This is a genomic window from Pseudomarimonas salicorniae, from assembly GCF_023156535.1.
Lineage (GTDB): Bacteria > Pseudomonadota > Gammaproteobacteria > Xanthomonadales > Xanthomonadaceae > Pseudomarimonas > Pseudomarimonas salicorniae.
In genome coordinates, this window is record NZ_JALNMH010000003.1 from 230,686 (window position 1) to 288,356 (window position 57,671).

General features: G+C 66.8%; 50 protein-coding genes, 1 tRNA gene and 2 pseudogenes (2 of these 53 only partly in view). 32 read left to right on the top strand and 21 right to left on the bottom strand.

What is annotated here, in order from left to right; all coding sequences use genetic code 11:
* The 5 genes from M0G41_RS05285 to M0G41_RS05305 form a co-directional block, all read right to left on the bottom strand.
* On the bottom strand, window positions 1–393 hold the start of the coding sequence (locus M0G41_RS05285) for an acyltransferase family protein (protein ID WP_248206107.1). Its footprint begins 801 nt before the window's first position; the window shows 393 of its 1,194 coding nt (coding positions 1–393); it begins with the start codon at window positions 391–393; its stop codon lies beyond the left edge, outside the window.
* Window positions 390–1,823: an O-antigen ligase family protein gene (locus M0G41_RS18775; RefSeq protein WP_248206109.1), complete on the bottom strand. Its 1,434-nt coding sequence runs from the start codon at window positions 1,821–1,823 to the stop codon at window positions 390–392. Before M0G41_RS18775 ends, M0G41_RS05285 begins: the two co-directional genes overlap by 4 nt.
* An 81-nt stretch (window positions 1,824–1,904) precedes the next feature.
* Complete coding sequence (locus M0G41_RS05295; RefSeq protein ID WP_248206111.1) at window positions 1,905–2,531, bottom strand: CpsD/CapB family tyrosine-protein kinase; 627 nt, start codon at window positions 2,529–2,531, stop codon at window positions 1,905–1,907.
* A gap of 107 nt (window positions 2,532–2,638) precedes the next feature.
* Window positions 2,639–4,102 (bottom strand): GumC family protein, encoded by a 1,464-nt coding sequence (locus M0G41_RS05300; protein ID WP_248206116.1) that lies wholly within the window; start codon window positions 4,100–4,102, stop codon window positions 2,639–2,641.
* On the bottom strand, window positions 4,102–5,001 hold the full coding sequence (locus M0G41_RS05305) for an SLBB domain-containing protein (RefSeq protein WP_248206119.1): 900 nt from the start codon (window positions 4,999–5,001) through the stop codon (window positions 4,102–4,104). Before M0G41_RS05305 ends, M0G41_RS05300 begins: the two co-directional genes overlap by 1 nt.
* 610 nt (window positions 5,002–5,611) lie before the next feature.
* Here M0G41_RS05305 and M0G41_RS05310 point away from each other — a divergent pair.
* Window positions 5,612–7,843 carry a cellulase family glycosylhydrolase gene (locus M0G41_RS05310; RefSeq protein ID WP_248206122.1) on the top strand — a complete coding sequence of 744 codons (2,232 nt, stop codon included), beginning with the start codon at window positions 5,612–5,614 and terminating at the stop codon, window positions 7,841–7,843.
* A 294-nt stretch (window positions 7,844–8,137) separates the two neighbouring features.
* The gene (locus tag M0G41_RS05315; RefSeq protein ID WP_248206125.1) at window positions 8,138–9,481 is read left to right on the top strand and encodes a cellulase family glycosylhydrolase; all 1,344 of its coding nucleotides are present in this window, start codon (window positions 8,138–8,140) and stop codon (window positions 9,479–9,481) included.
* A gap of 153 nt (window positions 9,482–9,634) precedes the next feature.
* Here the strand turns inward: M0G41_RS05315 and M0G41_RS05320 are convergent.
* From M0G41_RS05320 to M0G41_RS05330, 3 genes and pseudogenes are all read right to left on the bottom strand, one after another.
* A pseudogene (locus M0G41_RS05320) lies at window positions 9,635–11,239 on the bottom strand (WecB/TagA/CpsF family glycosyltransferase); the annotation flags it as partial.
* A gap of 217 nt (window positions 11,240–11,456) precedes the next feature.
* On the bottom strand, window positions 11,457–12,734 hold the full coding sequence (locus M0G41_RS05325; protein ID WP_248206127.1) for a hypothetical protein: 1,278 nt from the start codon (window positions 12,732–12,734) through the stop codon (window positions 11,457–11,459).
* A gap of 46 nt (window positions 12,735–12,780) precedes the next feature.
* Window positions 12,781–13,974, bottom strand: a complete 1,194-nt coding sequence (locus M0G41_RS05330) for an exopolysaccharide biosynthesis polyprenyl glycosylphosphotransferase (protein WP_248206129.1) — start codon at window positions 13,972–13,974, stop codon at window positions 12,781–12,783.
* Window positions 13,975–14,058: 84 nt separating this feature from the next.
* Between M0G41_RS05330 and M0G41_RS05335 the strand changes: the two genes are divergently transcribed.
* Window positions 14,059–15,504 carry an ATP-grasp domain-containing protein gene (locus M0G41_RS05335; protein ID WP_248206132.1) on the top strand — a complete coding sequence of 482 codons (1,446 nt, stop codon included), beginning with the start codon at window positions 14,059–14,061 and terminating at the stop codon, window positions 15,502–15,504.
* Between the two features lie 294 nt (window positions 15,505–15,798).
* Here the strand turns inward: M0G41_RS05335 and M0G41_RS05340 are convergent, their stop codons facing one another.
* The gene (locus M0G41_RS05340; protein WP_248206137.1) at window positions 15,799–16,551 is read right to left on the bottom strand and encodes a Crp/Fnr family transcriptional regulator; all 753 of its coding nucleotides are present in this window, start codon (window positions 16,549–16,551) and stop codon (window positions 15,799–15,801) included.
* Between the two features lie 249 nt (window positions 16,552–16,800).
* On the opposite strand from M0G41_RS05340, the gene M0G41_RS05345 reads away from it, so the two are divergent.
* The 9 genes and pseudogenes from M0G41_RS05345 to M0G41_RS05385 form a co-directional block, all read left to right on the top strand.
* Window positions 16,801–17,598, top strand: coding sequence for a Crp/Fnr family transcriptional regulator (locus M0G41_RS05345; RefSeq protein ID WP_248206140.1), 798 nt, complete (start codon window positions 16,801–16,803; stop codon window positions 17,596–17,598).
* Between the two features lie 180 nt (window positions 17,599–17,778).
* Window positions 17,779–18,753, top strand: coding sequence for a phytanoyl-CoA dioxygenase family protein (locus M0G41_RS05350; protein WP_248206142.1), 975 nt, complete (start codon window positions 17,779–17,781; stop codon window positions 18,751–18,753).
* 232 nt (window positions 18,754–18,985) lie between these two features.
* Window positions 18,986–19,918, top strand: coding sequence for a hypothetical protein (locus M0G41_RS05355; protein WP_248206149.1), 933 nt, complete (start codon window positions 18,986–18,988; stop codon window positions 19,916–19,918).
* Entirely contained in the window at window positions 19,918–21,255 is a 1,338-nt protein-coding gene (locus tag M0G41_RS05360; protein ID WP_248206153.1) for a GNAT family N-acetyltransferase, read from the top strand. Before M0G41_RS05355 ends, M0G41_RS05360 begins: the two co-directional genes overlap by 1 nt.
* A gap of 626 nt (window positions 21,256–21,881) precedes the next feature.
* A complete protein-coding gene (locus M0G41_RS05365; RefSeq protein WP_248206158.1) occupies window positions 21,882–22,325 on the top strand; it encodes a PRC-barrel domain-containing protein in 444 nt (147 codons plus the stop codon).
* A 110-nt stretch (window positions 22,326–22,435) separates the two neighbouring features.
* On the top strand, window positions 22,436–22,900 hold the full coding sequence (locus tag M0G41_RS05370) for a hypothetical protein (RefSeq protein WP_248206161.1): 465 nt from the start codon (window positions 22,436–22,438) through the stop codon (window positions 22,898–22,900).
* A gap of 252 nt (window positions 22,901–23,152) precedes the next feature.
* On the top strand, window positions 23,153–23,521 hold the full coding sequence (locus M0G41_RS05375; protein ID WP_248206165.1) for an HPF/RaiA family ribosome-associated protein: 369 nt from the start codon (window positions 23,153–23,155) through the stop codon (window positions 23,519–23,521).
* A gap of 211 nt (window positions 23,522–23,732) precedes the next feature.
* A complete protein-coding gene (locus M0G41_RS05380) occupies window positions 23,733–25,166 on the top strand; it encodes a DUF2254 domain-containing protein (protein ID WP_248206167.1) in 1,434 nt (477 codons plus the stop codon).
* Window positions 25,167–25,231: 65 nt separating this feature from the next.
* Window positions 25,232–25,915: pseudogene (locus M0G41_RS05385) on the top strand (IS5 family transposase); the annotation flags it as partial.
* A gap of 596 nt (window positions 25,916–26,511) precedes the next feature.
* Here M0G41_RS05385 and M0G41_RS05390 read toward each other — a convergent pair.
* Window positions 26,512–26,588 (bottom strand) — tRNA-Arg (locus tag M0G41_RS05390).
* A gap of 110 nt (window positions 26,589–26,698) precedes the next feature.
* Here M0G41_RS05390 and M0G41_RS05395 point away from each other — a divergent pair.
* From M0G41_RS05395 to M0G41_RS05410, 4 genes are read left to right on the top strand one after another with little or no spacing between them, the layout of a single operon-like run.
* Window positions 26,699–28,060: a TIGR04222 domain-containing membrane protein gene (locus M0G41_RS05395; RefSeq protein WP_248206170.1), complete on the top strand. Its 1,362-nt coding sequence runs from the start codon at window positions 26,699–26,701 to the stop codon at window positions 28,058–28,060.
* Window positions 28,061–28,106: 46 nt separating this feature from the next.
* Window positions 28,107–29,336, top strand: coding sequence for a TIGR03862 family flavoprotein (locus M0G41_RS05400; protein WP_343226463.1), 1,230 nt, complete (start codon window positions 28,107–28,109; stop codon window positions 29,334–29,336).
* A complete protein-coding gene (locus M0G41_RS05405; protein WP_248206173.1) occupies window positions 29,323–30,477 on the top strand; it encodes a methyltransferase domain-containing protein in 1,155 nt (384 codons plus the stop codon). Before M0G41_RS05400 ends, M0G41_RS05405 begins: the two co-directional genes overlap by 14 nt.
* Complete coding sequence (locus M0G41_RS05410) at window positions 30,477–32,585, top strand: TonB-dependent receptor family protein (protein WP_248206176.1); 2,109 nt, start codon at window positions 30,477–30,479, stop codon at window positions 32,583–32,585. The genes M0G41_RS05405 and M0G41_RS05410 overlap by 1 nt, the downstream gene beginning before the upstream one ends.
* 447 nt (window positions 32,586–33,032) lie before the next feature.
* On the opposite strand, the gene M0G41_RS05415 is transcribed toward M0G41_RS05410, so the two are convergent.
* Window positions 33,033–34,415 carry a class II fumarate hydratase gene (locus M0G41_RS05415; RefSeq protein ID WP_248206179.1) on the bottom strand — a complete coding sequence of 461 codons (1,383 nt, stop codon included), beginning with the start codon at window positions 34,413–34,415 and terminating at the stop codon, window positions 33,033–33,035.
* Between the two features lie 150 nt (window positions 34,416–34,565).
* On the opposite strand from M0G41_RS05415, the gene M0G41_RS05420 reads away from it, so the two are divergent.
* From M0G41_RS05420 to M0G41_RS05440, 5 genes are all read left to right on the top strand, one after another.
* Window positions 34,566–34,811, top strand: coding sequence for a hypothetical protein (locus M0G41_RS05420; protein WP_248206181.1), 246 nt, complete (start codon window positions 34,566–34,568; stop codon window positions 34,809–34,811).
* A 64-nt stretch (window positions 34,812–34,875) separates the two neighbouring features.
* Window positions 34,876–35,448 carry a putative metalloprotease CJM1_0395 family protein gene (locus tag M0G41_RS05425; protein WP_248206182.1) on the top strand — a complete coding sequence of 191 codons (573 nt, stop codon included), beginning with the start codon at window positions 34,876–34,878 and terminating at the stop codon, window positions 35,446–35,448.
* Window positions 35,449–35,551: 103 nt separating this feature from the next.
* Window positions 35,552–36,433, top strand: coding sequence for a PhzF family phenazine biosynthesis protein (locus M0G41_RS05430; protein WP_248206184.1), 882 nt, complete (start codon window positions 35,552–35,554; stop codon window positions 36,431–36,433).
* The gene (locus M0G41_RS05435) at window positions 36,430–36,834 is read left to right on the top strand and encodes a GFA family protein (protein ID WP_248206187.1); all 405 of its coding nucleotides are present in this window, start codon (window positions 36,430–36,432) and stop codon (window positions 36,832–36,834) included. Before M0G41_RS05430 ends, M0G41_RS05435 begins: the two co-directional genes overlap by 4 nt.
* Window positions 36,835–36,840: 6 nt before the next feature.
* On the top strand, window positions 36,841–37,596 hold the full coding sequence (locus tag M0G41_RS05440) for a type 1 glutamine amidotransferase (RefSeq protein WP_248206191.1): 756 nt from the start codon (window positions 36,841–36,843) through the stop codon (window positions 37,594–37,596).
* 250 nt (window positions 37,597–37,846) lie between these two features.
* On the opposite strand, the gene M0G41_RS05445 is transcribed toward M0G41_RS05440, so the two are convergent.
* From M0G41_RS05445 to hrcA, 7 genes are all read right to left on the bottom strand, one after another.
* The gene (locus M0G41_RS05445; RefSeq protein WP_248206193.1) at window positions 37,847–38,221 is read right to left on the bottom strand and encodes a VOC family protein; all 375 of its coding nucleotides are present in this window, start codon (window positions 38,219–38,221) and stop codon (window positions 37,847–37,849) included.
* A 526-nt stretch (window positions 38,222–38,747) separates the two neighbouring features.
* Window positions 38,748–39,020, bottom strand: a complete 273-nt coding sequence (locus tag M0G41_RS05450; RefSeq protein ID WP_248206197.1) for a GNAT family N-acetyltransferase — start codon at window positions 39,018–39,020, stop codon at window positions 38,748–38,750.
* Window positions 39,011–39,703, bottom strand: coding sequence for a 4-hydroxy-tetrahydrodipicolinate reductase (dapB, locus tag M0G41_RS05455; protein ID WP_248206199.1), 693 nt, complete (start codon window positions 39,701–39,703; stop codon window positions 39,011–39,013). The genes M0G41_RS05450 and dapB overlap by 10 nt, the downstream gene beginning before the upstream one ends.
* A gap of 69 nt (window positions 39,704–39,772) precedes the next feature.
* Window positions 39,773–40,900: a molecular chaperone DnaJ gene (gene dnaJ, locus M0G41_RS05460; RefSeq protein WP_248206202.1), complete on the bottom strand. Its 1,128-nt coding sequence runs from the start codon at window positions 40,898–40,900 to the stop codon at window positions 39,773–39,775.
* A gap of 142 nt (window positions 40,901–41,042) precedes the next feature.
* Window positions 41,043–42,971: a molecular chaperone DnaK gene (dnaK, locus tag M0G41_RS05465; protein WP_248206207.1), complete on the bottom strand. Its 1,929-nt coding sequence runs from the start codon at window positions 42,969–42,971 to the stop codon at window positions 41,043–41,045.
* 204 nt (window positions 42,972–43,175) lie between these two features.
* On the bottom strand, window positions 43,176–43,706 hold the full coding sequence (gene grpE / locus M0G41_RS05470) for a nucleotide exchange factor GrpE (protein ID WP_248206211.1): 531 nt from the start codon (window positions 43,704–43,706) through the stop codon (window positions 43,176–43,178).
* Window positions 43,707–44,219: 513 nt separating this feature from the next.
* Window positions 44,220–45,242: a heat-inducible transcriptional repressor HrcA gene (gene hrcA / locus M0G41_RS05475; RefSeq protein WP_248206343.1), complete on the bottom strand. Its 1,023-nt coding sequence runs from the start codon at window positions 45,240–45,242 to the stop codon at window positions 44,220–44,222.
* A gap of 129 nt (window positions 45,243–45,371) precedes the next feature.
* Between hrcA and recN the strand changes: the two genes are divergently transcribed.
* Window positions 45,372–47,048, top strand: a complete 1,677-nt coding sequence (recN, locus tag M0G41_RS05480; protein WP_248206214.1) for a DNA repair protein RecN — start codon at window positions 45,372–45,374, stop codon at window positions 47,046–47,048.
* Window positions 47,049–47,305: 257 nt separating this feature from the next.
* Here recN and fur read toward each other — a convergent pair whose 3' ends face one another.
* Window positions 47,306–47,734, bottom strand: coding sequence for a ferric iron uptake transcriptional regulator (fur, locus tag M0G41_RS05485; RefSeq protein ID WP_248206217.1), 429 nt, complete (start codon window positions 47,732–47,734; stop codon window positions 47,306–47,308).
* A gap of 133 nt (window positions 47,735–47,867) precedes the next feature.
* Between fur and M0G41_RS05490 the strand changes: the two genes are divergently transcribed.
* On the top strand, window positions 47,868–48,260 hold the full coding sequence (locus M0G41_RS05490) for an outer membrane protein assembly factor BamE (RefSeq protein ID WP_248206220.1): 393 nt from the start codon (window positions 47,868–47,870) through the stop codon (window positions 48,258–48,260).
* Window positions 48,261–48,282: 22 nt separating this feature from the next.
* Here M0G41_RS05490 and M0G41_RS05495 read toward each other — a convergent pair whose 3' ends face one another.
* Both M0G41_RS05495 and M0G41_RS05500 read right to left on the bottom strand, forming a co-directional pair.
* Complete coding sequence (locus M0G41_RS05495) at window positions 48,283–48,597, bottom strand: RnfH family protein (RefSeq protein ID WP_248206222.1); 315 nt, start codon at window positions 48,595–48,597, stop codon at window positions 48,283–48,285.
* A gap of 5 nt (window positions 48,598–48,602) precedes the next feature.
* Window positions 48,603–49,034 (bottom strand): type II toxin-antitoxin system RatA family toxin, encoded by a 432-nt coding sequence (locus M0G41_RS05500; protein ID WP_248206224.1) that lies wholly within the window; start codon window positions 49,032–49,034, stop codon window positions 48,603–48,605.
* 71 nt (window positions 49,035–49,105) lie between these two features.
* Here M0G41_RS05500 and smpB point away from each other — a divergent pair, with 71 nt between their 5' ends.
* The 9 genes from smpB to M0G41_RS05545 form a co-directional block, all read left to right on the top strand.
* Complete coding sequence (gene smpB, locus M0G41_RS05505) at window positions 49,106–49,597, top strand: SsrA-binding protein SmpB (RefSeq protein ID WP_248206226.1); 492 nt, start codon at window positions 49,106–49,108, stop codon at window positions 49,595–49,597.
* Complete coding sequence (locus tag M0G41_RS05510; RefSeq protein WP_248206229.1) at window positions 49,590–50,801, top strand: pyridoxal phosphate-dependent aminotransferase; 1,212 nt, start codon at window positions 49,590–49,592, stop codon at window positions 50,799–50,801. Before smpB ends, M0G41_RS05510 begins: the two co-directional genes overlap by 8 nt.
* A gap of 3 nt (window positions 50,802–50,804) precedes the next feature.
* Window positions 50,805–51,179 (top strand): DUF6164 family protein, encoded by a 375-nt coding sequence (locus tag M0G41_RS05515; RefSeq protein WP_248206233.1) that lies wholly within the window; start codon window positions 50,805–50,807, stop codon window positions 51,177–51,179.
* Window positions 51,180–51,321: 142 nt separating this feature from the next.
* The gene (locus tag M0G41_RS05520; protein ID WP_248206235.1) at window positions 51,322–52,509 is read left to right on the top strand and encodes a thiolase family protein; all 1,188 of its coding nucleotides are present in this window, start codon (window positions 51,322–51,324) and stop codon (window positions 52,507–52,509) included.
* A 20-nt stretch (window positions 52,510–52,529) separates the two neighbouring features.
* The gene (locus M0G41_RS05525; protein WP_248206237.1) at window positions 52,530–53,042 is read left to right on the top strand and encodes a hypothetical protein; all 513 of its coding nucleotides are present in this window, start codon (window positions 52,530–52,532) and stop codon (window positions 53,040–53,042) included.
* Window positions 53,043–53,098: 56 nt separating this feature from the next.
* On the top strand, window positions 53,099–54,706 hold the full coding sequence (locus M0G41_RS05530; protein ID WP_248206239.1) for a carboxyl transferase domain-containing protein: 1,608 nt from the start codon (window positions 53,099–53,101) through the stop codon (window positions 54,704–54,706).
* A gap of 40 nt (window positions 54,707–54,746) precedes the next feature.
* On the top strand, window positions 54,747–55,535 hold the full coding sequence (locus M0G41_RS05535) for an enoyl-CoA hydratase/isomerase family protein (protein ID WP_248206241.1): 789 nt from the start codon (window positions 54,747–54,749) through the stop codon (window positions 55,533–55,535).
* Between the two features lie 7 nt (window positions 55,536–55,542).
* Entirely contained in the window at window positions 55,543–57,558 is a 2,016-nt protein-coding gene (locus M0G41_RS05540; RefSeq protein ID WP_248206246.1) for an acetyl/propionyl/methylcrotonyl-CoA carboxylase subunit alpha, read from the top strand.
* Window positions 57,555–57,671, top strand: partial view of a hydroxymethylglutaryl-CoA lyase gene (locus tag M0G41_RS05545; protein ID WP_248206247.1) — the 5' portion only. Its footprint extends 798 nt past the window's final position; the window shows 117 of its 915 coding nt (coding positions 1–117); the start codon lies at window positions 57,555–57,557; its stop codon lies beyond the right edge, outside the window. The genes M0G41_RS05540 and M0G41_RS05545 overlap by 4 nt, the downstream gene beginning before the upstream one ends.

The window sequence follows — 57,671 nt, forward strand, 5'->3', positions numbered from 1 at the left end:
GTAGTAGTTGCCGAAATAGAACAGCGCTGACAGCAGGCCTTGCGCAGTGAAGGCGCCTTCGACAAGCGACAGCATCGAGAGGACTGCGGTGCCGGCAATCACCAGCAAAAGTGGCGGCATCAAACGCAACAGCCGACGCATATAGAACGCAGGCAGATCGAGGCGACCACTCGCTGCGTGCTCACGCCGCATCAGGGTAGTGATGAGATACCCACTCAGGACGAAGAACACGGTGACGCCGAGCCCGCCCGGAATGATCCACTGGAGCCCACCATGGGCGAAGAACACCAGGCACACCGCCAGCGCCCGTATGCCATCCAAGGACGGGATGGTGCCGGGGATAGTCGGCACGGTCGGACTGAACGCATCGACGTCGGAGCGTACGACATTCATGCGGGCCTTCCGCCTGCGGAAAGGCTGTCCGTTCTCCCAAGCGGGTTGACCGACGCCGCGGCAAGGCGGAGTTTTCTGCCCCGCCAGTGCTGCTCGAGCAGAGCACGTGCCAACGTCGTGGTGGCCAGCGTCATGATGACGAAGTCAACGCTGAACACGCTGAGCCAGCGACTCTCGGACAGGTTGGAGATCGACTGGTGCAGAAACAGTGCGAGATACAGCGAGGACTGTGCGCGATCAACCTTCAGAAGGCGCAGCGACTGGATCAGGAAAACGAGCAGGTAGCCGAGCAGGACCAGCAGCCCGACCGCCCCGAGATCATTCAGGACATCGAGATATCCGTTGTGCGCGGATCCCGGGTAGAAGTACATCAGACGGACGAACTCGTAGGACGGTGTGCCCGCGATCGGGCCAGTCCAATAGGCACCGTATCCGGAGCCCAGGAGCGGATGCAGTTGGACGTGCTCCAATGTGATGAACCAGATCACCGTACGCCCCGTAAAGCTCAGGTCCTTGCCGGTAAGCATGGCAACCGGCTCCAGCAGGAGCTGCGATCCTGGGACGATGTCGATAAGTGCGATCGAGAACGCCAGAAGGGTCAGCACGAAGATTGCCGCAAGATAGGGCATGAAATGGCGAAGCTCGCGCGGAAAGCGAAGAAAGAGCGCGAGAAAGCACAGCGTGAATACTGCTGCGATCAGCGACGTCGAACTGCGCGAAAGTAGCAGACAGGCGAGTGAGATACCGAGTCCCACAGAGGCTGACAAGCCGCGCACGTCGCGGCATAGCCAGGCATGGAACCAGAGGATGAGGCCGACACAGGCAATGTCGCCCAAACCGTTCTTGTGACTCGCCAAACCGTGCCAGGCGCCGGCCAGTACGCCATGGGTCTCCTGATGGATGGCCAGTACCGGCAGGAGCATGCCGAACATCAACGAACCAACAAGCACGGCACTGATGACCGGACGCAACAGATTCTGAAAGCGTCGTGCGTGCCAACCCATCAAGGCGAAAGCAGAGCAACCGAGGACGATGGCCATCACTCGCAGGCCGCGCCTCGCGGTGACTTGAGGGTCGATCGACCAAGCAACGCTGACGATCGCCAGTACGGCAAAAGCCAGAAGGAACGGATTCAGCCAGCGAACGAACACCAGACTGAACCGAGCCCGCCAAACCACAACGGCCGCCCCGGCAACGAGCGCCCCGAGCCATGCCAGCCGGCTGAGCAGCCCGCCCGAGGTAGGGGCGCTCGACACGCCAAGCTGGCTGTAATCGAATCCTTCCGGGGCAATCATCAGCACCAACAGCACAACGATGACGCTGGCGCTCAGGAGCGAGTACCGCGTGTCGCGCAGCCACGCATGCGGCCTGAGCGATGTCGTCGGAGCCGCGTTCGCTGCGATCCGAGAAGCTGTGGCGAGGTTACTCACCGCCAATCCGAAGACCCGCAGCGCTGTAGACGAGCGGTCCGGATCGTGTGCCGCGCGTCAATGATTCCATTGACGTCGCCATCAGAAGTGATTGAGTACGGCGCCGAGCATGCGCGAACGGGTTGCCTCCAGTCGTCGCATCACGTTGCGGACATCCTTGAACGACGTCTGCCCGGCGCGACTCAACGACAGCACGCGCCGGGTTACAGTGGCTACCGCAAGCGCGTCAGCAAACTGTCCAATTGGCGGCGTGTCCAGGACCACGAACTGAAACTGTGGCCGCCAGCTGCGCACAAGCTCCTCGAAAGGGCGAGAAGACAGAAGCTCCAGAGGATTGACTGGTCGCGGACCTGCAGTCAACACGCAGAGGTTTCGCAAGCCGACGACCGTCCGATAGGTGAGCCTGGTGCTGTCAATAAGGCCGGGAGCCAGTCCATCTTGGTTGGCTGCATTGAAGAATCGATGCTGGACCGGATTTCGAAGGTCCGCGTCGACCAGCAACGTGGGCTGGCCGAGCTGGGAGAAACAGATCGCCAATTCGGCAGCGAGCTGGGAGCGCCCGTCTCCGGCGCCAGCACTGACCACGGCGAGCATGTTTGCGCCTGTCGCTTCATCGTGGCGCAGGAGCAGCTCGGTGCGCAGCAGGCGCAGCTGCTCACTGCGCGGGTGGTAGGGCTTATGGGCAGGTAGCAGAAACGATGCCGGCACCGCAGCTTTCGTATCACTGCGTGGAGAAGCCGGACTGCGTGTCGTGGTCGCTGGATCCCGATCACTCGGAACCAGCGGAGCGCTATTCGATTGGACGGCCGGCGCGCTCATGCGGCGGCGGCCGTCAAGGATGCCGAGCTGCTTGCAGTGGGGCCCAGGTCGATCAGAACGGGAATGCCGAGGTCGCGCTCAAGATCGTCGCGCGTGCGCACTCGCCGATTCAACATCTCGTAACAGAATGGCACTGCAAGCGCCAAGCCTGCAGCAGCAGCACACGCAAGCAACAGAAGCATCCCGAACTTCGGCTTGCTGGGCTTCGATGGCGGTGTCGCGCGACTGACGAAGTCAACATTGCGATACGCACCGGCGGACGCAAAAAGGACTTGATCGTTTCCGTCAAGGGCGCGCTTGTATACCGCCTGTGCAGACGCCAGCTCCAACTGGTACTTGGCGCCGCGGTCCTGCACTTCGCGCACCTCAAGCACTTTGGTGCGCTGACTGTCTACCGCACTCAGCAGGTTGCGCTCGAGCAGACTGGCGGATTGCAGTTCGTTGCGGGCATTGCCGGCGTAGGCGCGCAACTCTTTGCTGAGTGCGCGGTTCGCCACCCGCTGCTGGGACTGCAGCTCGAGCACTTGCGGATGACGCGGCCCCAATGTCGTCGTCAGGTCAGCCAGGCGGACATCCCCTGCCGCGATCTGGGCCTTTAGCGATTGAACCATGTTCGAGTTCAGGACAGCGTTGCCGACGGACTGATCGGATGCAGCGCGGGCTGCCGCCACCCGCCGCGCGGTCTGGGCTTCCAGCAATCGCTGCTGCAACGTGGACAGCAGCAGGATGTCGACATCGTACTTTGACTCCGAGTCGATCAATCCACTGCGCAGGCGGAATGCGGTCACCTGCTCCTGAGCCAAGGCGACCTTGTCCTTCAGTTCACCCAACTGCTCCGTGTAGCGCTGGGCGCGTTCGTTGGCCGGACCTGTGAGGCGCTGATGCTGCTGTTCGGCGTACACCTCGGCCACCGCGTTGGCACCTTCCGCGGCCGCTGCCGGGTCGCCAGCCTCGAAGGTGACGGACAGCAGCTGACTGCCATAGCGCCCCTGATCGACGCTGACCTGACGCTGCACCTGCAAGGCTGCCCATGACCGCAAGCCGCTGATGTCGTCGCCGGCGCCGGTGAATCCGTCGGTGTACTTGGCCTCAGTAGTGAGATCGAGACGATCGACAACCGCCAGCATGATCTGCAGACCACCCGCCAGCTCCAGTTGGGTTGCCATATAGCTGGCCAGCAGGCCGGTGGGAAACTCTCGCCCGGCGAGGGGGTCGTTCACCTCGAAGTTCACCATCAAGGTAGCTGTCGCCTGATAGGTTCGCGGCCAGAAGGCGATGGCCACGGCAGCGAGCGCCATGACCGTGGTGCCGATCAACAGGGTGAGCCGGCGCCAGGTCCACAGAATGGTGGCGAACTGTCGCGCTGAAATCGCCGGCTGCAGATACTCGGGTGGCAACATCGGCATAGCGTTCGTGTGCTGGACCGATACCGGGGTCAACGGGAAGTCGCCGGCGTTCATCAGAAGATGCGCTCTTTCACACGGATGACGTCGTCGGCCTGTATCAGATCGGCGAGATCTGCGGCTTGAACACCATAGCTGCCGTCGGCTCTGGGGCGTCGGATCTCGATGCGCCGACTGCTGCCGCGTGGCGTCAGCCCTCCGCTTCGCGCCAGCGCCTGGATCACCGTCATTCCCGGCTCCAGCCGGTACATGTTGGGCGCGTTCACTTCGCCGTAGACGTAGAACTGCTCGGAGACCGGCACAAACACGGCGTCGCCGTTCTGCAGAGCGAGCGACGGCAGGGCTACCGACCCGCTTTCAATGCTGCCGAGATCAACCGCGATACGCTTGGTCTCGCCGTCGCCTCCCGTGCGCAGTACCAGCACGGTCTGGCCGCCGCTATCGCTGATGCCGCCTGCCAACGCCAACGCGTCCATCAGGCTTGCATCGGACTCGACCACGAATCGACCGGGGGAGCGGACGGCGCCAAGTATCGAGATCTGTCTACTCCGAAACTGGGTGATCAGGAGGGTGACCTGCGGGTCCAGGATGAATCCGCCTTCACGCAAAGCATCGGACACCCGTTCCCCCGCTTCGGCCGGCGACAGTCCCAGCACTGAGACCTTCCCCGCCAGCGGAACCGTGATGCTTCCGTCGTCAGATACATAGGTCGTGATCTGCATCTCCGGCCGGCCGTACACCTGCAGACTCACTGCATCGCCCACCCCCAAGGACAGGAAAGGGACTTCCTGCACAGACGGCAGCGCAGCAAGGTCATCCACAGACGCGATGCCCTCCGCGTGCAGAGGGTGCGCTGACAGTGGCACAAGGAACAGTGCGGCCAGCGTGACGTGCCCGAACCAGCGGAAGTTCCGAAAGAGGCCGCTGTCCAGCATGACTGAGAAAGAGTGATTCATCTCGATGATCCTGCATGGCCGGAGCACCGGCACGGTGATGGTTCGACGCTGACGGGTCTTGCCACGATGACCACTGAGAGCAACGCTCAACACGCTCTCGACAACGCCTCCTGTTGCTCCATGCGAAGCGCTCTGGCGCCTCAGAAGACCGCCAAGGCCGTGTTCGTGGCGGGCCTGTCAAGCAATGTTCTACCGACCAGGAACCGAGTGGTCTGTGCGTCTCCGTACCGAGCTCCCACGCGCTTCTGAGACGCGCAGCCACGCGAGCGTGAACGGCGGTGAAACGGAAAGTTCCGTTGGACCGGAAGCACAGGGCGTCGTGCGTCAACAGATGCCATTTTCGGGACCTGATTGATAGTTAACGGGATCCAGGACCATGCGTGCGGAAGCGGACATTGATCTCGCCTGCAATGACCTGACGAACGGGCATTGAAAATGCTGTGGCGGAGCGCTCCGAGCAATGACTTGTTGACACGAAGACAAACACTAAGTGGTACACCCCACTTACAGGATCAACATCGATTGATCTTCAGCCTTGCATCAAGTGAGTTCTTAACTGAGCGCATGGTCATGCAACGTACTCGGCAGATCGAATCAGGAGAAAGTCACTATGCGTTGGACGCCACCACTCACGCTGCAATGGATGCTGGGCGCTTTGCTTGCAGGCGGGGTGACCGCGATGCCGGCAGCTCAGGCGCAGGCCGCGGACTACACGGATGAGAGCCCGAGCTCGGTACGAACCGACGATTCCGGCGAACAGCACCTGGCGGATGCGCGGGCCACGGCTGTTTCCGGTCTCAACCTCGGCAAGAGCAAGCCCGCTCGGCTGGAGACAAAGGGAACGATCTCGTTCTCGGCCTCGGACTATGCCGCCAGTCAGTCGGGCGGAACCCTGCGTGTGAGGGTCAATCGCAGCAGCGATTCCACCTCCAAGGTCAGCGTGAACTACCTTACGACCGACGGCAGCGCGCGTTCGGGTATCGACTACACGTCCCGGAGCGGCGGACTCTATTGGCGTCGCGGGGATTCCACGGAGAGAACCATCGAAATACCCATACACGCCGTGACGCCCTACACCGGAAACCGTACGTTCACCGTCCGACTGACCCGTGCACAAGGCACGGCAGAGCTGGGCAGTCCTTCGCTCGCAACGGTGACGATCCGAAACGGAAGCGGGGAACCGGTGGCCCACCCGCAGCCCTATATCGACAGCTTCTCGCCCGCTTCGGGCCCGATCGGCAGTGTGGTCACCTTGCTCGGATCCGGTTTTACCGGCGTCCATAATGCCTGGGTGGGCACATCGCGCAATGCCGCCGTTTCGGTACTCAGCGACAGTTCGCTTCAGGTGACGATACCCGCCGATGCCAGTACAGGGGCGATCGGGATCTTCAACGCTGCGCATGTTTCCTTCAGCGCCACGCCCTTCACGGTAACCAGCGGCTCCGCGGATCCGCCGGCTGACCCACAGCCCTACATATCGAACTTCTCGCCGACCTCCGGACCCATCGGCACCGTGGTCACCATCAATGGCTCCGGGTTCACCGGCGTCAATGCCGCATGGGTGGGGGCTGCTCACAACGCCGGTGTCGCCGTGCTCGGCGACTCGCAGGTCAAGGTAACGGTGCCAGCGGGAGCAACGTCCGGTGCGATCGGGATCTTCAACCCTTCGAATGTGGCGTTCACGGCCTCGTCGTTCACGGTGAGCGGGACTCAACCGCCGCCACCGCCGCCGAACGACAGCCGGCTTTCGCTGCGCACCCAGGGCAATCGCTTCATCGACGGCAACGGCAACGCGATACAGCTGCGTGGTGTGAACTACAGCGGATTCGAGTTCGCCGCCGTTCAAGGCTGGAGCGGCAACGATCCGTCCGGGGGTCAGGCCGGACAGCCTGGTGGACCGAACTGGGCGGCCCTGCAGGCCTGGAAAGTCAACATCCTGCGCATCCCCCTGAACGAGGCATCCTGGCTGGGCGGCAGCTGTGTCGATACCAGCGGCAATGTGATCAATCCCGATCCTGCCGGCAACTACCGATCGGCTGTGCAGACCCAGGTCGAACAGGCCAATGCCGCGGGTCTCTACGTGATTCTCGATCTCCACTGGACCGCGCCGGGCAACGCCTGCCCCATGCTGCAGACACAGATGGCGAATGCCGATCATTCGCTGGCGTTCTGGACCTCGGTGGCCAGCCAGTTCAAGAACAATCCGTCGGTCATGTTCGAACTGTTCAACGAACCGTTCTTCAACTTCGAGTTCTCCGGCGACGCGTGGTCCTACATGATGAAGGGCACCCAGGGCAGCTTCAGCGGATTCCCTGCCACCAGCCGCAGCGGCAACTGGACAACCATCAAGCAACCGTGGGCGGTGGCCAGCTATCAGGGGATGCTGGATGCCGTGCGCGCGACCGGCGCCACCAATGTCGTACTGATCGGCAGCATGATGTACGCGCAGGAGTTCAGTGGCTGGCTGTCGCATCGACCGACCGACCCGCTGAATCAGATGGCGGCGGTCTGGCACCCCTACCCCACCTTTGGCGCAACCTGGGGTTCGGCCGCCTACGCCCAGCCCAACTATGCGCCAGGCGTCTACAACGAGGTGTTGAGCATCCTCGCCGCCGGCATTCCGGTAATTGCTACCGAAACCGGTGACCGCAATACGGCCGGTACCGTGGGCGCGCCGCTGGTCGAGAACATCACCCGTTGGGCCGATCTCCACGGCATCAGCCTGCTCGGTTGGACGTGGAACGTGTGGGAAACGCCGGACCATGTCCTCATCAAGGACGTCAACGGTACGCCGACCGATGGCTATGGGAAGGTGTTTCACGACTGGCTGCTCGCCCACTGATTGATCCCACACCAGCGGGAACGGCCCCATGACCGCCGTTCCCGCTCCTTGGTGTGGCGCTGCGCCTCGCGACGCCAACGTGTTCATGGCATTGCCCGGTTCATGCAAGCGAGCCTACTCGGCCAGTCCGCAGATCGCTGTTCGCTAGCGCATATAGCCTCCCATCGCACATCGCGTGGCCGGACCCGGAGATTCGCCACTGCCCAGTGCGTCGCCACCCTGCATTGGCTCCACCTCAGCGGCGCAGCGAACAGACTACCCGTGCGCGACGGACTACTGATGGTGCCGCCGAGCATGATCAGAACCAGGCAGACGACGGTAGCGTTGGTGCCAGTTCGCTTCATCTGCGCGCGGACGCGTCCAACACCGAGAGACCGGCCAGTGCCCATTCCATCCCGATTGCCTGTCGCTGCCCTCATCTGGTCACTGGTTTGCGTCGATACGGCCTTGGCTGGGGAGCACTTCGGCAGGGATCACCGCACCGTTGCGCCACGTGTCCATTCAAGCCATGCGAGTGCGGGCGCCCGAGGACCATCGACCCTTTCGCTGCGCACCCAGGGCAATCGCTTCATCGACGGCAACGGCAACGCGATACAGCTGCGTGGTGTGAACTACAGCGGATTCGAGTTCGCCGCCGTTCAAGGCTGGAGCGGCAACGATCCGTCCGGGGGTCAGGCCGGACAGCCTGGTGGACCGAACTGGGCGGCCCTGCAGGCCTGGAAAGTCAACATCCTGCGCATCCCCCTGAACGAGGCATCCTGGCTGGGCGGCAGCTGTGTCGATACCAGCGGCAATGTGATCAATCCCGATCCTGCCGGCAACTACCGATCGGCTGTGCAGACCCAGGTCGAACAGGCCAATGCCGCGGGTCTCTACGTGATTCTCGATCTCCACTGGACCGCGCCGGGCAACGCCTGCCCCATGCTGCAGACACAGATGGCGAATGCCGATCATTCGCTGGCGTTCTGGACCTCGGTGGCCAGCCAGTTCAAGAACAATCCGTCGGTCATGTTCGAACTGTTCAACGAACCGTTCTTCAACTTCGAGTTCTCCGGCGACGCGTGGTCCTACATGATGAAGGGCACCCAGGGCAGCTTCAGCGGATTCCCTGCCACCAGCCGCAGCGGCAACTGGACAACCATCAAGCAACCGTGGGCGGTGGCCAGCTATCAGGGGATGCTGGATGCCGTGCGCGCGACCGGCGCCACCAATGTCGTACTGATCGGCAGCATGATGTACGCGCAGGAGTTCAGTGGCTGGCTGTCGCATCGACCGACCGACCCGCTGAATCAGATGGCGGCGGTCTGGCACCCCTACCCCACCTTTGGCGCAACCTGGGGTTCGGCCGCCTACGCCCAGCCCAACTATGCGCCAGGCGTCTACAACGAGGTGCTGGACATTCTAGGCGCAGGGATTCCGGTGATCGCCACCGAGACCGGTGACCGCAATACGGCCGGGACTGTGGGTGCACCGCTGGTCGACACCATCACCCGCTGGGCCGATCTCAATGGCATCAGCGTGCTCGGTTGGGGTTGGAACGTCTGGAGCGGCCCAGACTATGTGCTGATCAAGGACGCCGATGGAACGCCGTCCGAGGGCTATGGGAAGGCCTACCACCGATGGTTGATCGCCCACTGAGCGGCGCACGAGCGATGGCTGCAGCCTCCTCTTCGCAACAGTGTGCCCATACCTGCCAGGATCGACCGCGCACCGGGTGGACCCACGCAGACGTACATCGGTGCGACGCAGCAGCCACAATGTGCGCGGCCCGTTCAGGATGTAGCGCGCAACCATTCGCCGCGGTGACCGCATCAAACGATAGGTCCACTCAAGCCCGGTTCGCTGCATCCACTTCGGTGCCCGCGTCTCGACGCCGGTAAGGAAATCAATCGAAGCGCCAATGCAGAACGTCATTCCGCGCGCCCGGCCGCGCCGCTTGAGGCAGCACGCCAGAAATTCCTGCTGCGGCGACCCCACCGCCAGCAGACAGAAGCGGAAAGGGCTGTTCGCTTCAATGAAGCGCAAACACGCACGGACTGCCTTCGGATCCTTGATAAAGCCCATCGGCGGATTGAAGTGCTTGAGTCCTTGCAATCCGTGCCTGGTACACAACCGTGCGGCCTGGGCCTCGCTGCCGCCGATCATGACCACCTTGTCGCGTGGCTGGATGACGCGGTCGAACAGCTCTGCCGTCAGATCACTACCCGGGCACACCGGCAGCTTCAACCCCCGGCTGGCGCTCAGCAGCCGGGCCAGGAATCGGCTGTCGAGCAGCGTGTAGTCGGCCTCGGCGTAGGCGGCACGAAAACCCTCATCGCCATGCAGTCGACGCAGGTGGTCGGCATTCGGGGTCACGACATAGGCAAACGATTGATCCCCGTAGTTGGCTGCCAGGCGGGCGAAGCTCTCAAGGTCATGGTCGTCGATGACGAAAGGCAACGCCTCGTGGTGGGTGTCACTGGAGTGTGAGGTCCCCGGGCGCAATCCTCTGGACAATCGCTGCATGGCGATCCCTGGCATGCTCAGCATGGTCGTTATCCAGCGCGGCACCAGCACGGACAACAATCTGCCGCCGCCGGAAACCTCAGTGCCCCCGGGGGATGCATCCGACCCGACCGTTGCCTCGGGACACAGGCCGATTCGAACCGAAATCGACATCAGGCGATGCACCAGCGCCTGGATCCGAGACTGCGCCGAGCTTGGCAAGGTCAACACGACCCAATCCAGCGCCTGCGACTTGCCGAGTTCGACCAGGTCCGCAATCGATCCGGTCGGCGGGTAGGCACAGGCACTTCCGCGGGCACCCCGATCGTCAAATACGCCAACGATCCTGATGCAACGGCCACGTGCCTTGCCCATCTGCTGAATCCAGGCATCGGCCGCCGGCCCACTGCCGACGACGGCAACCGATACCGAGAAGTTCTTGGCGTGCTCCAGCCGACGCAGCGTCGCCAACAGCTGCCAACGCACCGTAGCGGTCAGGACAAGCGTGCTGAGCAGCCATAGTCCCAGCCAGGGCCCGGGCAGCTGGCGCAGCGATGGGCTGGCGTAGCCAATCGCCAACACCACGGCGATAAGGATGGCGAATCGAATCAGGTGACATCGCACGAGTGCCCTGCTGTCGCCGCTGCTGGCGAAGTCGACGAATGCCCGGTCACACAAGAGCAAGGGCGACAGCAGGGCGGCACCAAAGGCCGCTCTCCATCCGTCAGAGGCCCATGTCGACCACGGCGCAAGATCGGGAGACCAGTAGCTGTAGGCCACTGTACTGATCAGCGCTGCCAGCAGGACGGTAGCGACATCCACCGCGGGCAGGAGGTCGCCCACCAAGGCGACGCGTTCGCGACCGGACAGAGATCGAATGGGTTTCAGGTTGTCACCAAGCGCGGCATCCATGTCGTTCAGGATGCACCCACCGCCCTCCAGGTTCCGTTCGATGCGGTACTGGGTACGGGCCTGCACTGAGTGCGGTATCGCCTACTGCGCGTGGGCATAGGCCATCGCCTACGCCGGCGACTGATGTCCGACCGGATTCGCTCATGATGGTCGATGGAAACGAGCTCTTGCGCCGCACGACACCCGACAAGCGAAATCAGCCTGACTCCTGGATCGGTCAGAGCTCGAAACGAAGCACGATGTCCAAGCCGACCGCGTAGCCGCTGAAGCGAAACAATGCCTGATTGGCGGTTCGCCACTGATAGCCCACATACGGGCGCAACAGCAGCCAACGTCGCGCACGCCAGGTCACCGTCAGCTTGAACTGCTGAAGCACGTCACGTCTTGCCTCATCTGACGGGAGCACACCGTTGCTGCCATAGTCACTTCCGGTCACCTGATAGGACGCATCAATGCTCGACTTGTCAGTCAGCTGCCAACGCAGTGCGCCATCCAGGCCAACCTCCACTACACCCTCCGAATCGGCCGTGTTGCTTCGCAGGCGCCGGAAAGCGATCAATGTCAGCGCAGTCTTTCCGCTGATCTCGCGTTGATAGCCCAGGCTGCCGATCACCGCTGATTGACTGGACCCGGTGCCTGCGCCCTCTTTTCTGCGGGTGTAACCCAGCGCCGCATCGATCTGCATCAATCCAGGCACGGTCCGTGCTGCCATCAGCGACCAGGACAGCTGCTCGAAACTCGGTGCCGCCATCTGACCGGTATATCCTCCGCCAATGGATTCCAGCAGAAGCCCCGCATTGACGAGGTCGTCCACGTGATACCGGAGCCCCAGCCGTGAAGTTTCTTCTTCCAGCTGAAACCGCGGGAACTCCGGCAAGGGCGACCGCAGTTGCCTCGATTCGAATGCCGTCTCCAACCGCCATCGCGGTGACACGGCCAGGTTCAGTGCCGCGCCTGCCGTGCGCTCGGTTTCGAGCGTCAACTCTGTGATGACGCGATCGAGGAACGAGGCCATCCTGCGCTCCCGACGATAGTCCATCGCTCCATCAAGCAGGCTGCCGCGGCGCCAGTCGAAAGCCAGCTCGTACAGGTACTCGCTGTGGTCAAGCTCAGTCATTTCCTGATACTTGATGTGGCGCTGTTCAAGCGTGGAATGCAGGCGCTGCTGACCGATCAGCCATTCGAGCTCAGCCCCGACAATCCCCTTGAGCACGAGAGCGCCAACTGCGGTGTTGCCGTCCTCGCCACGCTTTGGCAGGTCGAACACGTTGGAGTCGTACTCGATCCGTGTCGCCACGTAGGGTGTAGCCTGAAACTGGGCCCGGGTCACCGACGACCAGCTCAGCGCGGCAGCCATAGCCAGCGTGAGGAAGACGGGTCCTGTCAACCGCGCGCGATACGGGTGTCCTCGAATTGCCTTCTCCGCGCGATGCCAGACGCTGGACAGAGCGCCGCCGTTCGGTGCCTTGAAGCGGCCCTCAGGAGACCTGTTCATGTCGCGGGGAGGACAACTGCGCTCATCGGTTCAGCTCCAGGCGAGGCTAGAACGCATTGGTGGGGCGAAGCACGGCGGACACGGTGCGCAACAGCACTTTGAGGTCCATCGCCAGCGACCAGTGATCGATGTAGAAAAGATCCAGCTCGACGCGACGACGCAGCTGCTGCGTCGTGTCGGTCGCCCCGCGCGCCCCGTTGACCTGCGCCCATCCGGTGATGCCAGGCCTGACCCGGTGCCGATGCGGATAGCTGTCGATGATCTCCGAGCCAAGCAGCTCGGCGGTACGCATGTTCACCGCATGCGGGCGTGGCCCGACCAGCGACATCTGCCCCCGCAGCACGTTGAACAGCTGGGGAAGTTCATCCAGGCTCCATTTGCGGATGAATCGGCCCACCGCCGTGACACGCAGATCACCGCGAACCGTCTGCTGCAGCGGCGCGCTGCCTGAGTCGCAATCGACCCGCATGCTGCGGAACTTGTAGATGTCGAACTCGCTGTTGCAGTAGCCGTGCCGACGCTGTTTGAACAGAATCGGTCCGGGGCTCTCGAGTCGGATCGCCATCGCGACGACCAGCAGAACAGGCGACAGCAGCAGCGTGATCAGCGCACCCAGAACATAGTCCGAACTCATCTTAATCGCCGCGCTCCAGCGCCTGATCGGACGCTCGGCGAGAAGCAGGACGCCATCCCGGTCATCGCGGCGTTGCGGTGGGGCGGTCGATTGAAGTCGCGTGCCACTGCCATCGGTCCGCTCGGGCTGCGGCTGCACGCTCTCACCCAGCGGCAAGGCGCGTAGTTGCCGGGCCAATGCCACGCGACTCAGGCTGGTGAGCGCCAGCACGGAGATCAGCCAAGGCCAGAACAGACCGAGAGGCAGCGCTTCGAGCCAGCGGCCGGCATAGGCTATCCCCGCTGCAAGGGCGACAAAGGTCATCAAACGAAGGACATGACCTCGCACCAGCCCGAACCAATCGCCACGTGCGGCGATGTCGATGAAGTCCCGGTCATAGAGAATGAACGGCGCCATCAGACACAGGATCCAGGACAAACGGACAAGCGCCTCCGCATCGCTCGTCGCCCAGCTGGCGTAACTGAGCTGAGCGAGTAGCCCGACGGACAACACGGAGCAGAAGTCGACGAGCGGCAACACATCGCCACCCCTGCTCCCGAGCGCCGACAGCCAGTCGGTATCAGGCGCGGCACCGGGTGAGCGTGGCTGGACGGAGGCAGGGATCATGTCGGCAGGCTAGTCAGCGCTGCCGGACAGGTCTGTACGCTGACGTACCCACCTGGGAGAGCGCCGGGAGGATGCGATGCCTCGGTGTTTCATCGTACCGACGCGGGCGTGCTGCAGCGCTATACCTGTCGTTTGATCATGGACCTGGCGCGGCCGATGACACCAACGGTTCCCTCCCCGACGACGCCGATCGCCAGCGATGCCGTGGCCGCCCTCACCCGCAATACCGGCGACCCGAGGGGGCCGGCGACCATATCTGCGAAGGGCAAGCCTCTGCGCGTGCTGCTGGTGACCACCCTGCGCTGGCCGCTCTCGGCACGACTCGCCTTGGCATTTGATGAGCTGGGCTGCAAGGTTCAGGCGTGGTGCCCGTCCGATCACCCGTTGTCCACCACTGCCGTTGTGGAGCGGCTGCATCGCGCTCCGGCGATGCTCGGACGACTGCGATCACTGCGCCGCGCGATCGCCGCGTCAAGCGCCGACCTCCTGCTGCCCTGCGACGATGCCGCCACGGCGGCGCTTGCCCAACTGTATCGGCGCCTGGGCGATCAGGTCGAGCACGAGCCAGTGCGCAGGCTGATCGCACGCTCGTTGGGCACACCGCCGGCGGCCTCGCAGGCCAGCGATCGCGGCGCCTTGCTGGCGCTGGCCGCCGCGCAGGGGGTGCGGGTCCCCGAACAGGCGACCTTGGATACGGAATCTTCGCTGCAGTCCTGGGGCGGGCGACATGGCTTCCCCGCGGTGCTCAAAGCGGATGGCAGTTGGGGGGGACAGGGCGTTGCAGTGGTCAACAGCGCTGCCGAGGCGAGCGCTGCGTTCCGCACACTCAGCCGGCCGCGCTTCCTGCCAGCCCTCAGGCATTGGCTGCTGCGTCGGAACGTCTCCCACCTTCAGGATTGGATCCTCGGCGTTCGGCCGCAGATCACCATCCAGCAGTTCATTGCTGGCGTGCCGGCCAATCGGGCCGTTGCCTGCCGTCAGGGCACGGTTCTGGCCGGCATCAGCGCCATGGCAGCCCAAACGGCTGGAGCGACGGGACCGGCCACCGTCGTCCGCATCATGGATCACACCGGCATGAATGAGAGTACCCGCCGCGTGGTCCGCGGGCTGGGGCTGTCGGGACTGTGCGGTCTGGACTTCGTGATCGAGGCGGCCACCGGTCTCGACTATCTGATCGAGCTCAATCCGCGTGCCACACCGACCTGCCATCTACCGCTCGGCAGCCGCGGCGACCTGCCCGCTGCGCTCTGCAGCTGGCTCGGTGGCACGCCTATGCCAACGAGAGCAGACTCGATCTGCAACCCGCAGATCGCCCTGTTCCCGGGAGAATGTCTCAGAGACCCGCACAGCCCCCATCTGGCCACCGCGCATCACGATGTGCCCTGGTCGACACCGGCACTGGTTCGCGATGGCCTCGATCTTCCCTGGAATGAACGTGGCGTTCTGGCCCGCCTGCGCGCCCGGATCCGACGCGCTCGACCCGCCACCATTCGGCGCGAGTCCGGCGACGGCAGCCCTACCGTAAGCTGAACATGCACAGACGCCTCGAACATCACCTAGGGAGACTCTGAACAAGTCCAGCGCCCCGCGCCGGAGGTTGTGCAGCCGGCCAGCAAGGCGCGCGTCGCAGGGCGTGGTGGTGCCACGGCCAAGACGCGCAACGCAGCTGGATGGCTGCACAATCCCGGCCCGGAGGGTTGCCACGGTGTGCGCTCGCACCTGCGTTGGCCACCTTGAACGTGGCACCACCACGTCCTTCGGCGTCCGCCTTGGTGCGAACGCACACCGCGGCAACGCGGGGCACAGGACTTATTCAGAGGCTCCCTAGGAGACTGGTGATCGCGCGATCGACTCGTTGGGTGTTGGCCGCGCCTCGGGGAGAAGCCGGTCGGTTTCATCCTTGACCACCTGATAGCACTCGCAGCAAAGCGCCTCGAGCTTGGGACGATCCAGGATCGTGATTCGTCCCCGGCTGTACTCGATTACTTCGAGCTTCTGCAGCTTGCCCGCCGCTTCGGTGACTCCTTCGCGACGGACGCCCAGCATGTTCGCAATCAACTCCTGCGTCATCGACAGACGGTTGCTTGGCAAGCGATCCAACGAAAGCAGCAGCCAGCGACACAACTGCTGGTCGATCGTGTGATGACGATTGCACACGGCCGTCTGAGCCATCTGGGTGATCAGTGCCTGGGTGTATCGCAGCAGAATCAGCATCATCTCGGAGTGTTGATCGAACTCGGACTTGAGGCAGCTCACCGGCAGCCGAAACCCTTGACCACCACTCTGAACGACCGCACGGCTGGGCGTGCTGCCACCGCCCATGAACACCGATACTCCCACCACGCCCTCGTTGCCCACCACGGAAATTTCCGCAGATGCACCGTTCTCCATCACGTACAGAAGGGAGACGATGGCGTCAGTGGGGAAATACACGTACCGCATCGCTTCGCCAGCTTCGTACAGCACCTTTCCTAAGGGCAACTCCACCAGGCAGAGGCTTTTCTCCAGACGCGCGCACACGTCAGGTGGCATCGCGGCCAGAAGCTTGTTGTGTTGGCGCAAAACGGAAGCATTCATATCGCCCTCCAACGGATCAGTGGCTGAAGAAGACGCAGACAGAGCAACTGTCTTCACACCGGGGGCTGATGTCGGTACGAAAGCGTACATAGCATTGCCCGCTCAACGGACTCATCGGGTGATCGCCCGGTCAGCTCTTCGACCAAGACTATCCCGGCGAGTGGGTGCGCCAGCGAACAGCCGCTGGATAGAAGTCGGCTTACGCTGACCCTCCGCAAACTCCCTACCCACTACTGCCGGCGCGAGCCCATGTCCAACTTCCTTCTGCCTGCTGAGAATCAAATACTCAATGCGATGCCTTCCGAGGTGCGTTCTCGGGTTTGGCCCGAGATGGAGCTGGTTGAACTCGAGCTTGGCCAGGTGATCTACGAACGCGGCGACCAGCTGGAGGGGGTGTACTTCCCGATCAATTCGATCGTCTCCTTGCTTTACGTCATGAGGACAGGTGCATCCGCTGAGATATCGGTAGTGGGCCACGAGGGCCTGGTTGGCATTCCGATCTTCATGGGCGGTGCCAGCACACCGAGTCGGGCCGTTGTGCAGAGTGCGGGCCTCGCCTATCGGCTGCCCAGCGCCCTGGCCCGAATCGAGTTCGAACGGTATGGCACCCTGATGGCATTGACGCTGATGTACACGCAGGCTCTGATCACCCAGATGGCGCAGACGGCGGTGTGCAACCGACACCACACGATCGCTCAGCAACTATGTCGCTGGCTGTTGCTGTCCCTTGATCGATTGCCCGGCAATCAACTGATCATGACCCAGGGACTGATCGCGAACATGCTTGGGGTTCGCCGCGAGGGCGTGACGGAGGCGGCGCGCAAGCTGCAGAAGCTGAAAGTCATCACCTACAGCCGCGGACGTATCGTCGTGCTGGATCGCCCAAGGCTGGAAGCCTTGAGCTGCGAGTGCTATCGCGTGGTCAAGAAGGAGACCGACCGGCTGCTTCCGCGCGATGGCATGTCGCAAGAACAGAATCCCACGCTCCTTCGGCGATACGCTCCGCCGCCCGCTGCCTCGCCACGGCACCTGTCCGTCAGGGCCTAGAAGATCCCTGCCGCCTGGCCCACCCTGCGTGTGGGGCTCGCAAGTCTGAAGGCACCGTTCACGGCCCTACAGACTCGCTCTGGCACGGGTTGTGAGGTGCCTACGGTGTGCGTGCTAACCCACCGACGGTGAAACGTCTTGGCGGCATGCTGGGGGTAACTTCTCGATGGCCATAGCCCCGTGTCGCAGGTCAACTGGAATGGCGATGGCAGCTCGTGTCAACCAGGCGCCAGCCAGTCACCCGAGGTCACCTCTTCGCCGGCCGCGCAGCCGCACTCCCCGTACTCCCCGCCCTTCTCCGCATCTGAAGTGGAGCGTTTTCGTTCGGACGGGTATCTGGTCGCACGCGGCAGCTGCGCGCCAGCCGAGCTGCAGGAGATCCGTGCCGTGCTGGAGCAGCTGTTCTCGCAGAGCGCGGGGCGCGACGAGGGCAATCAGCTCGACATGCTCAGTCTCGACATCGATCAACGCAGTCCGGTTCAGCCCCAGCTGGTGAAACCCAGCCTGTACGCACCCTCACTCCTACGCACGAAGCACTTCCATCGGATACAGGCGATGGCTCAGCAGCTGTTGGGCGGGGACGCCAAGTTCTGCTTCGATCACTGCATTCTCAAACCCGCGAACAGCGTCGCCGCCACCCCGTGGCACCAGGACGAAGCCCACAATCAGGATCCGCACTACCGTCATGACCAGATCAGCTTCTGGATTGCCCTGCAGGACGTATCGGAAGACAACGGCTGCATGCGCTACCTACCGGGATCGAATCATGGACCGGTGCTGCCGCATTGTTCGCCCAATGATGACCCGAGGATTCATGCCCTGGAATGCCCCACGACTCATTTTGACGAGCACGCTGCGGTCACGGCTCCATTGCGGGCCGGGGTCTGTGTGCTCCACGACGGATTGACCCTGCATTCCGCGCTGCCCAATCGATCCAGCATGGATCGCCTGGCCTACATCCTGGTGTTCCGCGGGCCGCCACTGAAGCGAGAGAAGCCAGTGAAGGTGGTCTGGCTTGAGTCCAAGCGGACATCCAGTCTGCAGCGACAACGCCGCTGGCGCTATCGCGGTGGTTTCGCGGTACTGCTCCTGCGCAGGGCACGACGCATGCTGAGCACACTTCGGCAAGTTCTGTTCCGCCTGATCGGCGTCTAGCAACGGGCCACAACGTATCTGGCTGGATCTCGGGCGCGGCAGCCAACGGCTGAACATCGCCAGCGGCCCTGAGCTCTCTGCGCTGCCACACAACCTGACCAGACCCCGGTCGCAGCTCGACGCCTGTCGGTGCCTCGCCGCAACGATGAACTGGCGTGTGTGCGCGGCCGAACAGATAGTCCCACCCACAAGTACGAGTATCGATGGGACATCCACAGTCCGAGGCAACCGAATGTCTGCGCTTGCGTTGGAGCTGCCCTTCGCCCAGCGGGCGAGCTTTGGGAAAAGGACCGTATTGGGTAGTCACCGACTGGCGGAGCATGAGCTGTTCACGGACGCGGCACTGATCGATCTGCTGGACCGCTTTCCGCGCGAACATCTTTACGCATTCAGTACCGGAACGGACCCGACACGCGTCGACCAGAACCAGGCCGCCCGCCACGACGGCGTCAGCGGCTCGGATCTGTTGAGAGCAGTCCGCAAAGGCAGGCTATGGCTGAACGTGACGCGGGTGGATCGGGCCGACAGGAACTACCGTCGTCTGATCGATGATCTCTACCTTTCACTCAGCACACAGATACCCGGATTCTTGCCGAGATCAAGTCAAGGCACCCTGTTGATCTCTTCACCGGGCGCCCATGTCTACTACCACGCCGATGGACCGGCTTCGACACTCTGGCATATTCGCGGCAGAAAACGCCTGTGGATCTACCCAGAGCTGGATCCGCGCTACATGCAACGCGAACTGTTGGAAGACATTTTCGCTGGCGTACGACACGAGTATCTGCCCTACCAGGCCGACTATGACGAGGAGGCCCAGGTCCATGAGCTGCAACCAGGACAGTGGATCTGCTGGCCACAGAATGCGCCTCATCGGCTCTGCAATCATGATTCGTTGAATGTTTCTCTTTCCACCGAGCATTTCACCGCGGCGAGCCGGCGTCGCTTCCAGCTGTATATCGCCAACCGGTTCTTTCGCACCCGCCTGGGCGTTCGGAATCTATCGCTGCGCGAGGACGGCGTGATCGCGCTGGGCAAGACCTGGGTTCAACGTGCCGCTCACCGCCTCGGGCTGAATCCTTTGCAGTTCAGGCGACATGTTCCCACGCTTCGTGTGGCCGCGGACGCACCGGGAGGCGTCGTCGCGCTCGACGCCAAGGTCTGATGGAAGTCCGATGTTTCCACCGCCTGCAACAGGCGCAGCCATTCCAGCAGGCGATGAATGCCTTGAATCTTTCGGCGGCGCGCCCGGATCCGTTCTCGACCTTCGAGTTCTATCAGAACTATCTGCGCAATGGCCAGCTGTTCGGGGCGGGTGACCGCTTGTGGCTACTGCTGGTATTCAGTGGCGATGTGTTGATGGGCCACATCGCGCTGAAGTGGCGCCGGCACAGGGTTCTCGGCATGCAGGCGGCGAAGCTGGAGCTGCTGACCGCGCATCACGCGGATCGACCCGGGCTGATCTCGCGCCCCCAACACGCGCCATTGGTCAGCGGGGCCATCTACGCCTATCTGCTGAGTCGAAGACAGGAATGGGGATTGCTGGAGTTTGGCGAACAGGACGCTGCCTCAGCGCTACTGCATCCGCCGACGGAGGCCAGCTCAGGGGAGTTCCGTCACCAGCTCTGGCCCACCATGGCCAATGGCACCGTACAGATACGCTGGAAGTCCATCGCCCGCTACTTCGCCGACCTGTCCAAGAAGTCGCGCTCCAATGTCAGCCGCCAGATGCGAAACCTGCTCGCTGCGGGCGATGTGCAGGTCTTGACCATCTGCGACCCGCGATCCCTGGCGGCTGCGTTTGATGCGTATCGAAGCATCGAGCCACACAGTTGGAAGGCGCGGACAGAAGCTGTCATCGGCTGCGCGCAGCAATCGGTCGACTATTTCCGGGGACTGATGGAACCCGAACAGCCGATGCAGATATCGATTCAGCTGCTGTTTCTTGACGGTGAGCCAATTGCCGGCCTGATCAGCGGAGCCTTCGATCAGAGTCTGTATGCCTTGCACATCGTCTACGACGACCGCCACGCCCGACTCGCGCCCGGCTCAGCCATCCTGCTGATGGGCATGCGACATGCGATTGAGGGCGGGTATCAGCGATTCAACCTGTTGCGCGGCTTTGACTATTACAAGTTGCGCTGGCTCGCCGACATGCGAGGGACACAAAGCCTGCAGATCTATCGCAGGGTTTCCCCGTTTCACTGGCGACGCATACTGGGCGACACGAGGCGCCGATGGGCAGAACGCTGGTTCGGACCCGCAGACACCGGCCAAGCCCGGATGAATCCGGTACGGCACACGCGCCTCGGTATCGAGAAGGTGTCCTGCGACAGCGCCTGCGTCCAACTGGCCTACCGTACGCACCGCGAACGCTTTGCAGCGTTGGTATGCGGGGCGCGGGGCGGTGGCGGCGAACTGCTGTCGGCAGCGCAGCTTGACGAAGCGCTCCCGTTCGCTACTTCAAGGCGGCCCAGCTTGTCGGGTCGGTGTCCGCGCTAGGGAGCCTCTGAATAAGTCCCGTGCCCCGCGTTGCCACGGTGCGCGTTCGCACCAAGGCGGACGCCGCGGGACGTGGTGGTGCCACGTTCAAGGTGGCCAACGCGGGTGGGGGCGCACACCGTGGCAACCCTTCGGGCCGGGATTGTGCAGCCATCCAGCTGTGTTGCGCGTCTTGGCTGTGGCACCACCACGGCCTGCGACGCCCGCCTTGCTGGCCGGCTGCACAACCTCCGGCGCGGGGCGCTGGACTTGTTCAGAGTCTCCCTAGTCGATCAGGACCTGCCTGGAGATCTTATGCAGGTCGCCGATCCTCGCGAGGACAGGCCGGTTCGAAGCATCGCTTCAGACTGACCCGGCGCGGATGAAGGGTGATTCGACGACCGGGTCGTCCTGTAGGGGGCCATTTCCTGGATGACCGTCGATCACGAGACGGCTCCCCGGAAAAGCCCGTAGTCCCAGAGCGGCCCGTCATGCTGCCCACGCCAGCGTATCCAGCGACATCGACCTCGCCCCTCGAGCGCGCTGTCGCACAGACCCGGCGTTGCTCCTCGACCATTCTCGAATGCGTGGTCGCCCGCCCGCCGCCGCGCGACATTCCCAACAGCGGGTATGCATCGGAGAACACCATGAACTACACGCAGCGTGACCCACTGGGCACGTACAAGGCCCCGTTCAATCCGCCGCTCGGACCCAGCACACGTCAAGGCCCCGGCCCTGAGCTGATGGGTGCCGACACGCTGATCGGCAACAGCGTCTTCAACGGCAGCGATGAGGACATCGGCTCGATCAAGGAGATCATGCTCGACATGCGCTCCGGCCGGATCGGCTACGCGGTGCTGTCCTTCGGCGGCCTCCTCGGCATGGGCACCAAGCTGTTCGCCGTGCCCTGGGATGCGCTGAGCCTCGATGTCGAGAACAAGCGGTTCAGTCTCGACGTGGACAAGGAGCGGCTCAAGGCGGCGCCCGGTTTCGATGCGGACCATTGGCCGAACATGGCCAACCCGGACTGGGCCGAGGGCATCCACCGCTACTACGGCATTGAACCGGTCTCCTCGGATCGCCCGATCTGACCCGTTCAGGGCGCGGGAAACCGTTCAACGCCCTGACCCCAGACTCCCGCCCGCCCCGGCAGCAGCCCTGCCCAGGAGGGCGCCCCGTTTCCCAAGCGTCGGAGTACATCATGCGTACCACACCGAAACTGCTATCCGTTGCCATCATCGCCCTGGTGACGCTGGGTGCCTGCCAGAAGAGTTCCACTGCGGTCGACGAGGACGTCGCCGATGCGCGGCAGGACGCCGCGGAGGAGAGCCTGACCGCACGCAAGGATGCCGAAGCCGCCCGCAAGAAAGCCGCCGCGGACCTCGCCAGCGCGCGGCGCGACGGCGCTGAGGAGAATATCGACACCCGCCGACAGGTGGCTGCCGCAGAGTCCGACGCGATGGAGGACAAGGCCGAGCGCGACTACGACGTGGCGACCACCGATGCCGAGGGACGGCACCAGGTCGCGATGGAGCGCTGTGAGAAGCTCAAGGGCGCCGAACTGGACGCCTGCCGAAGCGCCGCCGATGCAGCCCAGGCGGTCGCGCTGGCCAAGGCGGTGGCCGAGCGTGATGCCCGACTGGTAGCCGCCAACAACAATCGCTGATCCACCCCGTGGGGCGCTTCCTCAATCGCGTTGTCAGCCAGTCGGTCTTCGGGCCGACTGGCCTTCATCGGTCCGCACGCGTCGAGAGGAGGCCGTCCTGGCCACGCAGGGGTGCGGACAGGCACCAGCTGGCACACAGAACCAGGCCCCCGTCGCTCTGAAGGCCTCACGCCTCCCATGTCTGGCAGGAAAACGTTCTGCACCACCACTTTGGCACGCTGATCCAGACCCAGTCCCGTTATGGAGAAGACGATGAAGATCCAGATCAACACCGATGCCCACATCAGCGGGAAGGAAGCGTTGGCCGAGCATATGAGCGGCATCATCGAGGACGCTCTTGAACACGTCAGCGAACATATCACCCGCGTGGAAGTGCATCTGAGCGACGAGAACGGCACCAAGTCCGGACACCAGGATAAACGTTGCATGCTTGAGGCTCGCATCGAGGGCCGGAGCCCGCTTGCGGTGACTGAGCAGGCCGCGACGCTGGAACAATCGGTGCAGGGCGCCGCAGGGAAGCTGGCGCGTTTGCTGGAAAGCAGGATTGGGCGGGGCCACGAGCGGCGCGCAGGATCACCGCGCTCGCGGGCGAGGCCGTCGCCTCCTCCGAACGCCGCTTGAGCGAACCGCGTGTCGGCTGAACGCCGGTTGGTGCGTTTGCCACACTGGCCCGACAGCACTTCTAACCCTCTACGTTGCGGCAGGCGGGCCGGCTGGCGTCCGGGTGCAACGGAGAATCGGGTTCGACCGCGAGGGTGCCCACGCTGTCCCAGTGGTCCGCTCGGCACCTGCGCGCGCACGTCGTCAGATCAGACGCGTAGAGGAGAGCCACTTGAAGACTTTGCTGATGACCTATTGGAGCCGATTTCGATCGAGCTTCTGGTTCGTGCCGTCGATCATGGCGTGCGTGGCGATCGGGCTGGCTTTTTCTGCGGTCGAGCTCGACAGGACTGTTGATGGCGGCGGGCTGCAGTTCCCGGGATGGGCCTACTCGGGAGGTGCCGAGGGGGCCAGCCTTCTGCTGGGCACGGTAGCCGGCTCCATGATTGCCATCGCCGGCACCGTGTTCTCGATGACGCTCGTCGCGCTGTCTCTCGCGTCCTCCCAGCTGGGCCCGCGCCTGCTTCGCAATTTCATGCGGAATACGGTCAATCAGGTGGTGTTGGGAACCTTTGTGGCCACCTTCATGTATTGCCTGCTGGTGCTGCGCACCATCCGACGCGGCAGCGAGCTTGGCTTCGTGCCGCATTTTTCGGTCAGTCTTGGCGTGCTGCTCGCGATCGTCAGCGTCGGCGTGCTGATCTACTTTATCCATCACATTTCGGTGTCGATCCAGGCCGACCAGGTGGTGGCACGCGTCGGCAAGGAACTCAACGAAGGGATCGAGCGCCTGTTTCCCGGCGGAGCCGGCACGGCCGGCCCGCCCCACCCCTCCGTGCCGCTCGAGGAATGCCTGCCTGCCTCCTTTGCATCTGAGGCGTGGCCCCTGCGCGCCCTGAAAGATGGCTACCTTCAGATGATCGACGACGAGGCACTGATGGAGCTGGCCTGCAAGGAGGAATTGCTGCTACGGCTCGAAAGCCGGCCCGGGCATTACCTGACCCAAGGGCGGGCCATGGCCATGGTCTGGCCGCGGGATCGCGTCATCCCGCGCCTGCAAGAGAAGATCAACGCCGCCTTTGTGCTCGGCGACCAGCGCACCGCCAACCAGGACATCGCATTCTCATTCAATCAACTGGTCGAGATGGCAGTGCGCGCACTATCGCCCGGAATCAATGATCATTTCACGGCGATCGCCTGCGTCGATCGGTTGGAATCGGCATTGTGCCGCCTGGCTCGATGCGACATGCCATTAGCGCTTCGATTCGATACCCACGGCAACCTGCGGCTCGTGGCCCCGCAAACGTCATTCCACGGCATCGTGGACCTGGCGTTCAATCAAATCAGGCAAAGCGCGCGGTCGACCCCGGCGGTAGCCGTTCGCCTGCTTGATGCGATCGCTCAGATCGCCAGTCGCGTGCAACGCGAGCCGGACGCAGCCTGTCTACAGCGCCACGTCGAGATGATCGGCAGAGGTGCTCGGTCCGCCGTGCCGGAAGCGGACGACCTTGCCGTCGTCGAGGCAAGCGCGGCGACAGCGATGCAAGTTCTGTCGGCAGTTCTCGACCCGAGTGGCCAGGGAACGGGTCAGCATCACGATGCATCGGCCATGCCAGTCAACGTCGGCCCTACACGGCCAACGCGAGCCGAGCGGATCCCGATCTAGGGAACCTCTGAACAAGTCGACCTGACTGTGGTCTCATGACCGCACCCCGGAATCCTTATCTTCCCATGAAGCAGATGAGCTTCGGCGACGCCGAATACGCAGCCAAGAAGAAGCGCACCCGGCGCGAAATCTTCCTCGCCGAGATGGAGCAGGTCGTGCCCTGGCATGCACTGCTGCAGGAGATCGAACCGGTCTACCCGGTGGCAGGACGCGGCCGACGGCCGTATCCGGTCCAGACGATGCTGCGCATCCACCTGATGCAGAACTGGTTTGGACTGAGCGATCCGGCCATGGAAGAAGCTATGTACGAGATCGTCTCGATGCGGCGGTTTGCCGGGCTGTCCATGCGCGATTCGATTCCGGACGAGACCACGATTCTCAACTTCCGGCGGCTGATCGAAACAAACGACCTGGCGCCGCGCATCTTCGAGCGCATCAATGCCCACCTGACCCGCAAGGGCTTGCTGCTGAAGCGCGGAACGATTGTCGACGCCACGATCATTTCTGCGCCCAGCTCGACGAAGAACGCAGAGGGCGAGCGCGATCCGGAGATGCACCAGACGAAAAAGGGCAACCAGTGGTGCTTCGGCATGGAGGCACACGTCGGCGTCGATGCGGAGAGCGGCCTGGTGCATACGGTGCAGACCACGCCGCCCAACGCGGCCGACATCGAGGTCGCTCAGGATCTGCTGCACCGCAAGGAAGAGAAGGTCTGGGCCGACTCTGCCTACACCGGCGCCGACAGGCGCATGAAGCCACGCCACCCCAGAAAGAAGCATCCGCCGTAACGGCACATCGCCGCCAAGCCCAGCCGTGTTGCAGCAATGCCCGACGGAGAAGAGAAGGAATCCAGCTTGGAACGCGGAAAATCCGCAAGCAGATGAGAATCGCTCTTAACACCAAGGCGCCGCGATGAAGACGGCCGCCCTGCTATCCACTTATTCAGACCTTCCTCAGCGGATTGTTCAAGCCGATGTGAATCGCCCAGAGACTCAAGCCGGTTTTGGGTCAGCCTCACCGGTCGTTCCGCCAGTGTCCAGTTCCGGACAGGGTTTCGTAGCAAGTCCTGGGGCAGCCTCGCCGGGTCAATCCCGAGTGTCCAATTCCGGGTGGTGACGAAAGCGAAGAATGGGTCGGTTGCAGCCGGTCAGCAGCTCATCGGAACTGGGCAGTCGGCCTGCCAGTCATGGGGAGCTGGGCCCGCCAAGCCGGTCATGCGCGATGGCGAGGGGCGGTCGATCTTCTGGCCATACCCACGCGGCGGCAGTCAGGTGTGCAAACTGTGCTTATTTCGTGCATCGCATTGCACTTTTATGCACAACCGAGCCGCTGCAGCCCGCAGAAATGGTGCCCCCGGCGCGATTCGAACGCACGACCTTCCCCTTAGGAGGGGGACGCTCTATCCAGCTGAGCTACGGGGGCAGGGCGCGGATTGTCACACAGGCCGCCCCGCGGGGTCACCGTGGCACGCTGGCGGGATGGCGCCGAGTGCGCGATCTTGTAGCCGGCAAGGCCCCACGGAGCGAGCGCCGATGAACGAGCCGACTGCGTCCCCTGCCGACTGCGCCGATCGCGTCCGGCGGATCCTGGAATGGGCCGGTGCCGAGCCGGCGCTGCAGGTCCGCTTTCGCCAGCAGCTGGCGAAAGAGACCGGCTGGAATCTGGCAACCTGCGATCGCGCCATCACCGAATACCTGCGCTTCTGCGCGGTGGCTACCCGTCTTGGCGGGCGGGCAGTGCCAAGCCGCGATGTCGACCGCGTCTGGCATCTGCACCTGACCTGGTCGCGCGACTACTGGCTGTCCTTCTGCCCCGAGCGCCTGGGTTTCTCCCTGCACCACCAGCCCTCGATGGGCCGGCCGGGCGAGCGCGAGGCGCTGCGGCTGGCCTATGCGGAGACCCTGCACGCCTATTGCGAGCTGTTCGGCGACCCCGATCCGGTCTGGTGGCCGGCCTGGCGTGGCGCGGCGCCCACCGCGCCCAGGCTTCGGGCATCTGCCCGCTGGGGCTGGGCGCTGCTGCTGCCGGCCGGGCTGGCCGGCGCCGTGGCGCTGGGGCCGCTGGACTGGAAAGGCCCCGATTTCCTGCAGCTCTACCTGCTTCTGATGGCACTCTGCCTCGCCGGCTCCCTGGGATGGCGGCTCTGGCACCGGGGCACGGCATCTACCGCCACGTCGGAATCGATCGAACCTTCGGTCTGGCAGGTCGCCTACCTCAGCGCCGGTCCTCGGGGCGTTGTCGATGCCGCGGCGGCGGATCTGCACGAGCAGGGCATGCTGGACTGGAACCCGGACACCAGACAGCTGGTGCGACGGAGCGGCGAGCTGCCCGCGGACCCGCTGCAGCGCGCCCTGCTGCCCCACCTGTCCGGTCCACCCCGACGACTCACCCTGGCCGACAAGTCTGGCGCCATCCGCGGGATCCGCGATCAGCTGGTACGCGGCGGCTGGTGGCTGGCACCGGAGCACGCGCGGCGCATCGCACTGTTCAGCGCCCTGCCCTGGTGGCTGCTTTCCGGCTTCGGCGTGCTGAAGATCGCGATCGGTCTCGAGCGCGAGCGGCCGGTCGCCTTCCTCGTCGTGCTGGTCATCCTCTCGCTGGTGCTGGCCCTGATCTTCCACTTCGTCCGGCCCGGACGCAGCGCCGCGGGCAGGCGCTTGCTGCAGACGCTCCGAGGCCGCCACGCCGTGATGCTGCGCGCGCCGCGCAAGGGGCAACTGGGCCTTGCCGTGGCCCTGGCCGGTACCAGCGTGCTGGCCGGTACCGCCTTCGCCGACTACCATACCCTGCGCCACCCGCCCTCCAGCGGCGATGGCGGAGGCGATTCCGGCGGCTCGGACGGTGATTCCGGCGGCGGCGGATCAGGATGCGGGGGCTGCGGCGGCGGCGACTGAGTGGCCGCGCGGCGGAACGCCGCGATGCAGCGGATGCAGGTGCCGGGTGGCGACCCAGGAAGTGGATATCGCGGTGATCGGCGGCGGGCCCGCCGGCCTGATGGCGGCCGAGGCCTGCCTCGGGGCCGGCCTGTCGGTGCACCTGTTCGAGGCCAAGGGCTCGGTGGGCCGCAAGTTCCTGCTTGCCGGCAAGGGCGGGCTGAACCTCACCCACTCCGAGGACGGCGAAAGATTCCTCACGCGCTTCGGGGCGACCCGACCGATGGTCGAGCCCTGGCTGCGCGAGTTCGATGCCGCCGCCCTGCGCGAATGGGCGCGGGAACTGGGTGTGGAGACCGTCGTCGGCAGCTCGGGTCGGGTGTTCCCCAAGGACTTCAAGGCCGCGCCGCTGCTCCGCAGCTGGCTGCGCCGGCTGCGCGCCGAGGGCCTGCAGGTCCACGTGCATCATCGCTGGCGCGGCTGGGTGGACGGTGCCCTGGTCTTCGAGTCGCCGGACGGCGAGCCGAGGGTCACCGCCCGGCGCAGCATCCTTGCGCTGGGCGGCGGCAGCTGGCCGGTGCTGGGTTCGGATGGCGCCTGGGTACCGCTGCTCGAATCCGCCGGAGCGCAGGTGACGCCGCTGCGCGCCAGCAATGTCGGCTACACCGTCGAGTGGAGCGACCTGTTCCGCCAGCGCTTTGCCGGCGAACCGATCAAGCCGGTGGCCCTGCGCGTGCCGGGTGGTGCCTGGCGCCAGGGCGAGCTGCTGGTTGCCGACTACGGCCTCGAGGGTTCGCTGGTCTACGCCCAGGGCCAGGCCCTGGCCGGCGCCGCCGACGAGAGCGGCGTCGATGTCGAACTGGACCTGATCCCCGGCGGGGACTCGCGGCGCACGCGGGAGGCGCTGCGCGCGCCGCGCAATGGGCGTTCCTTGTCCGAGGTGCTGCGCCGTCGCCTCGGCCTTGCCGGCGTGCGCGCCGCCCTGCTCCGCGAATGCCTCGACCAGGCGAGCCTCGCCGATCCCGCGACGCTGGCCGCACGCATCCATCAGCTGCCTCTGCGCCTGGGCCTGCCGCGGCCGATGGCGGAGGCGATCAGCACGGCCGGCGGCGTCGCGGCGGAATCACTTTCTACCGAGTGCGCGCTGCAAGCGCGCCCCGACGTTTTTTGCGCCGGCGAGATGCTCGACTGGGACGCGCCGACCGGTGGCTATCTGCTCACCGCCTGCATGGCCAGCGGGCGCGCCGCCGGCATTGCCGCGCGGCGCAGCCTCGGACAGGACGATGGCGCGGCTTGACTGCGGCCACTTCGTCCGCGGTGAATGCCGCAGCTGCGGATGGATCGAGCGCGACTACGCGGCGCAGCTCGCCGAGAAGCAGCGCGTCTGCCGCGAGCTGATCGACCCCTCACAACACTTTGATTGGCTTCCGGCCCAACCCAGCGCGCTGGCCGGCTTCCGCAACAAGGCCAAGCTGGTCGTCGGCGGCAGCGTCGAGGCGCCGACGTTGGGCATCCTCGACGGCGACGGCCGCGGTGTCGACCTGCCACACTGCGCGTTGTACGAGCCGGGCATCGTCGCCTGTCTGCCCACCCTGCGCGCCCTGGTGCAGCGCGCCGGACTGACGCCGTACCGGGTGCCCGAGCGACGCGGCGAGCTCAAGTACCTGCTGCTGTCGATCGACCCGCCCAGCGGCCGGCTGATGCTGCGCGTCGTCCTGCGCTCGCAGGAAGCGCTGGGCCGCCTGCGCCGCGAGCAGGCCTGGCTGCGCGCCGAGCTGCCCGGCCTGCAGGTGCTCTCGGTCAACCTGCAGCCGCTGCATGCGGCCATCGTCGAGGGCGAGGAAGAGATCCTGCTCGACGGCGACAGCCATCTGACCCTCGGCATCAATGACGTCCAACTGCGCCTGCAGCCGGGCGGCTTCTGGCAGACCAATACGGAAGTCGCCGCGGCACTCTACCGGCAGGCCCGCGACTGGTGCCGCGAGCTGCCGCTGTCACGGGTGCTGGACCTCTACTGCGGCATTGGCGGCTTCGCCCAACACCTGGTTGCACCGGGCCGCGAGATCCGCGGCGTCGAGATCCATCCAGCGGCCGTGGCCTCGGCGGCGCTCGGCCAGGCGTCCGCGCCAGGTCCGGCGCCGCGCTTCGAGCGTGCCGATGCGGACGCCGTCGACGCCTCGCTGCTCACCGGCCTCGACCTGCTGGTGGTCAACCCGCCGCGCCGCGGCATCAGCGGCGCGCTCTGCGAGGCCATCGAGCAGGCCGCGCCGGCGCATCTGCTGTATTCCAGCTGCAATCCGCAGAGCCTCGCCCGCGACCTCGCCCGCCTGCCGTCCTACCTACCGCGCAAGGCCCGCCTCTTCGACATGTTTCCTCACACCCCGCACAGCGAGGTGCTGGTATTCGTTGAGCACCGCGATCACCCAGGGAACTCTTGATGAAAGGCAGCCGGCGGACGGCACTTATCGGGCTGGCGCTGGCGCCCGTGGTGCAGGCGCAGGACGCCACACTCGAAACCATAGAAGTGGTCGGCGCTCCCCTCGAGAATGCGTCGCCGGCGCTGCTGCCCGCGACGCTCGACCGCCTGTACGTCGATGACACCGACAGCCTGCAGGTCGGGCTGGGGGAGGCGCTGGCCCGCCTCCCCGGCGTGCTGGTCCGCGAGCGGCAGAACTTTGCCCAGGACACCCAGCTGTCGATCCGCGGCGTCGGCGCCCGGGCCACCTTCGGCATCCGCGGTATCCGTCTCTACCTCGACGGCATTCCCGCCACCCTGCCCGACGGCCAGGGCCAGCTCTCGCACTTCCTGCTCGCCTCGGCAGGCCGCGTCGACGTTCTGCGTGGACCGTTCTCTGCGCTGTATGGCAATGCCGCCGGCGGGGTGATCCAGGTGCATTCGGCGCGGATCGACACCGGCGATGCCTGGCGCCTGCGCGCGGCGACCGGTAGCCATGGCGCCTACGACACCAGCGCCCGCTGGCTGCACGCCGGTAGCGGCTACGACGCCTCGCTGACCGCCGCGCGCTTCGCCAGCGACGGTTTCCGTGAGCACAGCGAGGTCGAACGCAACGGGCTCAACGGGCTGTTCGGTTTCGACGCTGGATCCGCCAGCCGGCTGCAGATCGCCTTCAATCTGTTCGATTCGCCGCAGACTCTCGACCCATTGGGCCTGACGCGCGAGCAGTGGCGGGAGGACCCCTCCCAGGCTACCTCGGCCGCCCTGCTCTTCAATACCCGCAAGTCCGTCAGCCAGGCCCAGCTCGGCGCCAGCTGGCAGCTCGACCTCGACGATGGCAGCGAGTGGCGACTGGCCGCCTACCGCGGCGAGCGCGACATCGAGCAGTTCCTCTCCGTGCCCGTCTTCGCCCAGCGCAATCCGCTGAGCAGCGGCGGCGTGATCGACCTCGACAACGTCTACGACGGGGCCGACCTGCGCCATGCGCGGATCTGGTCAGCTGGCGCCGGCGAGCTGTCGCTGACCCTCGGCATCGCGCTGGAACGCCTGGACCAGCGCCGACGTGGCTTCGAGAACTTCATCGACGAGCGCCTCGGGGTGCGCGGCCGACTGCGCCGTGACGAGCGCAACAGCGTCGAGAGCCGCGACCACTACGCCCAACTGCAGTGGGCGCCATGCGCCTCCAGCAGCCTGCTTCTGGGGCTGCGCCGGGCCGAGGTGCGCTTTGCCTCGCGGGACGGCTTCATCGCCGCCGGCAATCCCGATGACAGCGGCAGCGTGCGCTATGCCGAGACCACGCCGGTGGCCGGCCTTGTCCATCGCTGGTCACCCGGGCTGCGCGGCTGGATGGCCTATGGGCGCGGCTTCGAGACGCCGACCTTCAACGAGCTGTCCTACCGCGCCGACGGCGGCGCGGGCCTCGCCTTCGGCCTGCGCCCGGCGATCAGCCGTTCGTTCGAGGCCGGCCTTGAAGGCGCGGCCGGCGACCGCCATGCCTGGCGCCTGGTGGCCTTCCGTGGCGATACCCGCAACGAGCTGGCGGTGGTGAGGAATGTCGGCGGTCGCAGCAGCTTTCGCAATGTCGGAAGCAGCCGCCGCCAGGGCATCGAGGCACAGTTCGACCTGCGATTGAGCGAAGTGTGGGCAGTGCAGGCCACGGCCACCTGGCTGGACGCCCGCTTCCGCTCGCCCTTCGTCCAATGCAGCGGCCCGGGCTGCACCGATCCGGCCACGCCGGTGCCCGCCGGCAGCCGCATCCCCGGCCTTGCCGCGCGACAGGCGCATCTGCGGCTGGACTGGACACCGTGGCAGGCCTGGCGGTTTGCACTCGAGGCCGAGGCCCTGTCGTCGGTGCGGGTGGCAGACGCCGCCGGGGAACGGGCGCCCGGCTACGGGCTGACCCACCTGCTCGCCGAACGCCGCTGGCATTCGGCCGGCGCGGCCTGGCGGGCCTTCCTGCGCCTGGACAACCTGTTCGACCGGGATCACGTGGGCTCGGTGATCGTCAACGAAGGCAACGGCCGCTACTACGAGCCCGGCCCCGGACGCACCGTCTCGGTGGGCCTGCAGTGGGATTTCAGCGCGCAGTGAGCGCCAGCCGGTCGTCCGGAAGGGCGCCTCCGGGCGCAACGCAGACGTTCCGCAAAACCCGAACGTAGGAGCCAGCTTGCTGGCGATCGTCCCATCCGGGGCGCCTATCGCCAGCAAGCTGGCTCCTACACACGCAACGGCGCTGCCAGGTCCGGTTTGCTCCGCAATGCAGGCCTTGCCGCAGTCAAATTGTGGGAGCGCCCTTGGGCGCGACCGCGACGCTACGCATTCACCACAGACCGCGGCCAGAGCGGATTTCCGCGGTCGCGCCCAAGGGCACTCCCACAGTCGGGCTTCGTTGGGCGTCGCCGCAGCCCCATAGGGTGTGCCTTGGCGCATCGATACGGGCGTTCGGACGGCACGCCCGATGCGGCCAGCCGCACCCTATGAATGTCTGCTTCGCGCCCTGAGTTCGCCCAACGTTCGTTCGCTCCGGCGCTCGCGCGGTCATTCCCCGCCGGCTTCCCCGCCGCGGGTCAACTTCAGCGGGTCGAGGGCACGCTTGAGGGTGGCCTCGTCGAGGCCGCTGTCCTCGAGCGCCACCTCCAACACCGTGCGCTGCTCGCGATAGGCGCGCTTGGCGATGGCGGCGGCCTTCTCATAGCCGATCAGCGGATTGAGGGCGGTGACCAGGATCGGGTTGCGCGAGAGGTTCTGCTCGATGCGCTCGCGGTTGACCTCGAAACCGGCAATGGCCTTTTCGGCCAGCAGGCGCATGCCCTCGGCCAGCCAGTCGATCGGCGGCAGCAGGTTGTGGGCGATCAGCGGCAACATGGTGTTCAGCTGGAAATTGCCGCCCTGGGCGCCGAGCGAGACCGCCAGATGGCAGCCCTGCACCTGCGCGGCGAGCATGACCACGGCCTCGCAGATCACCGGATTGACCTTGCCGGGCATGATCGAACTTCCCGGCTGCAACGCCGGCAGACTGATCTCACCCAGGCCCGCCAGGGGACCGGAGTTCATCCAGCGCAGATCGTTGGCGATCTTGCCCAGCACCACCGCCAAGGCGGCGAGTTTGGCGGCCAGCTCGAGCGCCGCCTGCTGCCCGGCGATGCCCTCGAAGCGGTTGTCCGCGGCGCTGACCGGGAGGCCGGTGGCGCGCTGCAGCTCGGCCACGGCGCGCTCGGCGAAGCCGTCGGCCGCGTTGATTCCGGTGCCGATCGCGGTGCCGCCCAGCGGCAGCGCAGCAAGCCGCGGCAGGCATTCGCGCAGGGCCGCCTGGCAGCCGGCCAGCTGGGCATCCCAGGTGCCGAGTTCCTGGCCGAAGGTCAGCGGCATCGCATCCATCAGATGGGTACGGCCGGTCTTGGCCACCTCGGCGAGCGCGGTCGCGCGCTCACCGATCACGGCGCGCAGGTGGGCCAGCGCCGGCATCAGCGCGTTCATCAGGCGATCCGTCGCAGCCAGCTGGATCGCGCTCGGCACGACATCGTTCGAGCTCTGCGAGCGGTTGACGTCGTCGTTCGGGTGCACCTCGACGCCGCGCTGGCCAGCGAGCCGGGCGATGACCTCGTTCATGTTCATGTTGCTGGAGGTGCCCGAGCCGGTCTGGAACACTTCAACCGGAAAGGCTTCGGCATGCTCTCCGCCGGCGATGGCCTCGGCGACCGCGGCGATGGCTCCGGCGCGCGTCTCGTCCAGGCCGCCCAGCGCCTGGCTGGCCCGCGCCGCGGCGCCCTTGATGCGAGCCAGGGCGCGCAGGAAGGCGGTGGGCATGGCCTGCCCGGAGATGCGGAAGTTGTCCACGGCGCGCTGGGTCTGCGCGCCCCAGAGCGCCTCGGCCGGGACCTCGACCGTGCCCAGGCTGTCGCGCTCGCTGCGGGTGCTCATGACGACCTCTCCTTGCTGTGCTGCCGACGCCCAGCCTAACGGCTGCGGCAGCCATCGCCCACCGTCCTCCAAGCCCCGGAGGCGGCACAGTGGCGAGGCCCGGCGGGCGGGGGTAGCATGGAGGCGGGCTTGGACGAGACAGGGGGTCCTATGGCCGACCAGGAACGCCGCAGCGGCGCAGCGCTGCGCCTGGCGATGCTGAAGCAGGAGCTCAATCCTGAGCAGCTGGAAACGCTTCGCGAACTGGAAATGTTCGGATGGGAACTGAAATTCATCCGCCATCGCCCGTTCCAGGACGTCACGCCGGTGGTCTTCGATGGCGATCGGCGCAGTTTTGCGGTCATCCGCAGCGACGGCACGCTGGAGCAGAACCCGCCGATGCAGATCCGCCACTGATCCGCCCGCCCCGGGCGGAACGGGAGCGGGCGACGGCTGATGCCACGCACCGCAGGCGGAACGCGTGATCGTTCTCGGCACAGGGGGCGGCTACTCGCCGGTCGCTTTTGCGCCCGGCACGCGGCCTGCCGCGCCGGTCGAGGCCGCGGCGGAGACGCCCGGCACCGAAGCATCGACCCAGTCACCCGCCGCCACGCCTGCCCGACGCGAGGATCCGCTGCAGGACCCGGCCGTCCAGCGCCAGCTCGCCCAGCTCGCCGCCCGCGACCGCGAGGTCCGCGCCCACGAGCAGGCCCACGTCGCTGCCGGGGGATCGATCGTCACCTCGGGCCCGACCTACGTCTACCAGATCGGTCCGGACAACCGCCGCTACGCGGTAGGTGGCGAGGTCGGCATCGACACCTCGCCGGTGCGCGGCGATCCCGAGGCCACCCTCGACAAGGCCCGCCAGATCCGCGCCGCGGCGCTGGCTCCGGCCCAACCCTCCGCACAGGACCTGCAGGTGGCGGCCCAGGCCTCACGCATGGAACAGAGCGCCCGCCTGGAGCTCGCCCGCCAGGAGCGCGACGCCGCCTATCAGGCGGTCAGCAGCGACGCCCGGTCCACCCCGGGCGAGCAGCTTTCCGAGGTCGCCTGAGCCGACCAGGGGCAGAGCCTCATTCCTCTCGCTTATCTGGTTTCCGCTTCGCAATCGCGCCGGGTGATGGCACCCTGCACGGCCGACGGTTCCGGAACCCCGAATGACCCGCTTCGCCTACTGGCAGATGGATGTGTTCGCCGCCCGCCGCGGAGGCGGCAACCCGCTGGGCGTCGTACTGGATGCCCGCGGCTGGAGCGACCGGGCGATGCAATCCTTCGCCCGCTGGACCAACCTCGTCGAGACCACCTTCGTGCTGCCCGCCGAGGATCCGGACGCCGACTACCGGGTGCGCATGTTCACGCCTGGCCGTGAGATTCCCTTTGCCGCCCACCCCAGCCTCGGCACGGCCCAGGCGCTGATCGATGCCGGCCGGCTGCCGCAGGCCCAGGTGCTGCACCAGCAGTGCGGGATCGGCACCATTCCGATCCGCCACGCCGCAGTCGACGGCGAGGATTGGCTGTTCCTGCGATCGCCGCCGGGCCAGGTGGCGCCGGCCAGCGATGGCCAGCGGCGGCTGGCCGAGCACCTGCTGCAGGATCGCCTGCGCAGCCCCGGCCATCTGGCCTGCATGCAGGGTGGCCGGCGCTGGTGGATCGCCGAATTCGCCAGCGAGGCCGCGCTGCGCGAATGGCGGGCGCCGGTCGCCGCGATCGCCGAACTGGCCGAGGCCTCGGATACGCTCGGCCTGTGCGGCTTTGCCCGCACCGGATCGACGCCGCAGCTCGCCGTGCGCGCCTTCCCTGCAGGCGTCGGGATCGCCGAGGACCCGGCCTCGGGCGCCGCCAACGGTCTGATTGCAAGCTGGCTCGCGCAGAGCGAGCCTGAAGGCGACCTGGCCGGTGGCTACCGGGTCAGCCAGGGTCGCGAGATCGGCCATGACGCCCTGATCGAGATCGGCTACGACGCCGACGGCACAATCTGGGTCGGCGGCCATAGTCATACCATCGTCCGCGGCGAGGCCGAATGGGAGATCGACGGATGAGCGAAGCGAGCGGGCGCTGCCAATGCGGTGCGGTGGGCGTGCGGCTCACCCTGCCCAGCAAGTGGGTGGCGCACTGCCACTGCACGATGTGCCGCCGGGCCCACGGCGCCGCCTTCGTCACCTGGCTCGGCATGGACAGCGACCGCGCGCGGATCGAGGACGGCAAGGGCCAGCTGCGCTGGTATGCCTCAAGCGCGGGAGCCGAGCGCGGCTTCTGCGGCCGCTGCGGCAGCCCGATGTTCTTCCGCTCGCAGCGCTGGCCCGCTGAACTGCACATCGCCCGCGCCGTGATCGACGGCAAGGTCGACCGCGCCCCGCAGGCCCATGTGTTCTGGAACACCCACGTTGACTGGGCGCGGCCCGACCCCGCCGATGGCCTGCCGCGCAAGGCGGAGGTGTAGAAGTCCTTGTCCCGCATCCTGGTCTTCCAGCATGTCGCCGCCGAGCCGCTCGGCACCCTTGATGCCCTGATCCGCCGGCGCGGGCACCGGATCCGCTTCGTCAACTTCGAGCGCGAGCCGGACGCCCGGCCGGTGGTCGACCGCTACCGCGGCCTGGTGGTGCTCGGCGGGCCGATGAACGTCGGCGACGTTCGTTATCGCCCGCACCTCCTCACCGAACTGCGTTGCATCGAGCGCATGCTCTCGCTCGGCCGCCCGGTACTCGGCATCTGCCTTGGCTCCCAGCTCCTCGCTCATGCGCTGGGCGCACCAGTGCGCCGGCATAGCGAGCAGGAGATCGGCTGGTACCGCTGGCTGCCGCGCGAAGCGGCAGCTTCGGACGGCGTGCTCGGAGCTCTGCCTGAAGAGGCCCCCATCTTCCAGTGGCACGGCTGCACCTTCGATCTGCCCGAGGGCGCCGCCCACCTCGGCAGCACCGCCGGCTGCCCTAACCAGGCGTTTCGCTGGGGTGATTCGGCCTACGGCCTGCAGTTCCACCTCGAAATGGACCTGCCGCTGATCCGTCGCTGGCTCGGTACGCCGGCCTACCGCCAGGAGCTGCTGGACAGCGGCCTCGGCCGCACGCCAGAGCAGATCCTCGACGAATCCGCACGGCTGATCGACGGCATGCAGGCGCACGCCGAGACGGTCTTCGGCCGCTTCCTCGACCTGGTCGGCAGGCCCGAAAAACGCATCGTCCTGCCTTCCCGCGAGTGGGCCTGAGCTGCGCTCCGTTGACGATTGGCCATTGGGAGTGGCCCCAACGGGCGGCAGGAACGGGCGCGAAGTTCGCATTCGCCCCGGTCCCGCTGTAGGAGCCAGCTTGCTGGCGATAGGCGCCCCGGATGGGACGATCGCCAGCAAGCTGGCTCCTACATTCGGGTTCTGCGGAAGGTCTGCTTCGCGCCCCCAATCTCCGTTCGCCACGCCTCCCTTTCATCCACAGCCGCGAAAGGAAACGGACCGGGAGGCCTCAGGCGCCGGTCATGCAGAAGAAGTTGAGCTTGTTGCCGTCAAGGTCGCGGAAGTAGGCCGCGTAGAAGTTCGGCCCACGTGGGCCGGGCTTGCCCTCGTCGGTGGCGCCGAGTTCGATGGCCTTGGCGTAGAGCGCATCGACCTGCTCCGGCTTGCGCACGACGAGGGCGATCATGGTGCCGTTGCCATGGGTCGCGGCCTTGCCGTCGAATGGGGTGATCACGCCGAGCGAGGGCGTGCTCATCGATGCTCCCCAGGCGATGAAGCGCTCGCCTTCCATGATCCGCTTGGCGCCGATCTCGGCCAGCAGCCCGTCGTAGAAGCCCGCCGCACGGGCGATGTCATTGGTGCCCAGGGTGACGTAGCCGATCATCGCGCTGCTCCGCTCGAAGGAGCGCACAGGGTAAAACGCCCGGGCCTTAGACGGGAATCCTCAGGCGCGTCGGGCCAGAGGGTTGATCGCTCGTTGCGAAGCTGAAAGACCGGGTTTGCCGGCGGACCGAGGCACGACCTTCCACTCTACTGCCGAGTGCCGGCGAAACGCAGACCGGCTGCTGCCGACCCAGAACGTGGGTTTGGTGATGTGTACTTTGGGCGCGAAGAAGACCTTCCACAACACCCGAATGTAGGAGCCAGCTTGCTGGCGATCGTCCCATCCGGGGCGCCTATCGCCAGCAAGCTGGCTCCTACAGCGGGGCCGGGGCGAATGCGAACTTCGCGCCCGAACTTGACGTTACAAAACGCCCAGCCCTGGCCGATGCCGGCCGGTCACTCTGCTGCCGGCCGTGGCCGGGGCTGCCGGCCATGGTGGGCAACTGGGCCGGCGAATGCGGTCAGATGGCTACGGGTTTGCACTTCTGGCGCATCCGCGTCGCGGGCTGGCGCGCGGGAGCGGTGTCTTAGCGCTTGCGCTTGGCCAGTGCCGCGCCGACGTAGCTGCAGCTGCCCAGAGGCTCCAGGCCCTCGCGTTCCGCCCAGGCCAGACCCGCGTCGACGAGCCGGGCGGCGACGCCGCCGCCGCGCATCGTGGGCGGGACGAAGGTGCGGGTGAAGTCCACCCTGCCCTCGCCGAGGCGATATTCCAGGACGGCCTGGCCGCGGCTGTCGTCGATGATGAAGCGGGACTGCGCCGGCTCGTGACGCGGTTCGGGGTGTTCGGGATTCAGGACCACAGGACCTCCTCGAAGCTGTACCAGGCCGCGGGGCGGCCGATCAGGCGCCGCGCGGCCAGCAGGGCGCCGCGGGCGAACAGCCTGCGGTGCTCGGCCTGGTGGCGCAGCTCGATGCGTTCATCCTCGCCCAGAAAGTGGATCGAGTGATCGCCGACCACTGATCCACCGCGGAGCACGGCCATGCCGATCGAGCCGGGCTCGCGGGGGCCCGGCGCGGCGACCCGCTCGCTCCACTCGGGCGATCGCTCACGCGCTTCGGCGATGCGCTCGCCGAGCGCCAGCGCGGTACCGGACGGCGCGTCGCGCTTGTGCCGGTGGTGGGCCTCGACGATCTCCACGTCCCAGTCCAGCAGCCGGGCCACTTCGCCGGCGGCGCGGGCGAGCGCGGCCACGCCGAGGCTGAAGTTCCGCGCGTGCAGCACCGGCACCTCACTCGCCAGCGTTCTCAGCGCATCGATCTGTTCGTCGCCAAGCCCGGTGGTACCGCAGACAAGCGGCAGCTTCTGCTGCCGGGCGATATCCAGGCTGCGGGCCAGCCCGTCGGGCACCGAGACGTCGATCAGCACGTCGGCCGCGGGAAGGCGCGCGCCGGCATCACGGGAGACCGCACGCACTGACAACGCCGGATCGTCTCCGGCAAGCTCGGAGATGGCACGGCCGAGTCGGCCGCTTGCGCCCTGCAACAGGATGTTCAGCCGACTACCCTCCGAATGTCAGGCGCCCAGCATGCCGCAAAGCGAGGCGCGCGGGGATCAGGTGGTCATCCGCTCCCAGAAGGATTTCACACCATCCAGCCAGGAGCTGGCGCGCGGGGAGTGTTCCTGACCGGTGCCCTCGAAGCTGGCCTCGAACTCCTCGAGGATCTCGCGCTGGCGCTTGGTCAGCTTGACCGGTGTCTCGACCACCACCTTGCACATCAGATCGCCCGGCGCATGGCTGCGCACCGACTTCACGCCCTTGCCGCGGAGACGGAACATGCGCCCGGTCTGGGTTTCCGCCGGAATCCGCATCACCGCCTCGCCATCGAGGGTGGGCACGTGCAGTTCGGCGCCGAGCGCGGCCTGCGAGAAGCGGATCGGCACCTCGCAGTAGAGGTCATCACCGTCGCGCTGGAAGATGTCGTGCTCGCGCACGCTGATCTCGACGTAGAGGTCTCCCGGCGGCGCGCCAGCGGGCCCGGCTGCGCCCTCGCCACCGAGCCGGATGCGATCGCCGTTGTCGACGCCGGCCGGCACCTTGACGGCCAGGGTCTTCTCCGACTCCATCCGCCCCTGGCCCCGGCAGGTCTTGCACGGCTTGCTGACCACCTTGCCGGTGCCCGAGCAATGCGGACAGGCCTGCTGCACCGAGAAGATGCCCTGCTGCATGCGCACCCGGCCCTGGCCGCGGCAGGTGCCGCAGGTCTCGACCTTGCCGTCCTCGGAGCCCGAGCCGTCGCAGGTCTGGCAGCCGACCAGGGTCGGGATGACGATCTGCCGCTCGACGCCGAACACGGCTTCCTCGAGGTCCAGCTCCATGACGTAGCGCAGGTCAGCCCCGCGTCGCGGCTGCGACCGGCCACGGCCACCGCCGAAGATGTCGCCGAAGATGTCGCCAAAGATGTCGCCCACATCCGCGAAGCCGGGCCCCGCACCGCCGCGGCCGCCCATGCCGCCCTCGAAGGCGGCGTGGCCATGCTGGTCGTAGAGCCTGCGCTTGGCCGGGTCGGAGAGCGTTTCGTAGGCCTGCTTGGCCTCCTTGAACGCCTCCTCGGCCGCCTTGTCACCCGGATTGCGATCCGGGTGGTGCTTCATCGCAAGGCGCCGGTAGGCCTTCTTCAGCTCTTCCTCGGTGGCGCTCTTCTGCACACCGAGGATTTCGTAGTAGTCGCGTTTGCTCATGGAAGCCGTGATTCGTGATGGGTGATTCGTGATTCGCCAAAGCGGCCGCGCGTTGGCCTGAAACGCATCGCGATCCGCGACTGGTGACTCGTGAGCGCCGTTGGCTCTACGAATCACCAATCACGAATCACGAATCACGTCATCACTTCTTGTCGTCCTTGACCTCGGTGAACTCGGCGTCGACCACGTCGTCGGCCTTGCCGCCGCCGGCGCTGCCGCCACCGGCGTCACCCGGGCCGTCGCCGCCCTGGAAGCCGGCCGCGGCGGCGGCCTGCAGGGACTGGGCGGCCGACTCGAGGGCCGCGGTCTTGGCCTCGATCTGCGCCTTGTCATCGGACTTCATGGCGGTCTCAAGATCGGACAGCGCCGACTCGATCGCTCCGATCTGGTCGGCCGGCACCTTGCCGCCGAACTCCTTGATGGCGCCACGGGTGGCGTGGATCAGGGCGTCGGCCTTGTTGCGGGCACCGACCAGCTCGTGGAATTTCTTGTCTTCCTCGCGATGCGCCTCGGCGTCCGCGACCATGCGCTGGATCTCGTCGTCGGACAGACCCGAACCAGCCTTGATCTCGACCCGCTGCTCCTTGCCGGTCTTCTTGTCCTTGGCCGAGACGTGCAGGATGCCGTTGGCGTCGATGTCGAAGTTGACCTCGATCTGCGGCATGCCGCGCGGCGCGTTGTCGATGCCGGACAGGTCGAACTTGGCCAGCGACTTGTTGTAGCGGGCCTGCTCGCGCTCGCCCTGAAGTACGTGCACGGTGACCGCGGTCTGGTTGTCCTCGGCGGTCGAGAACACCTGCGAGGCCTTGGTCGGGATGGTGGTGTTCTTCTCGATCAGCTTGGTCATCACGCCGCCGAGGGTCTCGATGCCCAGCGACAGCGGGGTGACGTCGAGCAGCAGCACGTCCTTGACGTCGCCGGCCAGCACGCCGCCCTGCACCGCCGCGCCAATGGCCACGGCCTCGTCCGGGTTGACGTCCTTCTTGGGCTCCTTGCCGAAGAACTCGGTGACCGCCGCCTGCACGCGCGGCATGCGGGTCTGGCCGCCGACCAGGATCACTTCGCCGATGTCGGAGACACGGACGCCTGCGTCATTGAGCGCCACCTTGCAAGGCTCGATGGTGCGCTTGACCAGGTCCTCGACCAGGGCTTCGAGCTTGGCGCGGGTCAGCTTGATCGCCATGTGCTTCGGGCCCGAGGCATCCGCCGTGATGTACGGCAGGTTGACCTCGGTCTGCTGGCTGGATGACAGCTCGATCTTGGCGCGCTCGGCGGCGTCCTTCAGGCGCTGCAGGGCCAGCGGATCCTTGCGCAGGTCGATGCCCTGATCCTTCTTGAACTCCTCGACGAGATAGTCGATGACGCGCTTGTCGAAGTCCTCGCCGCCAAGGAAGGTGTCGCCATTGGTGGCCAGCACCTCGAACTGCTTCTCGCCGTCGACCTCGGCAATCTCGATGATCGAGACGTCGAAGGTACCGCCGCCGAGGTCATAGACCGCGATCTTGCGATCACCGCCCTTCTTGTCGAGGCCGTAGGCGAGCGCGGCCGCGGTCGGCTCATTGATGATGCGCTTGACCTCGAGGCCGGCGATCTTGCCGGCGTCCTTGGTCGCCTGGCGCTGGCTGTCGTTGAAGTAGGCCGGGACGGTGATCACCGCCTCGGTGACCGTCTCGCCGAGATAGGCCTCGGCGGTCTTCTTCATCTTGCCCAGCACCTCGGCAGAGATCTGCGGCGGCGCCATCTTCTTGCCGTCCGCGGTCGCCACCCAGGCATCGCCGTTGTCGTGGGCGATGATGCCGTAGGGCACCAGGTCAATGTCCTTCTTCACCTCGGCGTCGGTGAACTTGCGGCCGATCAGGCGCTTCACCGCGTAGAAGGTGTTCTTCGGATTGGTCACCGCCTGGCGCTTGGCCGAGGCGCCGACCAGGGTCTCGCCGTCCTTGGTGAAGGCGACGATGGACGGCGTGGTGCGATCGCCCTCCGAATTCTCGATGACCTTGGCCGTGCCACCCTCCATCACCGCAACGCAGCTGTTGGTGGTGCCCAGGTCGATACCGATGATCTTGCCCATGTGATGTCTCCCAAGATTTTCAATGCTGCGGCCGGGGCGACCGCCTGTTGGTTGGCTAGGTGGAGGTGAGGACGGCGTGATTCAAGGGGGCGCTCGCGCCCCAGGGCTCAGAGGCCAGGGCTCAGGGCTCAGGAGGAGCGAACAGCCCGCCAGTTCGCGGCGCCCTGCTCTTCCTGAGCCCTAGGCCCTGAGCCCTAGGCCCTGCTACTTGGCCACCACCACCAGGGCCGGGCGCAGGAGGCGGCCGTTGAGGAGGTAGCCCTTCTGCATCGCGCTGACCACGGTGTCGGCGGGGTGGTCGCTGGACTCCGCGACGCTTACTGCCTGGTGGTGGTCGGGGTTGAACGGGGCGCCGGCGCCGGGCACCGGGACCAGGCCGTGATCCTCGGCGACCTTCTGCAGCTGCCGCAGGGTCAGCTCGACGCCTTCGCGCAGGCGTTCGAAGTCGGTGCCGCCGGCTTCCAGGCCGCGCTCCAGATTGTCCATGACCGGCAGCAGCTCACTGAGCAGGCGCTCGTTTGCGAAGCGGCGGGCCTGGTCGAGCTCGCGGGCCATGCGCTTGCGCTGGTTGTCGAGGTCGGCGCGCTCGCGCAGCTGCTCGTCGCGGACCGCCAGCAGGGCGGCCTCCAGCTCGGCGATGCGGGCTTCGGCGTCGGACGCGCGGTCCTCGGCCTCCAGGGCCTCGTCGGACACGTGCTGGCCCTGTTCGGCCGGATTGGATTCGGTCGCTTGCATGCTCACTCCGTCTGCGTTGGATCCAGCCGGCGCTCCCCGCCGGCCAACATGTTCCCGGAAATGGGGGCGGGCCCAGGCAATTCAAGCGCCCGCGGCAGGGCCGTATGCGGCGGCAACGGAAAGGCCGGTCAGGACGCGAAGCAGACCTTCCGCAGATCCCAAATGTAGCCAGCTTGCTGGCGATAGGCGCCCCGGACGGGACGATCGCCAGCAAGCTGGCTCCTACACGCAACGGTGCTGCAAGGTCCGGTTTGCGCCGCAAAGCAGGCCTTGCCGCAGCCAAATTGTGGGAGCGCCCTTGGGCGCGACCGCAGCGCTACGGATTCATCACAGACCGCGGCCAGAGCGGAACTCCGCGGTCGCGCCCATGTGCGCTCCTACAGTCGGGCTTCGTTGGGGGTCGGCGAAGGCCCATAGGGTGTGCCTTGGCGCACCGATACGGACGTTCGGACGGTACGCGCGGCGCGGCCAGCCGCCCCCTATGAACGTCTTCTTTGCGCCCGAACCCGCCCCTCAGCGCTGCGCGAGCGCCTCGCCGACGGCCTGGGCGGCGGCCTGCACGACCGGGATGACCCGCTCATAGGCCATCCGGGTCGGGCCGATGACGCCCAGGACGCCGAGGACCTTGCCCTCGGCGCCATAGGGCGCGGTGACCACGGTGCACTGGTCGAGCGGGGCGACCCCGGACTCCTCGCCGATGAACAGCCGCACGCCCTTGGCGTGGATGCAGCCTTCCAGCAGCTGGACCAGCTCGCGCTTGCGGGAGAAGGCCTCGAACAGCTCACGCAGGCGCTCGAGGTCGGAGAGGTCCTGAACGCCCATCAGCCGGGTCTGGCCTGCGACCAGCACATCCTCGGGGTCGGACTCACCGAACGCGGCCTCGGACAGGTCGATGGCGGTGGCCAGGGCGCGCTCCATGGCCGAACGCGTCTCGCGCAGCTCGCGGACCAGGTCGCGGCGGATCTCGGAGAGATGCCGGCCGCTGTAGTGCGCGTTCAGGTAGTTCGAGGCCTGCTCCAGCTCCGACGGCGAGAACGGCCGCGAGGTCTGGATGATCCGGTTCTGCACCTCGTTGTCGGTGAACACCAGGATCACCAGCACCCGGTTGCCGTCGAGGGCAACGAAGTCGATGTGCCGGAAGGCGAACTGCTCGCGCTTGGGCACCGTGACGAGGCCCACGAAGTGGGTCATCGCCGAGAGCAGCTCGGAGGCGCCGCTGAGCACCTGCTGGGTGCCCTGCCCGGCCGGCAGCCGCGCGCGCAGCTGCTGCACCTCTCGCACGTCCGGCGCGCCGACCTGCAGCAGGGAGTCCACGAACACCCGGTATCCCTGGGCTGTGGGCACGCGGCCGGCCGATGTGTGCGGCGTCGAGACCAGGCCGATGTCCTCGAGGTCGGCCATGACGTTGCGGATGGTAGCCGGGCTGACATCGAGCCCGCTGTGCTTGGACAGCGTGCGGGAGCCGACCGGCACCCCATCGCGGATGTACTGGGCGATCAGGGCGCGCAAAAGGGCCCGGGCTCGACTGTCCAGCAGATTGGGGCTCACGCGTTCGACCAGGCTTGGGGACCTGCCCATTAGATAAGGCCAACCCGGCCGCGGCGCAAGGGTGGATTGGCGATGCGCGATGCCCGTGGTACCGTTCGCGCCCTTCCGAGGGCGCCCATGCTGACCCGTCTCTATCTCAAGGACTTCGCCATCGCCACGGCGGTCGATTTCGACCTCCAGAAGGGGCTGGGCGTGATCTCAGGCGAGACCGGTGCCGGCAAGTCCCTGCTGGTCGACGCCCTGCTCCTGCTCTCCGGCTCGCGCGCCGATCCGGGTGTGGTCCGCCATGGCGCCGACCGCGCCGAACTGGGCGCCGAATTCCTCATCGACAGCGACTCCCCGGCCCGGGCCTGGCTGCGCGAACGCGAGCTGGACGACGAGTCGCGCTGCCTGCTGCGCCGGGTGATCCGCGCCGACGGCGGCTCGCGGGCCTGGATCAACGGCTCTCCGGCAACGGCGGGGCAGCTTGGCGAACTGGCCGGCATGCTGATCGAGATCCACGGTCAGCACGAGCACCAGGCCCTGCTCGACCGCGTCCAGCAGCTGCGCCTGCTCGACGGATTCGGCGGTCACGAGGCGCTGGCCGCCGCGGTGCTCGAGGCCCATCGCCTCTGGCGCGCCCGGGTCGACGAACGCGACGGCCTCGAAGGCGGCGGCGACCCGGCCCAGCGCATCGACTACCTGCGCCACCAGCTAGCCCAGCTCGACGCCCTGAGCCTCGACCCTGAACACATCGAATCCCTGACCCAGCGCCAGCGCCGTCTGGCCGCGGCGCAGCAGATCGCCGAGGCGCTGGAATCGGCGCAGCAGCGGCTGGCCGAGGACGGCACCGGCGGCGCCCGCGGCGCCCTGCTCTCCGCGCGCCACGCCCTGGAGCGGGTGACCCAGCATCTACCGGCCCTGGAAGACACCGTGGCCCTGCTCGACACCGCTTCGATCCAGCTCGACGAGGCCGCCCTGCAGCTTGAGCGCTGCGCCGGCGACCTCGAACTGGACGCCGACTCCGCCCAGGCGGTGGAGCGCGAGCTCTCTGACCTTCACGAACTGGCCCGTCGCCACCGGGTGCGGATGGAGGAGCTGGCCGACCTGCGCGACCGCCTGCGTGAGGAGCTGGAGCGCCTGGAGGACCTCGACGGACGCCGCGAGCGGATCGATCGCGAGATCGCCGCAGCCGCGGAAGCCTGGACGCATGCGGCCGGCAGGCTGACCGCCGCGCGCCAGAAGACCGCCGCCCGGCTGGGCACCGAGGTCTCGGCGCTGATGGAAGAGCTGGGCATGAGCGGCGGCCGTCTGCTGGTGGAGCTCAGTCCGCAGGCCGGACCCGACCCGCATCCGGCCGGCGCAGAACGCGCCGAGCTCTGCGTCAGCGCCAACGCCGGCCAGCCACCGCGTCCGCTGCGCAAGGTGGCCAGCGGCGGCGAGCTGTCACGGATCAGCCTGGCCATCGAGGTGGCCACCTTCGGCGGCGATGGCGTGCCGACCATGGTCTTTGACGAGGTCGACAGCGGCATCGGCGGCGCCATCGCCGAGGTCGTCGGGCTCAAGCTGCGCGCACTGGCCGCCCATCGCCAGGTGCTCTGCGTCACCCATCTGCCCCAGGTCGCGGCCCAGGGCCACTACCAGTTCCAGGTCAGCAAGCGGATCGAGGAAGGGGTCACTCGAAGCCAGCTGCGCCGGCTCGACGCCTCCGGCAGGGTCGAGGAGCTGGCGCGCATGCTGGGCGGTCTCGAGATTACCGACACCACCCTGGCCCATGCCCGGCAGATGCTGGCGCAGGCGGCAAGCAATCCCTGATTCGAAGTCCGAATCCGGGCGGGTCCCGGAGGCCCGATAGGGTGCTGCCTTGGCGCACCGACGCAACGCGCGGGCCTCGAGGCACCCCGCACACCCCTTAGCCGTTCGTGCCGAGGTATCGAAGCATGAACGGCAATCGGCGAGGTCGAGGGTTCGCCCTTCGATACCTCAGGGCGAACGGACACGGATGAATCGAGTTTCGGGCCGGAACGGAGGAGACAATGCTGCGGGCGCGGAGGGCGCGACCGCCGGAGGCGCTACTTGCGCGAGGCGTCCTGACCGGCGTCCTTCTTCTTGCGCACGTAGAGGACCAGGCTGTGATCCTCGATCACGTAGCCGTGCTTGTCGGCAATCTCGCGCTGCAGGCGCTCGATCTCCTCGCTGACGAACTCGATGACCTTGCCGCTGTCGACGTCGACCATGTGGTCGTGGTGCTGGCCGCGGTCGAGCTCGAAGACCGCCTGGCCGCCCTCGAAGTGATGCTTGATCACGAGACCCGCGGCTTCGAACTGGGTCAGCACCCGGTAGACCGTGGCCAGGCCGATGTCGTCCTGGTTGTCGAGCAGCTGCCGGTAGATATCCTCCGCGGTCATGTGCCGCGGGCTGGAGCTCTCGAGGATCTCCAGCACGCGCATGCGCGGGTGGGTCACCTTCAGGCCAACCTTTCGCAGGTCCTGCGATTCCATGGTCTCTCCTCGACGCTGGGTCGCCGTGTCGTGGCGAACGCCGGTTCCACCGGCTGAACGGCCCGCGGCGCTAGGCGGGCAGCGGGTGGGCGCTAGTGTATCATCGGCCGCTTCCCGCACTTCCGATGGTTCAATGCGCGCACTCGTACTCGCCGCCAGCCTCTCCTTCCTCGCCGGATGCGGGGTGATCTACAAGGTCGACGTCTACCAGGGCAACCTGCTGCGCGCGACCGACATCGAACAGCTCAAGACCGGACTCAACAAGCGCCAGGTCATCGCCCTGCTGGGCACGCCCTCGGTCGCGGATCCGTTCCACCAGTCGCGCTGGGACTACCTCGCGACGGTCAGCCAGCGCGGGTCGAAGACCGAGGTCAAGAACCTGGTCCTGAAGTTCGAAGGCGAGCAGCTGGTCAGCATCGAGGGCGACTACTTCCCCGAGAACGACGTCGAGCTGGTCCGCGAGATGCGCCGCTACGGCAACCTGCCGCGCGAGGAGCGCAACCGGCGCCGCGCCGGTCGTTCCTGATCCGGCGCGGATCACCCCGCTTTCAGCGACGTGCCCGTGGCTGCGGCCTGGACCGCGGCCTCTCCTGACGCTCTCGCTCGGCCCGCTCGCGGCGTACCGCCTTGGGGTCGCAGAGCAGCGGCCGGTAGAGTTCGACGCGGTCACCGTCGCGCAGCCGGTGGTCGGGCATCACCTCGCGACCGAACACCCCGACCGCCGGCGGCAGATCCCCGCGATCCAGGCCAGCCTCCTCGAGCGGCGCTGCGGCCAGGGCATCCGACACGCAGGCCCCCTCGGCGAGTTGCAGCTGCCAGCGCCAGCAGCGCTGTGGGAGAGCGTAGACCACATCGATACGCATCGGGCTCAGCCCAGGGTCTCACGGGCCTCGCGGACGAAATCGTCGACCAGCCGGTCGGCAAATCCGCGAAAGCCGCTGGCCAGCGCAGAGCCGAGGAAGCGACCGGCGAGTTCGAAGTCGAGCATCAGGCTGACCCGGCAGGCGTTCTCGGCCAGCGGCACGAAGTCCCAGTGCCCGTGCAGGTCGCTGAACGGCCCTTCAACGAGCTTCAAACGGATGCTCCGTCCCGCCTCGACCTGGTTACGCGTGGTAAAACTGACACGCAGCCCACCAAGGCGCACGGCCAACCGGGCCACCCGCCAGTCCTCCCCGCGCTCCAGCACGGCGCCTTCATCGCACCAGGCGAAGCGGCGCGGGTAACTGTCGACGTCGTCGACCAGGCCGAACATCGATTCGGCGCTGGCCCTGACCAGGGCACTGCGTTCGACCCGGCTCAACGTCCTGACTCCGTCAAGGCTCGCCAGCCGGTATCCGGTTCCGCCAGAATCCCACGCAAGGAAGCGATCCCATGTCCAAGAAAGCGGCCAAGAATAGCGGAACCGACAAGACCATCGCGCTGAACCGACGCGCGCGGCATGAGTATGCGCTGGGCGATCGCTTCGAGGCGGGCCTGTCCCTGCAGGGCTGGGAGCTGAAGGCGATCCGCGCCGGTCGGGCGAACATCAGCGAGAGCTATGCGGTGATCCGCGGCGGCGAGCTGTTCCTGTTCGGTGCCCAGATCACGCCGCTGATCTCGGCTTCGACCCACGTGCTGGCCGACGACCGGCGAACCCGCAAGCTGCTGCTGCACCGCCACGAGATCGACCGGCTGATCGGCCGGGTGGAGCGCGAGGGCTACACACTCGTGCCCACCGCGATGTACTGGAAGGGCAACAAGGTCAAGCTGGAGCTTGCCCTCGCCAAGGGCAAGCAAAGCCACGACAAGCGCGCCACCGAGAAGGAGCGCGACTGGAACCGCGAGAAGCAGCGGGTGATGCGCCGGGGCAATCCCCATGCATGACACGCCCTCCCGCCCGCGCTTTCCGGCGCGCATCGAACGGCTGACCGCCGACCCGGCCTCCCAGGCCTGGGCGTTGCATGGCAAGGCCATCGCCATGCAGCTGGCGGGCCGGGAGGTCTGCATGCTGTCGGTGGGCGACCCGGATTTCGACACCCCGCCTTCCATCGGCGAGGCCGCCTGGCGGGCGCTGCGTGCGGGCCGCACCCACTATCCGGCGATCGCCGGCGACACCGCCCTGCGCGGAGCGATCGCAGCCCACCATCGTGAGCTGTCCGGCAGCGACTGCGACCCGGGCCAGGTGCAGGTCTTCGCCGGCGCCCAGAACGCCCTGTTCATGCTGATGCAGGCGCTGGCCGGCGAGGGCGACGAAGTGATCATCGCCGACCCCTACTACGCCACCTATCCCGGCGTGATCGCAGCCTGCGGGGCGCGCATGCGCGCCCTCGACACGCGCGACAGCGGCTGGCACCTCACCGCGGCGGGTATCGCGGCCGCGCTGACCCCGGCGACCCGCGTCGTCCTGCTGAACTCGCCGAGCAATCCCTGCGGCGTGATCACGCCGGCCGAGGAGGTCGAGCGCATCGTCGAGCTCTGCCGCCGACAGCAGCTGTGGCTGGTCGCCGACGAGGTCTACGGCGAACTGATGTTCGAGGGCGGTTTCCATTCGGTCTGGCGACACCATGCCGAACATGACCGCATCGTGGTCATCGGCAGCGCCTCCAAGCGCTTTGCGATGACCGGCTGGCGGCTGGGCTGGTGCCTGGCGCCGCCTGACCTGATCGTCCGCCTGAAGGCGCTGGCCACGGCAGGTCTGTTCGGCACCCCGCCCTTCCTGCAGGACGCGCTGGCCGAGGCGCTGACTGCGCCGCCGGCCGAGGCCGAGGCCATGCGTCGCGAGTACGCCGAGCGCGCCCGCACCGTCCTTGCCGCGCTGGACCATTGTCCGGGGCTGCAGCCGATCGTTCCGAGTGCCGGCATGTTCGTCTCGATCGACCTGTCCGGGCACGCCCTGGACGGCACCGCCTTCGCCGAGGCCCTGCTCGCCGACGAGGCCGTCGCCCTGATGCCCGGGATTGCCTTTGGCGAGAGCCTGCGCCAGGGACTCAGGCTCAGCCTGGTGGCACCGCGGCCGCGCCTGGCCGAGGCCTGCGCCGCCATCCGCCGGGTTGCCTCGCGCTGGGCGACCGCGGCCGCGGAGGCCTGAGACATGTCCGCCTTCCTGATGTCGCTGCGCGACGTGCCGGTCGACGAGTACGAGGAGATCCGCACCCTGCTCGACGACAACCGCATCGAGCACTACCGCACCGAGCCGAGCCGTTGGGGCATCTCGCACGGCGCCATCTGGCTGGTCGAGGACGGTGGGCTGGCGCAGGCGCGGACGCTGCTGGAGGAATATCAGCGAGGCCGGGGCGAACGTGCCCGGGCCGCATTTGCCGAAGCGGCGCAGCGCGGCGAGGTGCCTACCCTCTTTCAGCGCTTCCGCGAACGCCCGCTGGTCAGCGCGGCGCAGTGGCTCGGCCTGCTTGTGGCGCTGGCCCTGTCCATCCTGCCGTTCCTCTGGCTCGCCGGCCTGCTCGGTTGAGCCCGGGTTCGCGCAAACCGTCGGCCCGGGCACGCGGTGTCCAGGGGGGGCGCTGAGCCGTCATGAGCTTCCGGGCTAGAATGCTTGGGTTTGCGCCCTCCTTTCCGCGGCGCGCCAGTCGAATTGCAATGGAGTGTTTCCGATGAGCCAGTCTTCCGATTCCATCGTCATCGTGGGCGCCAAGCGCACCGCCATCGGGTCCTTCATGGGCCAGTTCACGGGCGTGCCGACACCGACCCTCGGCGCCACCGCGATCAAGGCGGCGCTGGAGCAGGCAGGCGTCGCCGCCGCCGACGTCTCCGAGGTGATCATGGGCTGCGTTCTGCCGGCCGGCCTGGGCCAGGCGCCGGCGCGCCAGGCCTCGATCGCCGCAGGGATCCCGGTGGCCAGCGGCTGCACCACGATCAACAAGGTCTGCGGCTCGGGCATGAAGGCGACCATGTTCGGCGCCGACCTGATCCGTGCCGGCTCGGCCAGCATCGTGGTCGCAGGCGGTATGGAGAGCATGACCAATGCCCCGCACCTGCTGAACGGCTCGCGCACCGGCATCCGCTACGGCAGCGCGCAGATGCTCGACCACATGGCCTGGGATGGCCTGACCGACCCCTACCAGGGCCAGGCGATGGGCGTCTTCGGCGAGATGTGCGCCGACAAGTACTCGATGACCCGCGAGGAGCAGGACGCCTTCGCCGCCGAGAGCGTCCGCCGTGCTCAGGCCGCAGTGGCCGCTGGCACCTTCAAGGACGAGATCGCTCCAGTGACGGTCAGCGGCCGCAAGGGCGACGTGATCGTCGACAGCGACGAGCAGCCGGGCAAGTGCATGGTGGACAAGATCCCCTCGCTCAAGCCGGCGTTCAAGAAGGACGGCACGATCACCGCCGCCAGCTCCTCCAGCATTTCCGACGGCGCCGCCGCGCTGGTCCTGATGAGCGCCGGCGAGGCCGGCAAGCGCGGCATCACGCCGCTGGCGCGGATCCTTGGCCATGCCACGCATTCGCAGGAGCCCGAGTGGTTCACCACGGCGCCGGTCTCGGCCATCGAGAAGCTGCTGAAGAAGGTCGGCTGGAGCGTCGGTGACGTAGACCTGTTCGAGGTGAACGAGGCCTTCGCCTGCGTGGCCATGGCCCCGGTCAAGGCGCTGGGCATCCCGCACGAGAAACTCAACGTACACGGCGGCGCCTGCGCCCTCGGACATCCGATCGGTGCCACCGGCGCCCGCCTCATCGTCACCCTGATCCACGCGCTCAAGCGCGCCGGCAAGAAGCGCGGCGTCGCGGCGCTGTGCATCGGCGGCGGGGAAGCGACCGCGATCGCCATCGAACTGGACTGAACCACGGGTTCAAGACGAGCATGTGCCACGACGCGACGCGTTCGCGGCACAGCAACGGTCCGGGCCGGCAGCGCAGGCGGGCCCGGACTTCCAGATCACTGCGCACACCAGCTATGCGAGGAAACGTCATGAAACGTCATCTGCTTCTGGCTCTGGGGGCCGTATCCCTGATCACTCTGGCTGCTTGCCAGCCGCAGCCTGCTGCCGAGAAGGCCAAGGAATCCGCCAAGGAAGCCGCTGAGGCTGCCAAGGAAGCCGGCGGCCACGCTGCGGATGCGGCCAAGGAAGCCGGCCAGGCCGCCGCTGCCGCTACCAGCGACGCCATGGAAGAAGGCAAGCAGATGGCCGATGAGGCCGCTGCCGCCACCAGCGAGGCGGCCGCCGATGTCGCCGACGCCGCCAAGGACATGGCCCAGGACGCCGAAGCCGCCGCCAAGGAAATGAGCGAAGAGGCCAAGGCGATGGCTGCCGAAGCCAAGGCTGCGGCCGAGAAGGAAATGCAAGAGGTCAAGGAAGCCGCCAAGGAAGACTGACCCTCCGCCGCTGCGGGAGGGCTCGCCCTCCCGTGGCTTTGCCATGGACGCAAGGCATGCCGCGCATCGTTTCCCGGATAGACCCCCGCAGCAGCGAGTTCCAGGAGAACCGCCAGCATCTGCTGGACCTGGTGGAGGAGCTTCGCCAGCGCCTGGCCCGCGCCGCCGAGGGCGGTGGGGAGCGCGCGCGTAACAAGCACACCGAACGCGGCAAGCTGCTGCCGCGCGACCGCATCACCGCCCTGCTCGACCCGGGCTCGCCGTTCCTCGAGATCTCGCCACTGGCGGCCGAAGAGATGTACGACGGCGCGGCGCCCGGCGCCGGCCTGGTCGCCGGCATCGGCCGGGTCCACGGGATGGAGGTGATGGTGGTGGCCAACGATGCCACCGTGAAGGGCGGCACCTATTTCCCGATGACGGTGAAGAAGCACCTGCGCGCGCAGGAGATCGCCCGCGAGAACCGTCTTCCCTGCGTCTACCTGGTCGACTCCGGCGGCGCCTTCCTGCCGCTGCAGGACGAGGTTTTCCCGGACAAGGAGCATTTCGGCCGGATCTTCTTCAACCAGGCGCGCCTGTCGGCGGAGAACATCCCCCAGCTCGCCGTGGTCATGGGCTCCTGCACCGCCGGTGGCGCCTACGTGCCGGCGATGTGCGACGAGAGCATCATCGTCAAGGAACAGGGCACGATCTTCCTCGGCGGGCCGCCACTGGTTAAGGCGGCCACAGGCGAGGTGGTCGACGCCGAGACCCTCGGCGGCGCCGAGGTGCACACCACGACCTCGGGCGTGGCCGATCATTTCGCCGAGAACGACCGCCACGCCCTGGCCATCGCCCGCGACGTGGTCCGCCAGTTCAACCGGGTCAAGCCGATGCCGCTGGCCGTGCAGCCGCCGCGCGAGCCGGCCCATCCCACCGAGGAGCTGTACGGCGTGGTGCCGAAGGACACCCGCCGCCCGTTCGACATCCGCGAGGTGATCGCGCGCATCGTCGACGGTAGCGAGCTGCAGGAGTTCAAGGCCCGCTACGGCAAGACCCTGGTCACCGGCTTTGCCCACCTGCACGGCTATCCGGTCGGCATCATCGCCAACAACGGCATCCTGTTCTCGGAAAGCGCGCTGAAGGGCGCGCACTTCATCGAGCTGTGCAACCAGCGCGGGATACCGCTGGTGTTCCTGCAGAACATCACCGGCTTCATGGTCGGCCGCAAGTACGAGAACGCCGGCATCGCCCGCGATGGAGCAAAGATGGTCACCGCCGTGGCCTGCTCCTCGGTGCCGAAGTTCACCGTGGTCATCGGCGGCTCGTTCGGTGCCGGCAACTACGCCATGTGCGGCCGGGCCTATGGCGCCCGCTTCCTTTGGATGTGGCCCAACGCGCGGATCTCGGTGATGGGCGGCGAACAGGCGGCCAGCGTCCTGGCGACGGTGCGTCGTGACGGCATCGAGGCCCAGGGCAAGCAGTGGAGCAGCGAGGACGAGGAGACATTCAAGGCGCCGATCCGCGAGCAATACGAGCGCCAGGGCAGCCCCTACTACGCCAGCGCCCGGCTCTGGGACGACGGAATCATCGATCCAGCCGACACCCGGCGGGTGCTGGGACTGGGCCTATCCGCCTCGCTCAACGCCCCGATCGAACCCGCCCGCTTCGGCGTCTTCCGCATGTAAGCCGGCGCCCAGCGCCCGCCCCGCTCAACAAGGACTTTCCGTGTCTGCCATCGCCCTCCACCACGCCGACGGCGTCAGCACCCTCACCCTGAATCGGGCCAAGGTCCACAACGCATTCGACGACGCCCTGATTGCCGAGCTGACCGAACGCCTGCGCGAGCTGCAGGAAGACGACCGCGTCCGCGCGGTGGTCCTCACCGGCGAGGGCAAGTCGTTCTCGGCCGGCGCCGATCTTGGCTGGATGCGGCGCATGGCCGAGGCCAGCGAGAAGGAAAACCGCAAGGACGCCCGCCAGCTGGCCAAGCTGATGCGCGTACTGAACGGCCTCGACAAGCCGACCATCGCCCGGGTCAATGGCGCGGCCTTTGGCGGCGGCGTCGGCCTCGTCGCCTGCTGTGATATCGCCATCGCCGCCGAGTCGGCCCGCTTCGGACTGACCGAGACCCGCCTCGGCCTCGTACCGGCGGTGATCTCGCCCTATGTCATCGACGCTATCGGCGCGCGCCAGGCGCGGCGCTGGTTTCTTACCGCCGAGACCTTCGACGCCACCACCGCCGAGAAGATGGGCCTGGTGCACCAGGTGGTCGCCGATGCCCAGCTCGATGGCGCGGTGCAGGAGATCGTCGCCCGCCTGCGCGAGGCCGGCCCGCGAGCGGTGATGGAAGCGAAACGCCTTGTAGCGCGGATCGCCCATCCCGAGCCCAAGCTTCGTCGCGAGCTGGACGAAACCAACGCCGACCTGATCGCCACCCTGCGCGTCGGCGAGGAAGGCCAGGAGGGGCTTCAGGCCTTCTTCGACAAGCGCAAGCCGCGCTGGGCGCGCGACTGAGGCCAACATGGATACCCCTGCCCTTGTCTCCAGCGTCCTGATCGCCAACCGCGGCGAGATTGCCTGTCGCATCATCCGCACCTGCCGCCGGCTTGGCATCCGCAGCATCGCGGTCTACTCGGACGCCGATGCCCGCGCCCGGCACGTCAGGCTGGCCGACGAGGCCTGGCATATCGGCGGCTCGCGGCCGGCCGACAGCTACCTGCGCATCGAGGCCGTCCTCGACGCCGCCCGGCGCAGCGGCGCTGCCGCCATCCATCCGGGCTACGGGTTTCTTTCCGAGAACGCCGAGTTCGCCGAGGCGGTGGAGGCCGCAGGCATCGTCTTCATCGGCCCCCGCGCCGCCTCGATGCGCAAGCTCGGCTCCAAGGCCGGCGCCAAGGAACTGATGGCCGAACATGGCGTTCCGGTTGTGCCCGGCTATACCGGCGCCGACCAGGACCCGGCCTTGCTGCGCCGTGAGGCCGGTCGAATCGGCTACCCGCTGATGATCAAGGCCGCCCACGGCGGCGGCGGAAAGGGCATGCGCGTCGTGCGCGAGGACGCCGAGTTCGAGGCGGCGCTGGCCTCCTGCCAGCGCGAGGCCGCCAATGCCTTCGGCCGCGACCGGGTACTGCTCGAGCGCTACATCGAGCAGCCGCGCCACATCGAGTTCCAGATCTTCGGCGACCAGCACGGTGGCCTGCTGCACCTGAACGAACGCGAGTGCTCGGCGCAGCGCCGCTACCAGAAGGTGCTGGAGGAGACCCCCTCGCTGGCGCTGGACGCGGCGCTGCGCGAGAGGATGGGTGCTGCGGCCGTCGCCGCCGGCCGCGCGGTCGACTACATCAACGCCGGCACCGTCGAGTTCATTCTCGGTGCGGACGGCCAGTTCTATTTCATGGAGATCAACACCCGCCTGCAGGTCGAGCATCCGGTCACCGAGTGCGTCACCGGGCAGGACCTGGTCGAATGGCAGCTGCGTGTGGCTTCCGGGCAGCCGCTGCCGCTGTCCCAGGAGGAGATCCGCCCGAGCGGCCATGCGCTGGAGCTGCGTCTGTACGCCGAGGACGCGGATCGCGGCTTCATGCCCGGCTCGGGCACCCTGCACCGCCTCGAGCTGCCCGCGGCCGAAGACGGCGTGCGTATCGATGCCGGCGTCGACGAGGGCGACGCGGTGACGGTCTTCTACGATCCGATGATCGCCAAGCTGATCGTCCACGCCGCCGATCGCCCGGCCGCACTGGCGGCCATGCAGCGTGCCCTTGCCGCCTGCCACGTGGTGGGTACGGCCAGCAACATCGGCTTCCTGGAGAGACTGATCGACCATCCGGCGGTGCGCGAGGCGCGCATCGACACCGGCTACCTCGACCGCCACCTCGACGAGTTCCTGACCCGCCCGGAGCAGCCGCCAATCGCGGTGCTCGCCGCTGCCGCCGCGCTGCGTCTCGACCAGGAGCGGGACCTTGCCGCCGCCCAGGCTGCGGGCGGCCCCGACCCGAACTCACCGTGGGCCCTGGCGGACGGCTGGCGGATCGGCCAGGCCGGCAGCCAGCCGATGAGCCTCAGCTGGCGCCAGGAGCGCTACGAGCTCGCCATCTCCGGGCATGCCGAGGCCTTCGATTTTTCTCACGCCGGCGCTCGCCATGTCGTGCGGCCGACCGCGCGAACGGCGCAGACGCTCTCCTTCGAACTGGACGGGCGGATGCACCGGCTGCCGGCGCGGATCGGTGGCGATGATCTGATCATCCACTTCGAGGGCCGCCGCTACGTCATCGGTACTCCGGCACCTTTCGGCTTCGAGGCCGCAGCCGTCGGCGCCCAGGACAGCCTGCGCGCGCCGATGCCCGGGCGCATCGTCCAGGTGCTGGTCGAGCTGGGTGCCGAGGTCGAGGCCGAACAACCCCTGCTGGTCATGGAGGCGATGAAGATGGAACTCACCCTTCGTGCCCCGCTGGCCGGCACCGTGGCCCAGCTCGAGGCGCGCAACGGCGAGATCGTCGAGGCCGACGCGCTTCTGGTGAAACTCGAGGCGCGGTCGTGAGCGACGAGCGCGTTCGCATCGTCGAGGTGGGGCCGCGCGACGGCCTGCAGAACGAGCCCGGCCGCGTCCCCGCCACCATCAAGATCGAGCTGATCGAACGGCTGGCCGACTGC

Excerpts from the sequence above, each read along its gene's own strand:
- M0G41_RS05300 (WP_248206116.1), bottom strand. The coding sequence starts at position 4,102 with ATGAACGCCGGCGACTTCCCGTTGACCCCGGTATCGGTCCAGCACACG.
- M0G41_RS05305 (WP_248206119.1), bottom strand. The coding sequence starts at position 5,001 with ATGAATCACTCTTTCTCAGTCATGCTGGACAGCGGCCTCTTTCGGAAC.
- M0G41_RS05310 (WP_248206122.1), top strand. The coding sequence starts at position 5,612 with ATGCGTTGGACGCCACCACTCACGCTGCAATGGATGCTGGGCGCTTTG.
- M0G41_RS05315 (WP_248206125.1), top strand. The coding sequence starts at position 8,138 with ATGATCAGAACCAGGCAGACGACGGTAGCGTTGGTGCCAGTTCGCTTC.
- M0G41_RS05325 (WP_248206127.1), bottom strand. The coding sequence starts at position 12,734 with ATGAACAGGTCTCCTGAGGGCCGCTTCAAGGCACCGAACGGCGGCGCT.
- M0G41_RS05330 (WP_248206129.1), bottom strand. The coding sequence starts at position 13,974 with ATGATCCCTGCCTCCGTCCAGCCACGCTCACCCGGTGCCGCGCCTGAT.
- M0G41_RS05340 (WP_248206137.1), bottom strand. The coding sequence starts at position 16,551 with ATGAATGCTTCCGTTTTGCGCCAACACAACAAGCTTCTGGCCGCGATG.
- M0G41_RS05345 (WP_248206140.1), top strand. The coding sequence starts at position 16,801 with ATGTCCAACTTCCTTCTGCCTGCTGAGAATCAAATACTCAATGCGATG.
- M0G41_RS05355 (WP_248206149.1), top strand. The coding sequence starts at position 18,986 with ATGTCTGCGCTTGCGTTGGAGCTGCCCTTCGCCCAGCGGGCGAGCTTT.
- M0G41_RS05360 (WP_248206153.1), top strand. The coding sequence starts at position 19,918 with ATGGAAGTCCGATGTTTCCACCGCCTGCAACAGGCGCAGCCATTCCAG.
- M0G41_RS05365 (WP_248206158.1), top strand. The coding sequence starts at position 21,882 with ATGAACTACACGCAGCGTGACCCACTGGGCACGTACAAGGCCCCGTTC.
- M0G41_RS05370 (WP_248206161.1), top strand. The coding sequence starts at position 22,436 with ATGCGTACCACACCGAAACTGCTATCCGTTGCCATCATCGCCCTGGTG.
- M0G41_RS05375 (WP_248206165.1), top strand. The coding sequence starts at position 23,153 with ATGAAGATCCAGATCAACACCGATGCCCACATCAGCGGGAAGGAAGCG.
- M0G41_RS05395 (WP_248206170.1), top strand. The coding sequence starts at position 26,699 with ATGAACGAGCCGACTGCGTCCCCTGCCGACTGCGCCGATCGCGTCCGG.
- M0G41_RS05405 (WP_248206173.1), top strand. The coding sequence starts at position 29,323 with ATGGCGCGGCTTGACTGCGGCCACTTCGTCCGCGGTGAATGCCGCAGC.
- M0G41_RS05410 (WP_248206176.1), top strand. The coding sequence starts at position 30,477 with ATGAAAGGCAGCCGGCGGACGGCACTTATCGGGCTGGCGCTGGCGCCC.
- M0G41_RS05415 (WP_248206179.1), bottom strand. The coding sequence starts at position 34,415 with ATGAGCACCCGCAGCGAGCGCGACAGCCTGGGCACGGTCGAGGTCCCG.
- M0G41_RS05420 (WP_248206181.1), top strand. The coding sequence starts at position 34,566 with ATGGCCGACCAGGAACGCCGCAGCGGCGCAGCGCTGCGCCTGGCGATG.
- M0G41_RS05430 (WP_248206184.1), top strand. The coding sequence starts at position 35,552 with ATGACCCGCTTCGCCTACTGGCAGATGGATGTGTTCGCCGCCCGCCGC.
- M0G41_RS05435 (WP_248206187.1), top strand. The coding sequence starts at position 36,430 with ATGAGCGAAGCGAGCGGGCGCTGCCAATGCGGTGCGGTGGGCGTGCGG.
- M0G41_RS05445 (WP_248206193.1), bottom strand. The coding sequence starts at position 38,221 with ATGATCGGCTACGTCACCCTGGGCACCAATGACATCGCCCGTGCGGCG.
- dnaJ (WP_248206202.1), bottom strand. The coding sequence starts at position 40,900 with ATGAGCAAACGCGACTACTACGAAATCCTCGGTGTGCAGAAGAGCGCC.
- dnaK (WP_248206207.1), bottom strand. The coding sequence starts at position 42,971 with ATGGGCAAGATCATCGGTATCGACCTGGGCACCACCAACAGCTGCGTT.
- grpE (WP_248206211.1), bottom strand. The coding sequence starts at position 43,706 with ATGCAAGCGACCGAATCCAATCCGGCCGAACAGGGCCAGCACGTGTCC.
- recN (WP_248206214.1), top strand. The coding sequence starts at position 45,372 with ATGCTGACCCGTCTCTATCTCAAGGACTTCGCCATCGCCACGGCGGTC.
- fur (WP_248206217.1), bottom strand. The coding sequence starts at position 47,734 with ATGGAATCGCAGGACCTGCGAAAGGTTGGCCTGAAGGTGACCCACCCG.
- M0G41_RS05490 (WP_248206220.1), top strand. The coding sequence starts at position 47,868 with ATGCGCGCACTCGTACTCGCCGCCAGCCTCTCCTTCCTCGCCGGATGC.
- M0G41_RS05495 (WP_248206222.1), bottom strand. The coding sequence starts at position 48,597 with ATGCGTATCGATGTGGTCTACGCTCTCCCACAGCGCTGCTGGCGCTGG.
- smpB (WP_248206226.1), top strand. The coding sequence starts at position 49,106 with ATGTCCAAGAAAGCGGCCAAGAATAGCGGAACCGACAAGACCATCGCG.
- M0G41_RS05510 (WP_248206229.1), top strand. The coding sequence starts at position 49,590 with ATGCATGACACGCCCTCCCGCCCGCGCTTTCCGGCGCGCATCGAACGG.
- M0G41_RS05515 (WP_248206233.1), top strand. The coding sequence starts at position 50,805 with ATGTCCGCCTTCCTGATGTCGCTGCGCGACGTGCCGGTCGACGAGTAC.
- M0G41_RS05520 (WP_248206235.1), top strand. The coding sequence starts at position 51,322 with ATGAGCCAGTCTTCCGATTCCATCGTCATCGTGGGCGCCAAGCGCACC.
- M0G41_RS05525 (WP_248206237.1), top strand. The coding sequence starts at position 52,530 with ATGTGCCACGACGCGACGCGTTCGCGGCACAGCAACGGTCCGGGCCGG.
- M0G41_RS05530 (WP_248206239.1), top strand. The coding sequence starts at position 53,099 with ATGCCGCGCATCGTTTCCCGGATAGACCCCCGCAGCAGCGAGTTCCAG.
- M0G41_RS05540 (WP_248206246.1), top strand. The coding sequence starts at position 55,543 with ATGGATACCCCTGCCCTTGTCTCCAGCGTCCTGATCGCCAACCGCGGC.